At 44.9% G+C, this 57,671-nt stretch carries 57 protein-coding genes, 1 pseudogene and 1 riboswitch (2 of these 59 running past the window's edge); of the genes and pseudogenes, 38 read left to right on the top strand and 20 right to left on the bottom strand.

The annotated features are described in order from the left end of the window. Positions 1-1,023: the 3' end of an efflux RND transporter permease subunit gene (locus C9I89_RS09740; protein WP_107283156.1), read on the top strand. Its footprint begins 2,130 nt before the window's first position; 1,023 of the gene's 3,153 nt are visible here — the last part of the coding sequence; its start codon lies beyond the left edge, outside the window; it ends in the stop codon at positions 1,021-1,023. 84 nt (positions 1,024-1,107) lie between these two features. On the opposite strand, the gene C9I89_RS09735 is transcribed toward C9I89_RS09740, so the two are convergent. Next, a complete protein-coding gene (locus tag C9I89_RS09735) occupies positions 1,108-2,235 on the bottom strand; it encodes a trypsin-like serine protease (protein WP_107283155.1) in 1,128 nt (375 codons plus the stop codon). A 257-nt stretch (positions 2,236-2,492) separates the two neighbouring features. On the opposite strand from C9I89_RS09735, the gene C9I89_RS09730 reads away from it, so the two are divergent. From C9I89_RS09730 to C9I89_RS09720, 3 genes are all read left to right on the top strand, one after another. Continuing rightward, complete coding sequence (locus C9I89_RS09730) at positions 2,493-3,317, top strand: DUF5718 family protein (protein WP_107283154.1); 825 nt, start codon at positions 2,493-2,495, stop codon at positions 3,315-3,317. Positions 3,318-3,644: 327 nt separating this feature from the next. Next, positions 3,645-5,423 carry an SLC13 family permease gene (locus C9I89_RS09725; RefSeq protein ID WP_107283153.1) on the top strand — a complete coding sequence of 593 codons (1,779 nt, stop codon included), beginning with the start codon at positions 3,645-3,647 and terminating at the stop codon, positions 5,421-5,423. Between the two features lie 76 nt (positions 5,424-5,499). Further along, the gene (locus C9I89_RS09720; RefSeq protein ID WP_107283152.1) at positions 5,500-6,069 is read left to right on the top strand and encodes a porin family protein; all 570 of its coding nucleotides are present in this window, start codon (positions 5,500-5,502) and stop codon (positions 6,067-6,069) included. 37 nt (positions 6,070-6,106) lie between these two features. Here C9I89_RS09720 and C9I89_RS09715 read toward each other — a convergent pair whose 3' ends face one another. Beyond that, positions 6,107-7,441, bottom strand: a complete 1,335-nt coding sequence (locus tag C9I89_RS09715; protein WP_170107672.1) for a hemolysin family protein — start codon at positions 7,439-7,441, stop codon at positions 6,107-6,109. 265 nt (positions 7,442-7,706) lie between these two features. Here C9I89_RS09715 and C9I89_RS09710 point away from each other — a divergent pair, with 265 nt between their 5' ends. The 9 genes from C9I89_RS09710 (at position 7,707) to C9I89_RS09670 (ending at position 17,601) form a co-directional block, all read left to right on the top strand. Beyond that, a complete protein-coding gene (locus C9I89_RS09710) occupies positions 7,707-8,873 on the top strand; it encodes a cation:proton antiporter (RefSeq protein WP_107283150.1) in 1,167 nt (388 codons plus the stop codon). A gap of 87 nt (positions 8,874-8,960) precedes the next feature. Then, the gene (locus C9I89_RS09705; protein ID WP_107283149.1) at positions 8,961-9,848 is read left to right on the top strand and encodes a mechanosensitive ion channel family protein; all 888 of its coding nucleotides are present in this window, start codon (positions 8,961-8,963) and stop codon (positions 9,846-9,848) included. A gap of 1 nt (position 9,849) precedes the next feature. Beyond that, positions 9,850-10,329: an ATP-dependent zinc protease family protein gene (locus C9I89_RS09700; protein WP_107283148.1), complete on the top strand. Its 480-nt coding sequence runs from the start codon at positions 9,850-9,852 to the stop codon at positions 10,327-10,329. A gap of 48 nt (positions 10,330-10,377) precedes the next feature. Beyond that, positions 10,378-12,570: a mechanosensitive ion channel domain-containing protein gene (locus C9I89_RS22670; RefSeq protein ID WP_211315235.1), complete on the top strand. Its 2,193-nt coding sequence runs from the start codon at positions 10,378-10,380 to the stop codon at positions 12,568-12,570. A 183-nt stretch (positions 12,571-12,753) separates the two neighbouring features. Further along, a complete protein-coding gene (locus tag C9I89_RS09690; protein ID WP_107283147.1) occupies positions 12,754-13,101 on the top strand; it encodes a MaoP family protein in 348 nt (115 codons plus the stop codon). A 316-nt stretch (positions 13,102-13,417) separates the two neighbouring features. Continuing rightward, a complete protein-coding gene (locus C9I89_RS09685; RefSeq protein WP_107283146.1) occupies positions 13,418-14,764 on the top strand; it encodes a magnesium transporter in 1,347 nt (448 codons plus the stop codon). 546 nt (positions 14,765-15,310) lie between these two features. After that, a complete protein-coding gene (locus tag C9I89_RS09680) occupies positions 15,311-15,994 on the top strand; it encodes an IclR family transcriptional regulator (protein WP_245905459.1) in 684 nt (227 codons plus the stop codon). Between the two features lie 30 nt (positions 15,995-16,024). Further along, entirely contained in the window at positions 16,025-17,020 is a 996-nt protein-coding gene (locus tag C9I89_RS09675) for a formimidoylglutamase (RefSeq protein ID WP_107283144.1), read from the top strand. A 65-nt stretch (positions 17,021-17,085) separates the two neighbouring features. Continuing rightward, positions 17,086-17,601: an MgtC/SapB family protein gene (locus tag C9I89_RS09670; protein ID WP_107283143.1), complete on the top strand. Its 516-nt coding sequence runs from the start codon at positions 17,086-17,088 to the stop codon at positions 17,599-17,601. Positions 17,602-17,699: 98 nt separating this feature from the next. On the opposite strand, the gene speB is transcribed toward C9I89_RS09670, so the two are convergent. Continuing rightward, entirely contained in the window at positions 17,700-18,620 is a 921-nt protein-coding gene (speB, locus tag C9I89_RS09665) for an agmatinase (RefSeq protein WP_107283142.1), read from the bottom strand. A 147-nt stretch (positions 18,621-18,767) separates the two neighbouring features. Next, positions 18,768-20,690: a biosynthetic arginine decarboxylase gene (speA, locus tag C9I89_RS09660; RefSeq protein ID WP_107283141.1), complete on the bottom strand. Its 1,923-nt coding sequence runs from the start codon at positions 20,688-20,690 to the stop codon at positions 18,768-18,770. Positions 20,691-21,177: 487 nt separating this feature from the next. On the opposite strand from speA, the gene rimK (C9I89_RS09655) reads away from it, so the two are divergent. From rimK (C9I89_RS09655) to zntB, 4 genes are all read left to right on the top strand, one after another. Beyond that, entirely contained in the window at positions 21,178-22,083 is a 906-nt protein-coding gene (rimK, locus tag C9I89_RS09655; protein ID WP_107283140.1) for a 30S ribosomal protein S6--L-glutamate ligase, read from the top strand. Between the two features lie 167 nt (positions 22,084-22,250). Continuing rightward, on the top strand, positions 22,251-23,132 hold the full coding sequence (locus C9I89_RS09650) for a mechanosensitive ion channel family protein (protein WP_107283175.1): 882 nt from the start codon (positions 22,251-22,253) through the stop codon (positions 23,130-23,132). A 335-nt stretch (positions 23,133-23,467) separates the two neighbouring features. Further along, the gene (locus tag C9I89_RS09645; RefSeq protein ID WP_107283139.1) at positions 23,468-23,878 is read left to right on the top strand and encodes a GNAT family N-acetyltransferase; all 411 of its coding nucleotides are present in this window, start codon (positions 23,468-23,470) and stop codon (positions 23,876-23,878) included. Positions 23,879-24,014: 136 nt separating this feature from the next. Next, positions 24,015-24,992 carry a zinc transporter ZntB gene (gene zntB / locus C9I89_RS09640; protein WP_107283138.1) on the top strand — a complete coding sequence of 326 codons (978 nt, stop codon included), beginning with the start codon at positions 24,015-24,017 and terminating at the stop codon, positions 24,990-24,992. Here zntB and C9I89_RS09635 read toward each other — a convergent pair. Next, a complete protein-coding gene (locus C9I89_RS09635; protein WP_107283137.1) occupies positions 24,989-28,426 on the bottom strand; it encodes a mechanosensitive ion channel domain-containing protein in 3,438 nt (1,145 codons plus the stop codon). The two genes, zntB and C9I89_RS09635, sit on opposite strands and share 4 nt — an antisense overlap. A gap of 350 nt (positions 28,427-28,776) precedes the next feature. Here C9I89_RS09635 and C9I89_RS09630 point away from each other — a divergent pair, with 350 nt between their 5' ends. Then, positions 28,777-29,646: a universal stress protein gene (locus tag C9I89_RS09630; protein ID WP_107283136.1), complete on the top strand. Its 870-nt coding sequence runs from the start codon at positions 28,777-28,779 to the stop codon at positions 29,644-29,646. A gap of 140 nt (positions 29,647-29,786) precedes the next feature. Here the strand turns inward: C9I89_RS09630 and C9I89_RS09625 are convergent, their stop codons facing one another. Continuing rightward, the gene (locus tag C9I89_RS09625) at positions 29,787-30,860 is read right to left on the bottom strand and encodes a succinylglutamate desuccinylase/aspartoacylase family protein (RefSeq protein WP_425440409.1); all 1,074 of its coding nucleotides are present in this window, start codon (positions 30,858-30,860) and stop codon (positions 29,787-29,789) included. A 223-nt stretch (positions 30,861-31,083) separates the two neighbouring features. On the opposite strand from C9I89_RS09625, the gene rimK (C9I89_RS09620) reads away from it, so the two are divergent. Further along, complete coding sequence (gene rimK, locus C9I89_RS09620; protein ID WP_107283134.1) at positions 31,084-31,989, top strand: 30S ribosomal protein S6--L-glutamate ligase; 906 nt, start codon at positions 31,084-31,086, stop codon at positions 31,987-31,989. 90 nt (positions 31,990-32,079) lie between these two features. Here rimK (C9I89_RS09620) and C9I89_RS09615 read toward each other — a convergent pair whose 3' ends face one another. After that, complete coding sequence (locus tag C9I89_RS09615) at positions 32,080-33,072, bottom strand: lipid A deacylase LpxR family protein (RefSeq protein ID WP_107283133.1); 993 nt, start codon at positions 33,070-33,072, stop codon at positions 32,080-32,082. A 188-nt stretch (positions 33,073-33,260) separates the two neighbouring features. On the opposite strand from C9I89_RS09615, the gene C9I89_RS09610 reads away from it, so the two are divergent. Then, the gene (locus C9I89_RS09610; protein ID WP_107283132.1) at positions 33,261-34,106 is read left to right on the top strand and encodes a sulfurtransferase; all 846 of its coding nucleotides are present in this window, start codon (positions 33,261-33,263) and stop codon (positions 34,104-34,106) included. A 59-nt stretch (positions 34,107-34,165) separates the two neighbouring features. On the opposite strand, the gene C9I89_RS09605 is transcribed toward C9I89_RS09610, so the two are convergent. Both C9I89_RS09605 and C9I89_RS09600 read right to left on the bottom strand, forming a co-directional pair. Further along, positions 34,166-34,981 carry a phosphate ABC transporter substrate-binding protein gene (locus C9I89_RS09605; RefSeq protein ID WP_107283131.1) on the bottom strand — a complete coding sequence of 272 codons (816 nt, stop codon included), beginning with the start codon at positions 34,979-34,981 and terminating at the stop codon, positions 34,166-34,168. Between the two features lie 155 nt (positions 34,982-35,136). After that, entirely contained in the window at positions 35,137-36,024 is an 888-nt protein-coding gene (locus tag C9I89_RS09600) for a GGDEF domain-containing protein (protein ID WP_107283130.1), read from the bottom strand. 575 nt (positions 36,025-36,599) lie between these two features. Between C9I89_RS09600 and C9I89_RS09590 the strand changes: the two genes are divergently transcribed. From C9I89_RS09590 to C9I89_RS09565, 6 genes are all read left to right on the top strand, one after another. Continuing rightward, entirely contained in the window at positions 36,600-38,255 is a 1,656-nt protein-coding gene (locus tag C9I89_RS09590; RefSeq protein WP_107283128.1) for an ATPase RavA domain-containing protein, read from the top strand. 15 nt (positions 38,256-38,270) lie between these two features. Further along, complete coding sequence (gene viaA / locus C9I89_RS09585) at positions 38,271-39,719, top strand: ATPase RavA stimulator ViaA (RefSeq protein WP_107283127.1); 1,449 nt, start codon at positions 38,271-38,273, stop codon at positions 39,717-39,719. 164 nt (positions 39,720-39,883) lie between these two features. Next, a complete protein-coding gene (locus C9I89_RS09580; RefSeq protein WP_107283126.1) occupies positions 39,884-40,543 on the top strand; it encodes a YceH family protein in 660 nt (219 codons plus the stop codon). Positions 40,544-40,724: 181 nt separating this feature from the next. Then, on the top strand, positions 40,725-41,021 hold the full coding sequence (locus C9I89_RS09575; RefSeq protein WP_107283125.1) for a GIY-YIG nuclease family protein: 297 nt from the start codon (positions 40,725-40,727) through the stop codon (positions 41,019-41,021). A 73-nt stretch (positions 41,022-41,094) separates the two neighbouring features. After that, positions 41,095-41,565 carry a hypothetical protein gene (locus C9I89_RS09570; RefSeq protein WP_107283124.1) on the top strand — a complete coding sequence of 157 codons (471 nt, stop codon included), beginning with the start codon at positions 41,095-41,097 and terminating at the stop codon, positions 41,563-41,565. A 61-nt stretch (positions 41,566-41,626) separates the two neighbouring features. Next, the gene (locus C9I89_RS09565) at positions 41,627-42,166 is read left to right on the top strand and encodes a YaeQ family protein (protein ID WP_107283123.1); all 540 of its coding nucleotides are present in this window, start codon (positions 41,627-41,629) and stop codon (positions 42,164-42,166) included. 112 nt (positions 42,167-42,278) lie between these two features. Here the strand turns inward: C9I89_RS09565 and C9I89_RS09560 are convergent, their stop codons facing one another. The 5 genes from C9I89_RS09560 to C9I89_RS09540 form a co-directional block, all read right to left on the bottom strand. After that, positions 42,279-42,890: a glutathione S-transferase gene (locus tag C9I89_RS09560; protein WP_107283122.1), complete on the bottom strand. Its 612-nt coding sequence runs from the start codon at positions 42,888-42,890 to the stop codon at positions 42,279-42,281. A 233-nt stretch (positions 42,891-43,123) separates the two neighbouring features. Further along, entirely contained in the window at positions 43,124-43,975 is an 852-nt protein-coding gene (thiD, locus tag C9I89_RS09555; RefSeq protein ID WP_107283121.1) for a bifunctional hydroxymethylpyrimidine kinase/phosphomethylpyrimidine kinase, read from the bottom strand. A 74-nt stretch (positions 43,976-44,049) separates the two neighbouring features. After that, a riboswitch (TPP riboswitch) is annotated at positions 44,050-44,148 on the bottom strand. A 266-nt stretch (positions 44,149-44,414) separates the two neighbouring features. Continuing rightward, positions 44,415-44,624 carry an Arm DNA-binding domain-containing protein gene (locus C9I89_RS09550; RefSeq protein WP_107283120.1) on the bottom strand — a complete coding sequence of 70 codons (210 nt, stop codon included), beginning with the start codon at positions 44,622-44,624 and terminating at the stop codon, positions 44,415-44,417. Positions 44,625-44,670: 46 nt separating this feature from the next. Further along, entirely contained in the window at positions 44,671-45,102 is a 432-nt protein-coding gene (locus C9I89_RS09545) for a recombinase RecT (RefSeq protein WP_107283119.1), read from the bottom strand. A 25-nt stretch (positions 45,103-45,127) separates the two neighbouring features. Beyond that, the gene (locus C9I89_RS09540) at positions 45,128-45,487 is read right to left on the bottom strand and encodes a hypothetical protein (protein WP_107283118.1); all 360 of its coding nucleotides are present in this window, start codon (positions 45,485-45,487) and stop codon (positions 45,128-45,130) included. Positions 45,488-45,875: 388 nt separating this feature from the next. Here C9I89_RS09540 and C9I89_RS22665 point away from each other — a divergent pair, with 388 nt between their 5' ends. Both C9I89_RS22665 and C9I89_RS09525 read left to right on the top strand, forming a co-directional pair. After that, entirely contained in the window at positions 45,876-46,877 is a 1,002-nt protein-coding gene (locus C9I89_RS22665; RefSeq protein ID WP_107283116.1) for a replication protein P, read from the top strand. A 10-nt stretch (positions 46,878-46,887) separates the two neighbouring features. Then, the gene (locus tag C9I89_RS09525) at positions 46,888-47,241 is read left to right on the top strand and encodes a hypothetical protein (RefSeq protein WP_107283115.1); all 354 of its coding nucleotides are present in this window, start codon (positions 46,888-46,890) and stop codon (positions 47,239-47,241) included. A gap of 46 nt (positions 47,242-47,287) precedes the next feature. Here C9I89_RS09525 and C9I89_RS09520 read toward each other — a convergent pair whose 3' ends face one another. Then, positions 47,288-47,617 carry a hypothetical protein gene (locus tag C9I89_RS09520; RefSeq protein WP_107283114.1) on the bottom strand — a complete coding sequence of 110 codons (330 nt, stop codon included), beginning with the start codon at positions 47,615-47,617 and terminating at the stop codon, positions 47,288-47,290. Positions 47,618-47,976: 359 nt separating this feature from the next. Between C9I89_RS09520 and C9I89_RS09515 the strand changes: the two genes are divergently transcribed. Then, positions 47,977-48,456, top strand: a complete 480-nt coding sequence (locus C9I89_RS09515; RefSeq protein WP_107283113.1) for a cupin domain-containing protein — start codon at positions 47,977-47,979, stop codon at positions 48,454-48,456. A 126-nt stretch (positions 48,457-48,582) separates the two neighbouring features. Here the strand turns inward: C9I89_RS09515 and C9I89_RS09510 are convergent, their stop codons facing one another. From C9I89_RS09510 to C9I89_RS09495, 4 genes and pseudogenes are all read right to left on the bottom strand, one after another. Then, positions 48,583-48,936 carry a hypothetical protein gene (locus C9I89_RS09510; protein ID WP_107283112.1) on the bottom strand — a complete coding sequence of 118 codons (354 nt, stop codon included), beginning with the start codon at positions 48,934-48,936 and terminating at the stop codon, positions 48,583-48,585. Between the two features lie 146 nt (positions 48,937-49,082). Next, complete coding sequence (locus tag C9I89_RS09505) at positions 49,083-49,382, bottom strand: hypothetical protein (RefSeq protein ID WP_107283111.1); 300 nt, start codon at positions 49,380-49,382, stop codon at positions 49,083-49,085. Positions 49,383-49,506: 124 nt separating this feature from the next. Next, a complete protein-coding gene (locus C9I89_RS09500; RefSeq protein ID WP_107283110.1) occupies positions 49,507-49,977 on the bottom strand; it encodes an RDD family protein in 471 nt (156 codons plus the stop codon). Positions 49,978-50,116: 139 nt separating this feature from the next. Continuing rightward, positions 50,117-50,460, bottom strand: a pseudogene (locus C9I89_RS09495) (nuclear transport factor 2 family protein). 701 nt (positions 50,461-51,161) lie between these two features. Here C9I89_RS09495 and ltrA point away from each other — a divergent pair. Beyond that, complete coding sequence (gene ltrA, locus C9I89_RS09490) at positions 51,162-52,487, top strand: group II intron reverse transcriptase/maturase (RefSeq protein WP_245905458.1); 1,326 nt, start codon at positions 51,162-51,164, stop codon at positions 52,485-52,487. Between the two features lie 114 nt (positions 52,488-52,601). On the opposite strand, the gene C9I89_RS09485 is transcribed toward ltrA, so the two are convergent. Next, the gene (locus C9I89_RS09485) at positions 52,602-53,606 is read right to left on the bottom strand and encodes a Gfo/Idh/MocA family protein (protein ID WP_107283108.1); all 1,005 of its coding nucleotides are present in this window, start codon (positions 53,604-53,606) and stop codon (positions 52,602-52,604) included. Positions 53,607-54,120: 514 nt separating this feature from the next. Here C9I89_RS09485 and C9I89_RS22955 point away from each other — a divergent pair. The 8 genes from C9I89_RS22955 to C9I89_RS09445 form a co-directional block, all read left to right on the top strand. Then, positions 54,121-54,357 (top strand): BRO-N domain-containing protein, encoded by a 237-nt coding sequence (locus C9I89_RS22955; RefSeq protein WP_211315233.1) that lies wholly within the window; start codon positions 54,121-54,123, stop codon positions 54,355-54,357. After that, positions 54,332-54,673 carry a BRO-N domain-containing protein gene (locus C9I89_RS22810; RefSeq protein WP_281258257.1) on the top strand — a complete coding sequence of 114 codons (342 nt, stop codon included), beginning with the start codon at positions 54,332-54,334 and terminating at the stop codon, positions 54,671-54,673. Before C9I89_RS22955 ends, C9I89_RS22810 begins: the two co-directional genes overlap by 26 nt. Continuing rightward, entirely contained in the window at positions 54,610-54,942 is a 333-nt protein-coding gene (locus tag C9I89_RS22805) for a phage antirepressor KilAC domain-containing protein (protein WP_107283105.1), read from the top strand. The genes C9I89_RS22810 and C9I89_RS22805 overlap by 64 nt, the downstream gene beginning before the upstream one ends. A gap of 122 nt (positions 54,943-55,064) precedes the next feature. Further along, positions 55,065-55,367 (top strand): DUF1367 family protein, encoded by a 303-nt coding sequence (locus tag C9I89_RS09465; RefSeq protein WP_245905460.1) that lies wholly within the window; start codon positions 55,065-55,067, stop codon positions 55,365-55,367. Then, positions 55,367-55,702, top strand: a complete 336-nt coding sequence (locus C9I89_RS09460; protein ID WP_245905456.1) for a nuclease domain-containing protein — start codon at positions 55,367-55,369, stop codon at positions 55,700-55,702. The genes C9I89_RS09465 and C9I89_RS09460 overlap by 1 nt, the downstream gene beginning before the upstream one ends. After that, a complete protein-coding gene (locus C9I89_RS09455) occupies positions 55,695-56,165 on the top strand; it encodes a VRR-NUC domain-containing protein (protein ID WP_107283104.1) in 471 nt (156 codons plus the stop codon). Before C9I89_RS09460 ends, C9I89_RS09455 begins: the two co-directional genes overlap by 8 nt. Before the next feature lie 100 nt (positions 56,166-56,265). Next, a complete protein-coding gene (locus C9I89_RS09450) occupies positions 56,266-56,760 on the top strand; it encodes a hypothetical protein (protein ID WP_146155061.1) in 495 nt (164 codons plus the stop codon). 121 nt (positions 56,761-56,881) lie between these two features. Continuing rightward, positions 56,882-57,671, top strand: the 5' portion of a protein-coding gene (locus tag C9I89_RS09445; protein WP_107283102.1) for an LPD38 domain-containing protein. The gene runs 77 nt beyond the window's last position; only the first 790 of its 867 coding nucleotides appear in the window; it begins with the start codon at positions 56,882-56,884; its stop codon lies off the right edge, out of view.

Here is a 57,671-nt window from a genome sequence, read left to right as displayed (position 1 = left end):
CCAGAGATCCAATACACATTTACTACGTTCCGAGCCAATGTTCCGCATTTCTATGTCGATGTTGACCGGATTAAAGCGAAGCAGCTGGGTATTCCCCTGACTGAAGTGTTCCAGACCTTGCAAGGCAATCTGGGGTCTATCTATGTGAATGACTTTACCCTGTATGGCAAGAACTTCCGGGTAACGCTTCAGGCAGACAGTCAGTATCGTAGCGATCTGCAATCGCTGGAGCGATTCCATGTGCGTTCATCTTCTGGTGAGATGATCCCGCTAAGTACGTTGGCAACCATTGAGCAAGTGTTCGAGCCGGATGTTGCATGGCGTTACAACATGTACCGTGCTGCGGTGATTCAGGGCAGTCCCGCACCGGGCTATTCCAGCGGCGATGCGATTGCGGCGATGGAACGTGTCGCGGCTGAAGTCCTACCGCAGGGTTATCAGTATGAGTGGACGGGGATGGCATATCAGGAAGTAAAGGCTGGTAATCAGGCAATTTATGCTTTTGCTCTGGCATTGATCTTCATCTATCTGTTCATGGTGGCACAGTATGAGAGCTGGAGCATTCCGCTGGCAATTATTCTGGTAGTGCCTGTGGCTACGCTAGGCTCATTCTTAGCACTGAGTATGACAGGGACACCGTTGGATCTGTACGCCCAGATCGGCTTGGTCCTGCTGATCGCGCTGGCGGCGAAGAATGCGATTTTGATCGTGGAATTTTCCAAGATTGAACGGGAAGAAAAGGAGCTGGATATTGATCAGGCGGCGGTGCGCGGTGGTAAATTGCGTTTCCGTGCGGTTAATATGACGTCCTGGTCATTTATTCTGGGTATTTTGCCACTGATATTTGCGTCGGGGGCCGGACATATCAGTCAGAACTCGCTGGGTATATCACTGACGGGCGGTCTGTTATTTGTGTTACTTGCCGGTACCTTCCTAATTCCGGGCTTCTTTGCTGTTATTCAGCGCCGCCGTGAAAAAATCCATGGTGGCTCAACCAGGCTGGTGGAATTAGCTGACGAGTAAACTAGCTAAACTGTCAAATAAAAAGGGTTCCCAATGGGAACCCTTTTTCAATAGGTTTAATGCCAAGAGCACTTGGGTATAGCGTTATTTTCTGCGACGCATCAGGCCGACAGCAGCAAGAGAGATCAGGCCAAGTAGTGGAACTGATCCACCGCTACTGCTTCCGGTATTCGGATTAATTTCAGTCTCTGAGTTATTTTCAGTACTGGCAACCGTCGTTTTCTTTGGTTCATCGTTAATCAATTCGAACGGATCCTGGCTGAAAGAGGCAGCTGCCTGGCTCGTCAAATCAACGCCCGTTGTCGACTCTATCCAGCTTAGATAAGTTGATAATTGTGTATATAAGCCATTAAATTGTGCATCCGAAACGCCTGAGTTTTTCCAATAACAATCAGGGCCATTACTGGTTACCCCGACAACACGTAAGCCTTTGTCTGAATCTGATTTATGGGTCGGATTTTGCCAGATTAACGGACCGCCTGAATCACCGGAACACGCATCTTTCTTAACCGAAGGAGTATTTGAATCAGCACAGACAAAATATTGATCGCCTGCAGAGGTATACGATGTCGCACATTGTGAATCGGGTATACCGGCAAGCTTTACAACTTGTAATTCATTTGGCGGCAAATAGGTCTCGGTGGTATCGCCCCAGCCTGATGCAATCAGTGTTGGTTTAGAATAAGCGCCATATACCCAGGTAGTGGCAAATTCATCATCAGCAAGAGCCTGTTCGGCAGGGGTGGCGATTTTTATCGGCTTTGCAACAGTGTAAAGTGGGCGGTCGACTTTCATTACTGCAACATCGTTGTCAAGTTCGCTCAAGACATTATGTCCATTATAAAGCGGATGCCGGTATTTCTCCGTCTCGATGATGTTAAATATGTACTTGCTGTCAATAGTTTTTGCATTGCCCTGCGGTATATAGCTGGTACCTGCAATGAGGGTGTTAGAGATTGATGGGTCAATACAATGCGCGGCTGTAACAATCCAGTAATTGGAAATAACCACGGCACCACAACCGGAAACATCACTGCTTTTCATGAGAATAGATGCCTGCCAGGGGAGCAGGTCATTCGCATAGGCAGATGCGTTATCACCATTGAGAATTTTAGCCTGCGGAGTCGCCAGTGATTGTTCAGTTTCCTGCGCGATGGCTGGTGACAGCGTCATGGCTATTAATATCGTGGTTAAAGCATTTTTTTTATTCATTGTCCTAATACCAAATGCACGGTGTTTTAATGAGACCATATAGAACTGTAACCATTATGTCTATTTGGAATATAACTTCTGTGAATGCCGTCTAGGATAATGTGAAATCTATCAATCTTTCGTGTTTTTACAAGATCGAACAAAGATAGATTATCTTGAAAGGGCACAAACTTAAGCATGGCGAGTCTCGCAACGGATGGACTACCTCGGTAGAATAGAGTCCGTTTCGAATGCACCCTCAATATAAATAGGCGATTATGACTTTTAAACGTGTGATTGGTTTTGGCGTGGCGGGTAACTTTGCCGGCCATTTAGAACAGGCTGGTGAGGCTAGTGATTTTCTGACTGTTGAAGTCAAAGAACAAATTCAGCCGAAAGCCATTTTTCCATTCTATGTGCCTTCAGAGAGTGCCGGGTTCTTATCCATTTATCCGCTCTCTAGCGATACCATTATTCCACCGAATGATGCCGACAACTTACAAATAGAGCCTGAAGTTGCCCTGTTATGCGAGATTGAATATCAGGACAATCGTGTTGTTGGTCTCAAGCCGACTCGATTTGCCGCTTATAATGACTGTTCGATTCGCAAACCGAATGCCAAGAAAATCAGTGAGAAAAAGAACTGGGGTGCGAATAGCAAAGGTGTCGCGGCTACGATGATTGATATTGACGGGCTATCACAAGGTGGCATGCTTGACCGCTATCGCATAGCTAGTTTTCATAAACGTGGTGATAAAGTTTCTCGTTACGGCGAAGACAGCCCTGTGGTCGGCTATAGCTACTTCCATGAGAAATTGCTCAACTGGATTGTTGACCGTATGAACCATCAGCAAGATGTTGGCCCGACAGAGAACATTGCTGAGCATTTAGCAAACGCGAATTACCCTGAGCAGGCATTAATCAGTATCGGGGCAACGCGTTATACTGAATACGGTGAAACGCACTTTTTGCAGTCAGGTGATACCAGTATTGTCGTGGTTTATGATAGTGATAAATACAGCCAGGAAGATGTTTCTCGAATGGCAACGAATAATACTTTCGCCGAAGATAGCTTGTCAACACTTGTTCAGCTGGTCGCTTAAAGAGATTTGGTTTCGATTTAGACTTTGAAAAAGAAAAAGCCTGAAAATCAGGCTTTTTCTATCGGTAGAAACGATGAATTAAGCCCACTCTGATTTCCTCGTCAAAGTAACTTGGGTATATTGCATCTACTGAATTGATATTTGTTACCCGCAACTCAAATTGTTGCTGATTTCATTATTCCCCCCTCAAATAAAATAACCAGAATCGTTTTAACGATGGCATAGGTCCGGCGCGACGACTAAGATTTAATTCGAGAGACTGACTCTTATGCAACCAGTGCCATTTTAGGGGCATTTTTCCCATAGCTTTGCGAAAAGGATCTGCGCATGACGACTGAGCAGTATCAGATCACCTTCATCGTGCTGATGGCTTTGCTGCTGTTTATATGGGGACGTATTCGGCATGATATTGTTGCAATTATCACATTGGCAATATGTGTGCTTACCGGTTTGATCCCAGCCAACGAGGCATTCATGGGAGCCGGACATCCGGCCGTGGTAACAGTGGCTGCGGTACTTGTGATCAGTGACGCACTAAAGCGCTCGGGTGTTGTCGATATGATCACGCACCTCATTTTGGATTATATTCATAACCCGCTGCTGCATGTGCTCTTATTGACCTCCATCGTCGCGGTGGCTTCGGCTTTTATGAATAATGTAGGAGCCTTAGCTTTGATGCTGCCAGTTGCTCTCGCAACTGCCCGTAAACATAAACGATCCCCTGCAATGCTATTAATGCCTTTGGCATTCGGCAGCATCCTTGGCGGGATGATGACATCAATAGGCACTCCACCTAATATCATTATTGCTTCTCTGCGCAGCCAGACTGCCGGAATCCCGTTTAACTTTTTTGACTTTAGCGGCGTGGGTGTCACCGTAGCAGCCTTCGGCGTGTTCTTCGTTTCCTTTTTCGGCTGGCGGTTGATTCCAAAAGCTCGTATGGAAAAGAGCCCGACTGAACAGCTATTTTCAATTGATGATTATCTGACAGAAGTGATTGTTCCTACCGATTCCAAGTTGATCGGGATTGGTGTCGAAGAGCTGGAAGAACTGGACAACAACCATGTTGAGGTGATTGGGTTGTCCCGTGAGTATGGAAGGACGATAAATCTGCCGTATAGATATCAGCTGAAGGCCGGCGATATTCTGATACTTCAGGCTGATCCTGGTGATATTCAAGCCTTTTTAAATAGCTGTGATCTGGAGCTTATGACCAGCGCAGATGGTGAATTCATGAAGTTAACCAGCGGTGATTTGGCATTGGCTGAAGGAGTAGTTCAGTCAGGCTCTGTTCTTGAGGGGCGAGATGTAAATTATCTAAGGCGTTTGAGTGGGAATTCTCTGGCATTGGTGGGTTTGGCGCGACGGGGGAAACAGATCAGACGTCGATTATGCCGTCAAACCTTCCGTGTTGGTGATATCTTGCTGTTACAGGGAGCGGGTGACAGCCTGGAAACACAACTACCAGAGATGGGAATGCTACCGTTGGCAGAGAGAAGCCTGAGCTTAGGGTTACCGCGGCGCATCGGATTGGCTCTGGGTATTTTTGTGGCCGCCATTGCGCTTGGTGTTGCAGAGGTATTACCACTATCCATTGCTTTTATATTGGCTATTCTGGCTTATCTGCTTTTGAATATTTTACCCGTACAGCAACTCTACCTTCCCATCGACTGGTCGGTTATTGTCCTCTTGATGGCGATGATCCCGATAGGCGAAGCTTTGGAGACGACGGGGCTGACTAAGATGCTGGCCGAACAAGTTCTCAGCCTGACAGCCACATATCCATTGTTTTTGACTCTGGGGCTGACCCTGATTGTGACAATGTTCCTCTCGGATATTATTAATAATGCGGCAACAGCCATCATTATGGCCCCGATTTCTATTGATATCGCTGCCGGGCTGAATGTGAGTGCAGACCCTTTTTTGATGGCTGTTGCTGTCGGTGCGTCTTGCGCCTTTTTAACACCGATCGGCCATCAATCGAATACCTTAGTGATGGGGCCTGGCGGTTACAAGTTTGGCGATTATTGGCGTATGGGCTTGCCGCTAGAAATAATGATTGTTTTGGTTGGCATGCCGATGATTTTGATGGTTTGGCCACCATAAGAGCCTCAAAATAACGTTTGCCTTTAATGTGCCAGATTGCACTGCGGTGTGTTTAATATTCATGGATAATTTATAAATGAAAAAAATTATAATTGGATTAAATGTCATTGTCGCCCTGTCTCCTGCGTTGGTAAGTGCGAAAAACATGAGCGGTGCATATGTCGGTGGAGTCATTGGTGTAACTCAATTTGAATACTCATCAGAAGATAAGGCATCGATAGCTGATGACGGTGGAATAATAGATGATTCCGACACTGGTTATAAAGTATTCGGAGGTTACCAATTCAATAAGTACACTGCTATCGAGGGTTTCTACGCCGACCTAGGCGGGGTCAAGATCAAATACCCCAGCGACGATCTGAAAATGAATGCTGGAGCTAAGAGCTTTGGTGTTTCTGTCTTGGGGATTATCCCCGTAAGTCATAATTTCGAGATCTTAGCTAAAGTGGGGTTTCAATCATGGAATGCTAAATCAATAGATAATGACGGTCTCTTTGTCAGTGATGATGGAACGGACCTGACATTTGGTGCTGGCGTTGCATTCACGCTAGCTCAAGTGTCACTTCGCGGGGAATTTGAACGATATGAACTCGATGACACCTATGTCGATATGATATCGGTTGGAATCACGTACAATTTCTATTGATATCACCGAAGGGCTGAAGGTGAACGCAGCCCCTTTTTTAATGGTTGTCGGCAGGAGGCGCCTCGTCCTGAAGGCGTTGGATCAGAACCTGTCCGACATGCCGCTCCTTCAGGCTCTCAACCTTTAATGTGAATTCACCCTCAGTCAGTTCATCGCCCGGTTCTGGCATGCGCTTCAGACGGTACATAAAAAGCCCTGAGAGGCTGTTGGCATCGACATCCGCTGGTACTGTAATACCGATGAGGCGCTCCAGATCGCTCAGGGAGATCAGTCCGTCTGCCTCCCAGCAATTATCCCCCAGAGTCTGGAGCACCACGATCGACTCATCCGTATCGGTTTCATCCTCGATTTCGCCCACAATCTCCTCGAGCAGATCCTCCATGGTGACCAAGCCTTCGAACTCGCCGTATTCATCAACGACAAAGGCCATGTGTGCGTGTTCGGTGCGCATCGTCTCGAAAAGATCGGAAATTTTCTGAGACTGAGGCACGATCAATGGCGGACGACAAAATCGTTCCAGCTCCTCCCAAGGCGCGCTGTCGCCGTCCAGCAACGCATGATACAGATCTTTGGTGAGCAAAATGCCGACGATACTATCTTTGTACTCACCATCAAGAAGCGGGTAGCGGGAGTGTGCTGCATCGCGGATGGTATTCAGGTTCTCTGTCGGATCATTATTGATATACAGGGCTTTTACCGCTCCTTTGGGGATCATCACCCGGCCTACCAAGCGCTGGTCGAATTCGAACAGATTACTCAACATTCTGGCCTTACCATGTTCAATCTCGCCATGCTCTTGTGACTTGGCCACCTGGTTTTTCAACTCATCGCCACTTAACACATCCGCATGGGTGGCTTGTTCTGAACCAAACAGCCGCAAGATCGCACTGGTGGAGGCGTTAAGCAGCCAATTTAGCGGCCATACCAAGAGATACGAATAATGGAGCGGATAGGCGATCCAAAGTGAAACCGGCTCGGCGCTGCGAATCGCAAGGGTTTTAGGTACTTGTTCCCCAAGCACGATATGCAGGGAAGAAAAGATCAAAAAACCAATCAGAAAGGAAACCGTATGGAGCAGCTCCCCTGATAAACCAAGAGTCAAAAACAGCGGTTCCAGCAAATGGGCTACGGCGGGCTCACCAACCCAGCCAAGTCCCAGCGAAGCCATGGTGATCCCAAGCTGGCAAGCGGCCAGATAGGCTTCCAGGTTTCCTTGAATGTTTAGGGTCAGTTTTGCGGCCGAGCTTCCTTCGTCGGCGAGCGTCTCAAGGCGGAACGATCGCGCCTTAACCAGCGCGAACTCTGCCGCGACGAAAAAACCGTTTGTGATCAACAAAAGGATAACAGCCAGCAAACTCAATGAGACATCCACACCGGATCTCCTCGGAAAAGGTAAGGTTCCTGTCAATAATAGCCGCCACTGCTCTGATTATCTTTCCGAATTCTGAACGTTGTCGTGGTTGATGGTCGCGTTTACTAGGATGTTTTTTATAATTTCAGCTATCGTGGTAAGAGATGAAACCTTTCCAGATCACGACATCCCTGTTTTTAACCCCTGTCTTGAATCTGTGTTTTCGTCAATATGCTCCCGCTTATTTAGAGCCGTGTCTTTATAGAGTGAATAAGGAATTATTGTTATGCATATGGATCCAGCAATGCCGCAGGTCGTGGGCGCTCTGTTATTAATCCTGTTGACCGGTTTGTTACTTAGGTTATTACATCAGCCTCATGTTATCGCCTATCTTATTGCTGGTGTATTTGTAGGGCCATGGGGACTGGCACTGATCACTGATGTTGAGGTGATCAATCGTCTCGGCGCGATGGGGGTGGTATTGCTGTTGTTTTTTGTTGGCATGGAGACGGACGCCAGTAAGTTGATTGCTAATTGGAAGCTGGCCATTTTCGGTACGCTGTTACAGGTGGGTTTGAGCGTTGCCTGTGTCTGGTTGCTGGGCCTCTGGTTTGCATGGCCGATGCCTCGGATAATCCTGATAGGATTTGTCATTAGCCTGAGCAGTACCGCTGTCGTGATTAAGCTATTACAGGATAGCGGTATACTCAATTCCAAAGTCGGTCAAGGTGTATTAGGCGTATTGTTAGCCCAGGATCTGGCGATTATCCCGATGTTAATTATATTGGGTTTATTAGGCGCGGGAGAGGTTGACGGAAATCATTTGGTAAAACAAGGGGCGGGTGCTATCGCCGCAGGATTACTTTTTGCCTATATTATCGTTCGTAAGCAGATCCATCTACCTCTTTCACGTTGGTTGAAAGATGATCGTGAATTGCAGTTGTTTACCTCATTGAGTATTTGCTTCGGCTTAGCACTGATTACTGCATGGTTTGATTTATCCACGGCATTAGGCGCTTTTATTGCCGGGATGTTGATAAATGCCGCCAAAGAAACACAATGGGTCCATCATACCCTGGAATCGTTCAGGGTACTTTTTATTGCCCTATTTTTCGTCTCTATTGGCATGTTACTTGACCTTGGTTTTTTGCTTGCAAACTGGCTTCAGGTCGGTGTACTGGTCGTTATGGCGCTGTTGACGAATACGTTTATTAACGCATTTATTCTTAAAGTCGCCAGTTTTAACTGGCGTGACAGCTTATATGCTGGCGTGTTGTTGTCACAGATCGGCGAATTTAGTTTTGTGCTGTCTGCTGTAGGAATGCAGTCGGGACTTATCAATGAATATGGTTATCAACTGGCATTATGCGTGATCTCCCTATCGTTGCTGGTAAGCCCTATTTGGATCAACATGGGCAAGCGATGGCTGAAATGGGATAATCAATATGAATGAAATACTTTATTTATCAATTGACTACCTGGCTTAAAGAATGGGTATATATAGAAAAATAATGTTGTCTGGCTCAGGAGTATAGAGTTAATGAATGATTTTATCAGTGAAAATAAATTAATTGCCTCCATGGTATTGGTTGCAATTGTGTGGAGCGCTCGTTGGTTGATTGTACGCCATCTTAGTCAGCGACCTTCCGGTGAAGATGAGCTTCCGCGTCGATGGATAAATAGTATAAAAAATGCGACGAACCTTTTAATAGCCATTGGTCTGATAATTATTTGGTTATCTGAACTTCGTTTTATGGCGCTGTCTATTGCAGCCTTCGCTGTCGCACTTGTTGTTGCAACACGGGAATTTATTCAGTGCTTTCTTGGTTCATTATATCAAGCAAGTAACCGTACTTTTGTTGTTGGTGACTGGATACGGGTTGGTACTAACAATGGCGAGGTTGTTCGAAGTGACTGGTTCAGTACGATACTACTTGAAATTGACTTGGAAACAATGACTTATGGGTATACAGGGAGAACATTGATTATTCCTAACAATCAATTTATTTCCAACACGATTCAAAACTTAAATTTTATGCGCCGCTATGTTGCTCATTCCTTTGTCATTGTTCGTGATGCAGATCCGGTCAATTTTTTCGATGCGAGAGATTTTATCTTGGAAAGAGCAAAGGAGTGCTGCATGCCATTTCAAGATGTTGCGCATCGATACAGTGTGCTGATTGATAAACGATTGGGGGTAAATCTTAGTGGGAGCGAGGCCAGCGTCCGGATTACGAGCACTAATTTAGGGAAAAATATGTTAACGGTCACTGTGTTTTGCCCAACTAAAGAGGCGGTCAATATTGAGCAGCGAATAACCGAAGATTTTATGACATTCTGGTACGCTGAAGTTGAAAAACTTAAAGCACAAAAAGATAAAAAACCTCAAGTGCAAGAAAAGATCCTTGTTGCAGCAGAGGCGGAATAAAATGAGAAAAAATAAAGTTGTGCTTGGCTGGCGGGAATGGGTTGATTTACCCGCTTTGGGTATTGCAGTTAAAGCTAAGGTTGATACCGGGGCAAAAACGTGTGCATTGCACGCATTTCGTATTGAACCTTATCAAAAAGAGGGTGAAGCTTGGGTGCTGTTCAATATTCATCCTTATCAAAACGACGTTGAAACAGCGGTTGAGTGTCATGCTCGATTGGCCGATCAACGCAACGTCACCGATTCGGGGGGACATACTGAACAGCGTTATGTCATTGTGACTACAATATCAGTCGGAGAAGAACAAATTGAAGCGGAAGTTACTCTGACCGATCGTGAATGCATGCGCTTTCGAATGTTGTTGGGGCGTAATGTACTCAATAACCGTTTTTTAGTTGATCCGGTGAAATCTTATCTATTGGGACTGCAATTTCAAAAAAACGAGGTCGACAGTGAGTCAGGGGATGATGAGGATTTATAACACCGCTGCGGGATAAAAGCGTATATAGCTTGATTTGGGGAATTGGTGATGAGAACAACATGGTGTCACAGGCTGCTTTGCGTGGTCTTTATTTTCTGTGGGAACCTGTCTGCACAGGACGAACAAAATGACTTGTTGAATATCAGCAATAAACCAAACAACGAAGCCGGTGTGCTGGTGGTTCCGGAAGCCAGTGCGCTTGAAACTGACTGGTGGCACTTCTTTGATGACGAACCTGCTAGTCTTGATCAACGGGTACAAGTGTTAGAAAAGCGACTGAATGCGCTGTTAGCAAGCTTGCCCCCTGAAGCCCTAGATTCAGGCAGGGAACTTCGTGACCAAATCATTGCTAACCTGCAGGCTCTAGCAAAAATTCGCGGCCAAAAACCTTTTGAGCCGCCGGTCATTCCTGCTTTCAAGCAAGCTTACTCCATTCAGGCATGGCTTGAACTAGAGAGTCGCTATCGCGACAAAAAAAAAGAAGTCGTGGATGAGAGGGCGGACATCGACCATTTGAGTACAGCCGTTGAAGCTGCGACTAACCAGTATGATACTGAAATGGCCTCCTATATCAGCGTTACTGCGACAGAGCCGAACAAAATGATCCAGGGCATGGAGATCATGGCGATGCGTTCGGCTCTTGAGCTCGCTAGGCAGCGTCTGTCTCGCAATCGTGACGTGCTCATTAGTCTTCAGCGGGAGCTTGAGACCCTATACAACGAGAAAAAGTTCGCCGAACAACGGTTAGTGGCCACAGGGGATGAAATCCCCGTACTGAAAAAGGAACTATCGAACCAGGAGCAAACGCTGATTAAGGCCAGCAATTTCTTAAACAGCACTCGCTCCAAGGCATTAGGAGCGATTGCTGAAACGCCGGAAGCTGCCGCAAAAAACAGACTACAAGAACAACGCGTCATTTATGCTTCCGTAGAGGAAGCCATAGCAAGGCTGCACGTCACAGCCACGCAAGGTATCATTGCGTTGACGGCCTTGTTGTCTAACGGCGAGATCAATTCTGATGAACTGCATGATCAATTTGAAGTCTGGAAAACGCTGGTTAAAGAAACCTCGGGCCAGCTGGCTGGATGGCAGGCTAAAAGCCTTCGTGAGCAAGGTCGCTCACAAACTCAGCTCCTGAATCAGCCACTCGCCACCGCAGAACTCAAGGCACTCCACGAAAATCGCAATCAACTATCCCGGGAATCATTGCTAAAGCTACAAGAGCTTAATGATTTACGCCTTAACTTGGTCGTGTTAACGGAGATGTGCCGCTTGCAACTGGCGAAACAAGAAGGCGTGTTGAAACACTGGTGGATTACCGTGAATGAAATGGTCGAATCCGGTTGGATGAGTGCTTCCGGCTTCTTGACTGGCAGCCTGTTTAAAATAGGCGATACACCTGTAACAATACTCGGACTGCTCCGGGTGGTATTGATAGTAACCATTGCTCTGTTCTTCTCAAGCCTGCTGCGTCGAATGCTGGCTAAAATTGCCGAGCGTAACGAAGATGAGAGCTCTGCACTTTATACGATAGGGCGGCTTGGCCATTATGTGATTTTATTGGTGGGTATGATGATTGCGTTGTCATCCATCGGTCTGGACTTTAGTAATTTGGCGCTGGTGGCGGGTGCGCTCAGCGTGGGGATAGGCTTTGGTCTGCAATCTATCGTCAACAATTTTGTATCGGGACTGATTTTGCTTTTTGAGCGCTCATTGAAGGTGGGGGACTTTGTCGAGCTGGATTCCGGTGTGCTGGGCATCGTCATGGAAATCAATGTCCGCAGCACGCTTATCAATACCAATGATAACGTCGATATTATTGTCCCAAATTCCGAATTGGTCGGTGCCAAAGTTACCAACTGGACCTTGCGTGATGCAACAAGGCGGATGCGGATCCCCTTTGGTGTCGCTTACGGTTCAGATAAAAATCAAGTGAAAAAAGCGGTGCTTGAAGCTGCGGATCGAGTGCCTGAGACCCTCAGACGGTCTAAGAAGCACGAGCCTCAAGTCTGGCTGGTGGGGTTCGGAGACAGCAGCTTGGACTTTGAGTTAGTGGTTTGGGTCAGTCAGGCCGCCGTCAAACGACCTGCGGGTGTTACAGCCGCCTATATGTGGGAAATCGAAACATCTTTGCAGCAGTACGGCATCGAAATACCCTTTCCGCAGCGTGATCTCCATGTGCGAAGTCTTTTTGAAAAGAAAGGTGCCGAGGCTGAGGCGATTCTGCGAGGAAAATTATAGAACTTAAAGCTAATTCTATATACCCAAGTAACCTCAAGATGCTTGCTCATATACGTTGCAGGTGTTGGCGCGCCCATAATATTCAATAAAATTATTTTATCGTGATAACGGAAATTGTTTGATTTACAAGCTGTCAATTCTGAAAGAATATCAGCGAAAAATCCCATCAGGAGAAATACTGTAATGAGAAATTCCGGAAAATTTTACGACGATAAACATTTCCCTCACGGCTTTAATCGATCAGGTATTTTCACCATCAATGAAGCCGCCCTTTTAGAAAACTATGGCCGTACGATGCAAGCATTACAAGATGGTATATTTGCGCCAGGTGAAGAGTCTGAGCACCAATTCTTAGCCGAGATCAATGGACAACAGGCCGTCATGTCTGATTTTGGTCGATGCTGGATCAAATATTCAACTCAAATCAGTCAGAAAGTACGACGCTATACCTTATGTGCTTCACAACGCGTACAGAAAGGTATGCACGAAGAGGATGATGATATCGGTGCAGATGACGATATCGATTTTTAACCCGCACGAGTAAGCCATTCCCTTCAGCCATTCTTAATGGCAACGGCTAGCTAATCTGTATAAATGGGTTGGTAATGATAACTGAACGCAGTGCTTAAGGAATAATTGACCATCATCAAACAAAAGATGAAAATAGAGCAAATTCAAATAGCCAGCGTACTTTTTTGAGCAGGAACCAGGCATGAGAATGGCTGGTTTCACTTTTTTGCAAGTTAGTACGATGGTGACATCAGACATCGCAAAAGAGATTGCTTGTTCTTCAATTAACAACTGTGCTGGGCTTATAAGTTAACTTCGCTCTCTAAAAGGTAATTCCATGCAAGAAAATGATATCCATAATGCGGTGAATGAGCTGATGGACCAAAGCCCTGACTCGGATAGCCAACAGATCGTTATTGAACAGTTTGAGCAGGACAACTCTCCGGTGGAACTTGCGCTGCTGCTGGAATCATTGCCCCTTACAGCACGTCTTGAAACCTGGAGTCAGATTTCTGATAGCATCAAGGTTGCAGTTCTGGTTGAAATGCGTTCAGACGCCAGCGAAGCGATTATTGGTACCCTTGATGAGCAGCACCTGCTCGCGATGTTTACTGGCATTGAAGCCGATACATTGTTGGAGCTCCAGGACGTCTTGCCGGATCACTTGATCGAAGATGTGCTGGCGCGTATGGATGAAGAGCAGAAGCAACGTTATTCGATAGCACAACAGTTTGAAGATGATGAAGTGGGCCACTGGTGTGATCACCAGCCACTTGTTGTACCGGCGAAAACCAAGATCAAAGTGATGACTCGACTGCTGAGGCGGTCAATCCCTGCCTACGGTAACGTCGTATTTCTTGTTGACAACCGAGGTAACTGGCAAGGTGCCGTTCGGTTTAATAAGTTGTTCGGTGCTGATCCTTTGTTACGAGTTTCTGAACTGGTAGAAGAGGATTTTCCGACGCTGAATGCCAAAGATGATATCTACATCGCAGCGGACAAAGTCGCACAGAGCGAAGAATCAGCGCTTCCTGTTATTACCGATGGTGGGTTGCTCATTGGCCGTTTAGATATGGGGTTAGCATACAGACTGCAATCTGAACGGGCTGAATCGCAAATAATGGCTACCGCTGGTCTTGATGAAAATGAAGATCTTTTCTCTACAGTTCGGAAAAGTACCAAGAATCGGGCTATCTGGCTCGGTGTTAATCTTCTGACCGCTTTTCTTGCGTCTTGGTTTATTGGCCTGTTTGAAGCCACATTGCAACAAGTGGTTGCGCTGGCGGTTCTGATGCCCATTGTCGCATCAATGGGGGGGGTTGCAGGCAGTCAGACACTGACCCTGATTGTGAGGGGGTTGGCTCTTGGGCAGATTTCCCGTGCAAACTTAAAACCGTTACTCACCAAAGAGGTTAAAGTTGGTGCACTTAATGGCGTGCTGTGGGCATTGGTGATTGGAATAATCACCGGTTACTGGTTCAGTAGCATAATGCTGGGACTGGTTATCGGTCTCGCGATAGTCGCCAATATTATCAGCGCGGCACTTGCTGGTATCTTTGTCCCTGTTGTTCTAGAAAAATTTAAAATTGACCCGGCTTTATCCGGTTCGGTTATCCTGACTACAGTAACGGATATTACCGGATTTGTGGTGTTTTTGGGGCTAGGGACACTGTTATTGCTGTAAATTGTTTGGGGATTCAGATTTTATCTGAATCTCTTTTTTATTTAACCTCACTCGTCTTCTCGTACTCTTTCACATAACCATAAACAATGAATCGTTGAAGCTCCTAACCGTGTGATCCTTAGATTCCGTATCAGTTCGTGCCTCACTTTACTGAATGACGAAGTTTGGTGACTGGGCTCGTCAAAACATCTGTGATGAAGTACCAGTACATTATTCCTATCAATAATAATTCTCCCTGAAACGAGCATCTTGAGGTTACTTGGGTATATAAGCACAACTGTCATGATTTTTTCGTATCATCAAAAAATACGGATGTTCTCGTGTGGCAACAAGGCCTGTTTTACCGCTCTGAATTGATCATATTTTATTGTTGTGAGTTCATGGTGATTCTCAATTATTGGGGTTTTCACCCTCCAATAACACATTAATTCTCACATGGTGAGAATATTGGTTGTATTATTATTTAAGGAAGATTAAAAAATACAGCAGAGAATGATTGTGAACAAAAACACCTTGAGTCCGAATCAACGATTACTACAGATTTTAATGACAATATCTTCAGCATCTGAGCCGTTATCAGCGCAGATGATCAGTGATCAAACCAGCACGCCGATTAGCTCTGTATATCGGTATATAACAACACTTAGGGAGTGGAATCTGATTGAAGAACAGCATGGCCACAAACGCTATATTATTGGTCCTGCTGCACTGCAATTACTCAGTAATTTTCGTTCTTTTTCGCCTTTATCGGAAGGTGTGCGACCGGTACTAAAACGCTTACAGAACCAAACCGGGGAAATGTCGGCCTATATGGTTCCTGTCGGGTTTAGTGCCTTATGTGTGGAAATGGTCGAGAGTCCTTACGCTCTGCGTTGTAGTTATCAGCAGGGGCAAAGTCAGCCACTTATATTGGGGGCCTCGTCGAAAGTATTGTTAGCGCAATTTAGTGAAAAACGATTAGTTGCTACGTTAGCGCATTTTGGTGTCATGGAAGAGGCTGAAATAGCTAAGTGGCTAGTAGAACTTCAACAAATAAAGCAAGACGGTTATGCGTTGAGTACTTCAGAGTTTGATCCTGGGGTATCAAGTGTCAGCGCCCCGGTCTTTCTGAATAAAAAAGTAGTGGGTGCTATTAGTGTTATGGTTCCTGAAGAACGAATTATTCACAAAAAAAACAGCATTATTTTTAACGTATTACAAGCAGCCCGAGCATTGCCTCCAGAGTGGTGATGCGATAGACCAGCAAGGTTAGGAAGCGAGATGATTTTTAAACAATTTAACCAGTGGTTTAATCATGTGTTTTCCCATGAGAACTACCATACGATAACTACTTTTCGCCCTTATACTGAGCAATCTCGAGTAGGGGCGGTATTGTTTGGTGTCGCTTCAGATCTGAGTCTTGGGCGCTATCGTGGCCGGCTGGGCGATAGTGACGGACCTGAAAGCATTTGCCGGATGTTGGCAATACATCATAAGTGTTCACCGTCTTTACCCTTGTATGATGCTGGAATTATTGATGATCTTGATGGCCTTGAGTTTAATGAACTACAGGCTGTGCAGTATAAAAAAGTGTCGGGTTTTTTGGCAAAAGGTCATTTCCCTGTCGTTCTCGGAGGGGGGCACGAAATATCTATTTCGAGTTATCAGGCACTTTCCGATCATGTAAATCAGCCTGAGAATCTAGTGAGTCAGGTTGATGAATGTTCGGTATATAAAGAGCCGAAGGCGCGAGTGGGGATTATTAATTTTGATGCGAATTTTGAATTACGTCCAACTCTGTCACCTAGAGTCGGTTCAGTGTTTCATTCTGTCGCTAGTTTTTGTACGCAAAATCATCGTCCGTTTCATTATTTAGGGCTGGGAATATGCGAGCGCACTAACTCGCAAGCTACATTTGAATATGCAGAGCAATTAGGTTGTCACTGGCTGCTGGATAAAGATATGACGATGCGTAAGAAAAAAAGTCTTCAGAAAAAAATCGACCTATTTTTGAGTGGTGTGGATTATGTTCATATCAGTTTTGATCTTTCGGTTTTTTCTGCCGCAGTGGCTTCTGGCGTCAATTTATCTCGGATACAAGGTGCTGACTGGTCTATTGTGGAATTTGCACTTAATCAGATTGTAAGCAGCGGCAAAGTGAGGCTATTGGATGTCGCTGAATTAAATCCAGAGTTTGACAGTGGTCACCAAACAGCAAAAATTGCGGCAAAAGTGGTGAGCACTGTTCTGGATAATTATTCACATTTAAAAGGATGAAAACGTTGTAATAAGACTGTTTTTGTCATTGTGATTGAAAGTGATTCACTACAAAAGGTTCGACGATGTTCGAGATAACACCATTCAATTGGCAGGATATAATCACATGTATTTTATGCGGATCAGTACTAGGTATAGAGCGTCAACTGCGAGGTAAGCCGGTTGGTCTTCGCACAGCAACGCTGATAACGATAGGCACATATTGTTTTATTGCATTAGGCGTAAGCTTGTCTGATAACCGAGGTGATCATGCACGAGTGATGGCACAAGTGATCACTGGCATCGGTTTTTTGGGCGCAGGTGTCATGATGACACGGGATGGACAGATCCACGGTGTGACATCGGCGGCGGTGATATGGCTGCTTGCCGCTCTGGGTGTCACGATTGGTTTGGGATACGGACAAACAGCCCTTATTCTTACGGTACTGATATTAACCGTGTTACTCGGCGTGGATAAACTTGAAAACAGTATGCTGGCCTTGCGCAAAGGCGTTCATGTTCATATTTCTCGTCGTGTGCAGCGTCGTCGGAAAAAGGTTACAGAGATAAATGGCGAGCCGAATCCGGAATTGGATGAATAGATATAAATGTGAGTAACAGGAAAGCCGTACTTCTTATCTCTCAGCCCTCCGCTTTGATGCGGAGGGTTTGTTAACAAAAGAGAGGGCCTCTTTTGGTGTTAATTCTTCTGACAGCTCGCCCAGAGGTGTAGCAAGTCAGTGGCAATGGTTGCTCCGGCTAATGCCGTAATTTCAGCATGATCATAGGCTGGGGCGACCTCTACCACATCCATGCCAATTAAGTTAATACCCACTAAACCACGAATGATCTTCAGTACCTTGTCTGAACTTAAGCCGCCGCATACCGGGGTTCCGGTACCCGGAGCATAAGCCGGATCCAGGCAATCGATATCAAAGGTAAGGTACACCGGACGCTTTCCTATAATGTCTTTGATCTGCCCAACAATCGCTTCAACAGTTTGGTCATTGGCGCTCGCGGCATCAATCACATTGAAACCTAATGTATCGCTGTGCTCGGTACGGATACCGATTTGAACCGAGTGCTTAGGATCGATTAACCCTTCATTGGGTGCATGATAGAACATGGTGCCATGGTCATATTTGCTTCCCATATCGTAAGTATCTGTATGGGCATCAAAGTGGATCATGGCCATTTGACCGTGTTTTTTCGCATGTGCGCGTAACAATGGCAATGTAACGAAGTGATCGCCGCCAAAGGTCAGTAATGTTTTACCTTGTTGAAGTAAGCTATTGGCATGTGCTTCTAACCGCTCACTCATTTGCGCAGGATCGCCGCAATCGAAAACCAGATCTCCGCAATCTTCAATCTTCACTGTTTTAGTCAGGTTGAATGTCCACGGCCAGCGTTTTCCTTCCCATGCTAAATTGATCGATGCCTGGCGAATAGCACCTGGGCCCATACGGCTGCCTGAGCGACCTGTGGTGGCAAGGTCGAAAGGAACGCCTGTAATGATCACATCCGCATCTGATTGTTGCGGCATGAAGTTAAGCGGTTGACGTAAAAATCCAAATGCATTGGAATATAAAGAGTAATCGGCATGAGTTGCTAAAGTTGCCATATCTCGCTCCATAATTATAAGTGGCGATGAACGAGCCGCTTACAGACAAATTAGTTAGATATTGATTGGTTGATGGATAAAAAAGGAGAGCAATCATTATCATGATGCTCCCTTTAACTACCGCTGAACCTATATTTTCAGAATAACTTACTTGTTATAACAAATATCTTCCAAGTAGGTATATCCGTGTAGCCCTTCTGCTAATTCAGCCAGAATGTCGCGATGTTCAGCTTCAGGTAGATTTTCCTTTACCATCTGCTCGTATTGGCGGAGGAATTTCTCTGAATCAAGGTGTACATAACGCAATACATCCCCGACAGAGTCACCACGGTCAATATTTTCAATCTTGTAATGTCCATCTCCATCGCAACGTACGATAGCAGTGTCGGTATCACCGAATAAGTTATGCATAGCCCCAAGAATTTCTTGGTAAGCGCCGACTAAGAAGAAGCCAATTCGGTATGGGTTATCATTATCCCATTTTGGTACAGGCAGCGTACTTTCAATGCCTTGACCTTCAACATACTGTTCGATAGCACCATCTGAATCACAGGTAATATCTAAGATAACCGCACGATTTTCTGGTTCCATATCAAGCTTTGATAATGGCAACACAGGGAAAATCTGATCGATACCCCAAGCATCCGGTAATGACTGGAATAGCGAGAAGTTAACGAAGAACTTATCTGCCAAACGTTCGTGCAATTCATCCAATAAAGGACGGTGCGCACGGTTTTTCGCTGACAACAATTTTTCCAGTTCATAGCAAAGGCGTAAGCTGACTTGCTCAGCCCATGCGCGGTCAACAAAACTCAACAAACCCATGCTAAACGAAGTATGTACCTCGGATAGATCACTTTGGTTATCATGGAATATTTCAACCAAAGAACGGTGAGCAGTATGTTCTGATAACTCTCGCCATGAACGCCACATGTTATGTAGGATCTGTGGAGCATCCTCTGCAGGAGCTGAGATATCTTCTGCTTTATAGCTTTCAACGCCGACTACATCGGTAATTAATACCGCGTGGTGGGCTGTTAGGTTACGACCTGATTCTGAAATAATGCGGGGCATTGGAATATCATACTCAGCACAAATATCACCCAGGGTATATACAACATTATTGGCGTATTCTTCCAGGCTGTAATTCATTGAACAACAGCTTTGGCTACGTGTACCTTCATAATCTATCGCTAAGCCACCACCGACATCGACGGTGGTAATGCTGGCACCTAGTTGCTGCAGCTCAGCGTAAACCCTGCCGGCTTCACCTACGCCACTTCGTACGTCTTTAATATTGGCGATCTGAGAGCCTAAATGGAAGTGCAATAGCTGCAGGCAATCCAGCATGTCGCGCTCACGCAGTGCATTCATCACGGTCAACACTTGTGATGCAGATAAGCCGAATTTAGACTTCTCGCCACCACTGGCCTGCCATTTCCCTTTGCCTTGAGACGCTAAACGCGCCCGTAAACCCAGACGTGGAGAGACACCCAGTTGCTCTGCTTCTTCTAGAACGACTTTTAGTTCAGACAGCTTCTCAAGCACGATGTAGACTTCATGTCCGAGTTTTTCTCCAATAAGTGCAAGGCGAATGTATTCACGATCTTTATAGCCATTACAGACGATGACAGAACTTGCCTCTTGCGCCATAGCCAGTACCGCCATTAACTCGGGCTTACTGCCAGCTTCTAAACCAAGTTGACGCTGTTGTTTGGCATATTGGCTCTTTAGAATTTCACTGACGACGGCTTCTTGCTGGCTTACTTTAATGGGATACACCGCAAGGTAGCTGCCTTGATAGTTATACGATTCGATAGCCTGATTAAAGACGCTGCAAAGGCTGTCCACGCGGTTATGCAGAATATCGGGAAATCGAACCAACACTGGCAATGACGCACCTGCGGCAATTAACTCATCGGCTAATTTCGATAAATCAATAGCATTGGTAGGGTCATTTCTATCAGGACAAGCGACAACAGATCCCTGCTCGTCAATATCGAAGTAACCTTGGCTCCAGTAGGGCGTGTTATACATTTCACGCGCATCATGAATAGACCAATCACTCATTGTATATATCTCTCTAGATAAATAATTACGACTGTTGCTGCAAATGCACAGCAACCATTCATATAGGCCATGGCGTTGACAGGGAATTCAACTCCGTCATTCTGTATAAAACCGAGACTATTTGTATATTAGGCTCACGTTTCGAAAAAGCTGTCGACAACTTGGCAATACTTAAATTTGGAAAGCCTTCTGACGAAACACATAGGTGAGTAACGTAAGAAAGGACGTAGACGGGTAGCTCGCTGGGCCAATATGAGCGATGGCATTCCTAATAAGGTGTATACTAAGCGAGCGGATTAAACAATTGATTTATTGTTAGTGCAAATTAAAAGTTTTCATCGTAACAAAAAAAATAATTCATCTTATAATTTCTCGATTTTTTACTCATTTGGCATCATAGTTATCAGCCATTTAGTCAGGAGTCGAAGAACGCCAATCTTCCTCCTTTTTTTGATAATTATTAAATTTATCTATCGCGAGTAACGTAATGAAAATTGGCATTCTTTCTCAAAACAAAGACTTATATTCAACCCGACGCCTGCGAGAAGCCTGTGAACAACGCGGCCACCAAGCGGTTATCATCAACGCGCTGCGCTGTTATATGAATATTAATTCGGTACAACCGTCAATTCATTTTGAAGGTAATGATTTAACCGGATTTGACGCTATAATTCCTCGCATCGGCGCTGACATCACTTTTTATGGTTGCTCCGTATTGCGCCAGTTTGAGATGATGGATGTGTTTTCGATTAATCAATCCATTGCGATTACTCGTTCGCGAGATAAACTGCGTTCACTTCAACTTCTCAGTCGTAAAGGTGTAGGGATGCCGATTACAGGCTTTGCTAGCAAGCCTGATGATGTGGCCGATTTGATCAAAATGGTAGGCGGTACACCTCTTGTTATTAAGTTACTGGAAGGCACTCAAGGTATTGGTGTTGTTCTTGCGGAAACCAAAAAAGCGGCAGAAAGTGTGATTGAGGCCTTTATGGGATTAAAGGCAAATATCATGGTACAAGAATATATTGAAGAAGCTGGCGGCGCGGACATTCGCTGTTTTGTGATTGGCGATAAAGTGATTGCCTCTATGAAGCGTCAGGCTGCAGATGGTGAGTTCCGCTCCAACTTACATCGAGGCGGCAGCGCTTCACTTATTCGTATCACCCCAGAAGAGCGAAAAACCGCTGTGGCTGCAGCAAAAGCGATGAACCTGAAAGTTGCCGGAGTGGATCTTTTACGTTCGAAACGCGGCCCGTTGGTGATGGAAGTCAACTCTTCACCAGGCTTAGAAGGTATAGAGGCCGCAACAGGAAAAGATATTGCGGGTATGATTATCGAGTATATTGAGAAGCATGCGACCAATAAAGGTTCTCGACATTTGCAGCATCAATAGACAAGCTTTATATTGGTCACATTTCAGCGAATGTTCGGTCATTCGCACAACAAAAAAGCAGCAGGCACCGCTGCTTTTTTGTTAAGTAAAATATGCCGCTGAGTTATTCAGCGACTTCACCACTTCACTTATGATTTACTAATACTGTATTTATGTTGGACATTGCATTGGAAAAAATTGAACTATTAATCGCTTACTTGCTTGCACACAAACTCCTGCTCAGTGTTCTGAGTATTGCATTTGTTCTGCTCCTCAGGCGGTTGACGATCACTCAAATTCGAGGTGACAACAATTTTCTAAGCGGAGAGCAGCGTAAATGGATTTCACGGACCAAAAACGGTGCATTTTCTTTGGTGTTGCTGACTCTATTTGTCTTATGGCAATCCGAGATCAGTGAGTTTGCGTTGTCACTGACTGCAATTGCCGTTGCTGTTGTTGTCGCATCAAAAGAGATCATTCTGTGTTTCACGGGCTCGATACAACGCGCCAGTTCGCGTTCATTCCGGATCGGTGATTGGATTGAAGTGGGTTCATTATGTGGTGAAGTTATCGAGCACAACCTGATGGCGACCATGATTCAAGAGATTGACTTACATCATGGCCAGTATCATTACACCGGTAAAACGGCGACTATTCCCAATAGTGTATTTTTCAGTGTTCCTGTGAAGAACCTTAGCTTTATGAAACGCTACGTCTATCACAATTTCTTTATTACTATTCGGGAAACCGTCAACCTTTATCCATTACTGCCGATCATGCTGGCAAAAATTGATGATCACACTGAAGACTTTATTGATGTCGCTAAGCGCTATAACTATGTAATTGAAAGGCATGCCGGCGTCGACTTACCAGGAGCTGAGCCGCATATCCATATAACGAACACCGCCACTGGCGAACAACTGGTTCATGTCATGTTGTTTTGCCCAACGTCCCGAGCATCAGAGCTTGAGCAGTTGATCCGTGAGGACTTCATGATTTTGTATTGTGCCCGTTATCTGAATAAAGACGAAAATAGAACAAATTCAAACAGTAAGTGTGCTTTGGTTTGAACGGGAACCAATAAGGCGTAAGTGCGGAGAGAGCCGCCTCGTTATCAAGTGGTTGACGTAATGAGTTAGAACATATAAGCGTAATATTTGACACATTGGGCTCGGTAATTACACCGAGCTTTTTTGTATGAGAATTATGTTTTTTTATCGACTTTACTGACTTATTTCAGCCTGATGCACTACCTTAAAAAGAGATATCTCAAACTGGGCCAAGGTAGAACACTAAAATAGAATAAATTGATATCGGGAAATGCGGTAATGAAAAGTATTAACTCCCTACGAACATGATGAATTCATATCGTTGATTACATTATTAGGTTGCTACGGAGAGTATCGTGATAGAAATTACAGATAAGATATCGCCTGACGATTTAATTATGATCAAATCACATCTCATTGAATATAATGAAAAGTTCATGAATCCTGACTTTCGTGAGTTAGGCGTATACGCACGGGCTGATAATGGTGAATTGCTTGCTGGTCTAATTGGTAAAACGGCATGGGGGTATCTTGAGATAAATTTGCTCTGGGTATCAGATAAGATGAGAGGATGTGGTGTTGGTTCTCAGCTTTTACAAGCAGCTGAAAATGAAGGTATCAAACGTGGTTGTAAATACGCATTAGTCGATACTTTTAGTTTTCAGGCTAAAGGCTTTTATATTAAACATGGTTACTCTATATTCGGTGAGATAGATGATTATCACGATGGGCACACCAGATACTACCTTCGAAAAGATATCCAGTAATTAATCAAGGTAATGCGTTAATTGAAATATAAAAGTAATGACAAATAGCAGCATCAAGATCTTTTCAGCTTCATCAATAATGATTACGCAAAAATAAAACGGCAATCCAGTGTCTTGTAACCGAAGGAGTAGCAGCATGGCTAATAGCAAGGAAGGTCTGATCTATGGGTGTATTCTGGATGGTCAAGGCAGTGGCCGGGTTATTGATTGGCCGGATATTGATCAATGGGCGCCTGAACAAGGCATTGCCTGGCTTCATTTAAATTATACCAGTGAGCAGGCCAGAGATTGGTTAGAGCATGAAAGCGGTTTGGACAGCCTTGTGATTGACGCTTTGTTAACAGAGGAAAGCCGTCCTCGAACCACTCAACTGGCTGGCGGGTTGTTGATCGCCCTGCGGGGCGTTAATCACAGCCCCGGCTCGGATCCGGAAGATATGGTCGGGATCAGGATTTGGAGCGATGGTCAGCGAATCATCAGTACCCGAAGGCGCAAATTACTTTCTGTCGGCGATGTGATTGCTCGGCTGGAAGCAGGGGATGGCCCCCAAAACATTGGCGAATTCTTGGTTATTTTATCCGATAGATTAATAACCCGAATGGGGGCGACAATTGACGATACGGAAGACCAGGTCGCGGCGATTGAAGATCAGATATTGAGTACCGATAGTGACGGTCTGCGCAGTCAAATTACGTCGCTGAGGCGGATGGTAATTGCTCTGCGGCGCTATTTAGCCCCCCAGCGTGAGGCGATGGCGCAGATGCAAGCGCTCAGGGGATCTTTGATTAGTAATGATGATCAGCAAAAGATACGGGAGGTGACCGATCACCTTATTCGTTATCTTGAGGATCTCGACTCGGTGCGTGACCGTGCAGCGGTGGCTCATGAGGAGTTGGCCAACCGCCTGACTGAGCAAATGAATAGTCGGATGTATGTGTTGTCACTGGTCGCTGCGGTGTTTCTTCCGTTGGGTTTTTTTACCGGGTTGCTGGGTATTAATGTCGGCGGTATTCCGGGAGCAGAAAATCCCTGGTCTTTTGGGATTTTCTGCGCGCTTCTTGTTGCTATCGTCACGATTCAGATATGGATTTTTAAGAAAAAAAAGTGGTTTTAGTTTTCTTTCATGAATACACCGAGACCGCCGGAGCGAATATGCAGATCACGCTGGGGGAAGGGGATTTCGATGCCTTCGATACTAAATGTTTTGTTAATAAGACGGTTGAGTCGATCACGTATTGGCATAATATCGTCCGGAGAAGGAACAAACACACGTAAATCCAGATCTAGAGAGCTTTCTCCGTGTCGCATGAAGATGACGGTAGGGGCTGGGGTGGTCAGTATTTCCGGCTGGTCGGTGGCGATTTTCATCAGTACCTCGCTGACGCGGTCGACGTCGCTGCCATAGGCGACACCGATAGAAATAACTACCCGGTTGACAGTGTCGCTCCGGGTCCAGTTAATAACATCATTGGTGATCAGACTCCGGTTGGGAACCATGACTTCCTGGCGGTCGAAGTTTACGATAGTGGTGGCGCGGATGTTAATGCGACTCACCGTGCCGGAAAGATTACCTATGGTAACCGTATCGCCGGGTTTTACCGGCCGCTCGACCAAAAGGATGATGCCGCTGACAAAATTTGAAACAATTTCTTGCAGGCCGAACCCGAGCCCGACGCCGATGGCTGCCATCAGCCAGCTAAGCCGGCCAAGATCAAGGTGCAGCTCCGCCAGTGCAAAGAAGAAACCCACCAAAAAAATGCTATAACGAGAAATGGTTAAGATGGCATATTTTATTCCGGCATCAACATTCCAATGCGGGAATACCCACATATTATAGAGCCCCGGTAAAACCCGAAGAATCCAGACAGTTACAACAAGGAACAGGATGCATCTCAGGAAATCCCCAAGGGTAACAAATTCGGGCTCTGCACCAGTAATCCGCACTTTGTAGAGCCGCATGTCATCGAAGATTCGTAGTGTCTGGTCGTCAATGCCCCAGAGATTGAGCAACAGGATGACTGCCAGGGCGATAAATAGCAGGCGCAACACTTTTAAAAATTTACTTTTCATCTCTGGCCGGGAGGCCAAATCGCCAGGCGGTTCTGCTGCGGATATTTCGCTACGTATAATGAATGCGTGTACTCTGCCTCGAAAAAGGCGGTAGAGAGGTGGTAAAAGAGCCAGTACTGCAAGGGTGCCAGCAAGGCTAATGGTAATGGATAGTGAGGCGTAGTGATAACCTGCAACGTCAAGCAATATCACCGAACAGGCAAGGGTGATCAGAAATCCTGAGAATACTTTCCAATTACGGGATATGGGATCAAAGTTCAGCGTGTCAAGCGCATGCTGAACAAAGGCTGAACTTGGGCGTGTCAGTCGATACACACTAATGGCTGAGGTGATCAGAAAAAGGGTATAAAAGAGACGCGGCAGGGCTTCATTCTCGAACGGAGGCTGCCGTAAAATATGCCACGGCAGCAGCCATATCAGATAGCCGAACAAAAACCATTTTAGCGCAGAATATAGCGCGTTGGAGGCGGAATGAGGGAAGTCGAATTGAACCTCTGAGATACTACGACGGGAAAAGAATGAACGGCTTAAGAACCAGAAGAAGAAAAATAGTGCAAGATGATCGAAGATCTGTCTGCCGACACTGCCTATACCGGCAGGCAGCTGGGCAGAGTCTACCAGACGGGCAACGACATAAAAATAGGCAGGCAGCAGTGCTGCACTGAGCAGGCCGGTGGTAACAACCAGCGCAGCCAAATGCAGCAGCTTACCTTCGGCCAGCACGCGATCGTCAATGCGACGGCTGAGGCCGCGGATATATAATCGTGTGCGGTACAAGCCGACGGGCAGGACCAGAAATAATACTAATGTATAGAGCAGGTGGAGTGGCGTTTTGCTTGTATCGACCAGTCGAGACCTGATCTCGGGCGAAGCCAGTTTAGCGAGCCAGGATGCATCTTTCAGTATTTCGGTGGGAAGTGTTGCTAGAGTTTGCCATCCTAAAGGCTGGGTATCACGTATCCAGAACGAAGTGCTGCGAATGAAGCGTTCAAATTCGTTAAGGTTTTCCAGTCGTTGCTCTGTTACCAATTGAATTTTTTGTCCTTGGTTGATCACTTCCGTGAGGGCGACTTTTTCGTCACGTAAGGTATTTCTGTACGTGGATAACAATCCTTGGCTGGTAGCGAAGAAATATTGTCGCTCTGACTCACTAAACTTGCTGGCAATATCACCGCGTTGCTGTTCAAAGTCATCTGTCAGCCTGAGTAAATTCTCTTCTAGGACGAATCGACGTTCGCGATATTGGTGTAGTGTTGTGAAACTGTCGTTGCGCAATGTTCGTACCAGGGCAGTGCGACGCTGTCGTATCTGTTGAAGGGTTAGCTTGATTCGGTCCGCAAGGCCATATGTTACTGAGCTGGAAATGAGGTTTTTGATTGCAAGTAGTTCATTTTTTTCTGCATTTAATCCCTTTTCTTGCTCGGTTACCTCTTTATCAAGGCTGATCAGCAGCGCCTGCAGTTCACGAGTGTTTTTCTGGGAGCGGGCTATATGAGCTTCCCAAGTCGCAATAAAACGCTCGTCGGGATTAACCGCCTGTTTAGCACTTTGTTCTTTCTTTATGAGTGTCTGTTCAGCTTGCTGAGCTTGTTTGGTGAGCTGTTGCTGTAATGATTGTTGATAGAACGCCAGTTGTTGTTCCAGCCGGTTGATTTGCAACTCGGCTAGTTCAAGTTCTAATTGCAGAAGCGGTTCGCTTTGTCGGTACCACTGGAGTTGTTGTTCATGTAATTGTGCCGTTTGTCGGGCAATGAGCCTGTTGAGCTGGACGTTTTCAATCTGCTTTTCCGCCAGCAGACGATCTGCCTCAGCCTGCGGTTTTGATATTGTCTTAAACAGCATAGCTTCGCGCTGTTCGGCCTCGTGGTAACGACGTTGTGCCGCTTGCAGTAGTGCCGGCATATCTGCCTCTAGTTGCTGTTGCTGCGCTTGTCTTGCCAGCAGGCTGTTCTTGCGGTTACGCGCTTCATTAAGTTGACTTTCCAGAAAGGCACTATCAGTTTGACTGGCTTCTATTGAAGATTGTATAGGAGGAAGTGCTGCAATCTTCATTAGCTGGTTGTTAACCTGCTTAACTTGGTCTGCAAGGTCCGTTTCTTTTTGCTCGATAAGAAGGAGTGAATCGGCCTGGGCTATATATTCTTCCAGCAGAGCAATGCGGCGCTGCCAGGTTATTTTTGATTGCAGTTCCAGTTCACTAGCTTGGGGGGCTTCTGGAAGGTTGGTTAATTCCTGTTTGGCCGAGTCTAACAGTTGACGTGCCTGATCTGTACTCTTGAGAGGAAGATTGAGGACTTGGGTGCGGACTTCTTCAGCGCTATGGACTGGCGAGATAAAGCTAATAGCGGTAACCAGGATCAGAAAGATGAAGAATTTTGCAGGAAAACTATTTTCAGAAAAGCTATTTGCAGGAAAATTATATGAGTTGATATGTGATTGACGCAAATAGGTCAGGCCCAAGTAGCAGCTTATTATCATTTTTTAATTCCTTATATTGCTGCCCAAGCACATCCGTTTTGAAGCATTAATACAATAGAAATAATAGCTGATGAGATTAGCTATCTTGAATAAAAAAGCCGTTATGTGAGCCAACATTAGTAAATAGACTCCTTTTTAAAGATTAATCGAAAGACAAGATACATAAATGAGACAGCACGGAGTTATTATGGCCCCTACAGTAACTTATACTTAAACCAGCGTACCTTTGATGGCCGATTTCGCTTGACTGAGAGGATAAGGTTGTAGCTACGGATTGTTTGTCGATCGAAAGTAGGTGTTGCTCACCAGAAACTGATGCGGTGACTGGCTTCTTTTAGTTGGAGGTTAAAATGAATGCACTGTGCTTGTTCGGTAGTTTGCGTAGCCCCCCGAACCATGCGGTATTGTTAAATGCACTTCGCATGGCTGCCGTAAGTCAATGCGGCCTGACAATACTGATAGATGCTTATACACGCACCCTGGATCGCTCTTACCTTGACGTATTGGGATTTAAAAGCAAATTGCGAGAGCATCTGCAGCAGGATACTGAGTCCTACATTTCATCCACCTATGACCAATTATTAACACTTATCGAAGAAGAGGAATTGGACGTTACCGTGAGTGTTGAATGTCTCCTGGAACCGTCATGGGAGCGCAGGCTGACAGACGTTTTGAATGTAAGCGGGTCAAATTGGTTATTGCTTGACTATTCTAAACCTGCGGAGCGGCATCCAATTTTCAGTAAGTTGGCAAAATTGCCCGTTTCTATATTATTAATGCGTGATCAGAGGTGGAAAACCAAGCCGGTGTTACTGGCGGCAGTGGATCCCCTGCACCGGCACGATCGTCCAGCAACCATGGATCAAAGTATTGTCCGTATCGCCGATGTATTGTCAGTAAGATTCACCACCAGCTATAAGATTGTGCATTGCTGCCATATCACCCCTTATCTGGTTAAGTACGCAAAGCAAATTATGGCTATCCACTCTGATGCCCTCAGGGAATTTCGCGCCAAGAATAAACTAGATGGCGTTTCCCTCGCCTTGATCCCGGGAAATCCTGAACAACATCTCCCCGATGTTGCCAGAAAAGCCCGTTGCGACATCCTGGTTATGGGAGGGTTCTGCCGTAGCTCAATGTCAAATTTCTGGCTTGGAAGTACGACGGAAGCTGTCGTGCAAGCGATGCCCTGCGATATTCTGCTTGTTAAGCCAGATTGATTGCGCTTTATAAGCCAATCGCAAATTATGAATTACATTGGTACGAGACGTTTTTTACATACCTTAGTGATTTTATATGGTGATATACCCAGGCTACCTCAAGATGCAGAATTTCGGTGGGAGCCAACGCTCCCGGATGGCTAATTATCACCATATGGTTCATTGATCGCATCAGTGGGCTGATCGAGTAAAGGATCATCTTGTATTTGAGAAATGAAGGATTCAACACTTTGTTCAGCCTTAACGATAGTATCGAATTTGGCAATATGGAAGAGTGCATCCCCTTCATTAACCAAAGGAATATTGTTTCTGCCAATAATAATGCCATTCGTTTTGCTGATAACCTCGCTATCGTTCTGACTGAAAGGCGATGAGATTAATGCCAGAACATCGCCTTTTTTGACTCGTTGGCCGAGGCGCGCGATAAACAGGCAGGTACCGTCATGATCTGCTCGTATCCAATATGACGCACGAGCAATAACCGGGCTTGATTTTTTTTTGCTGTGAGAGGTTTTGGGCAGCATGTCCAGACATCGCATAACATTCATGACGCCTCGAACACCCGCTTTGATGGAATGCATATCAAACCGGAGTGCTTCGCCGGCTTCATAAAGAATAATGGGTATTCCTTCTTTATCGGCACATTCACGTAAAGAGCCGTCACGAACCTTGGAATCGATAACGACCGGGGCACCGAAATTGAGCGCCATCAATTCGGCTACTTGATTGTCCAGGTTGGCCCTTATTTGCGGCAGGTTACTTCGGTGAACGGCCCCTGTGTGTAAATCAATTGCATGGGTGCAATGGTTCATGATTTCAGTCCGAAATAGATAGGCCGCCCTTCCGCCGACCGAGCCCGTAGGGGTACCGGGAAAACAGCGATTTAGATCTCGACGATCGGGAAGGTACCGTGAGCGGTGAATAAAACCGAAGATGTTAACAACAGGAACCACCACGAGAGTTCCCCTGATTCGATCTAAGGAATGGTGCTTCAGTAATTGGCGGCATATTTCAACACCATTGAGTTCATCACCATGGATGGCTGCTGATACCAGCAATACCGGGCCATCGCGTCTGCCATGGATCACCTCAATAACCAGCTCGAGGCTGGTGTGAGTGTAGAGTTTTGCTACATCCAGATAGACTTTCTGACGTCGCCCAGGATTAACGGTAACTCCGGCGATGGTTATAGATCGGCGTTTTAGCTTACCAATGAGAGTCATTTGAGAATAAGTCCTTCTAATCCAAGGTGATGTTCTTAAACAGCATAGCTTATGATTAAGGCGATGCGGTAATTGTGATGGTTTCTGTAAATGTAGATAAATGTCTTTGATTTTGAGTTGGGTTAAAGATTGGATTTGAATTGTGGGCAATTTTGGTCGAAGCTTAGAGTTATATGTTCACAAATTGCTGATTATAAAAAGAAAGGGAACCCTCATGAAAATTGCCATTCTGTCCCGTAATAAAAAGCTTTATTCGACCAAGCGGTTGGTTGAGGCTGGCCAGGAGCGTGGTCATGAAATGCATGTAATTGATGTTTTGAAATGTTATATGAATATTAATTCCCGTGCATCCTCAATTCATTTTGACGGGCAAGCTCTGGAAGGATTTGACGCGGTCATTCCTCGGATCGGTGCATCAGTGACTTTTTATGGGACGGCAGTATTGCGTCAATTTGAAACAATGGGGATCTATTCAATCAATGAGTCCGTGGCGATATCGCGTTCACGGGACAAACTGCGTTCATTGCAGTTACTTGCTCGTAAAAACATAGGCTTGCCGATCACCGGGTTTGCGAATAAACCCAGTGATATCCCAGATCTTATTGATATGGTAGGAGGAGCGCCTTTGGTCATCAAGCTACTGGAGGGTACTCAGGGGATCGGGGTAGTTCTTGCCGAAACCCGGTCGGCAGCAGAAAGTGTGATCGAGGCTTTTCTCGGGTTGCATGCCAATATAATGGTACAGGAATACATCAAGGAAGCTGGTGGGGCTGATATTCGCTGCCTGGTGATTGGTGACAAAGTCGTCGCCGCCATGAAACGGCAAGCTAAGGAAGGGGAGTTTCGTTCCAACCTTCACCAAGGAGGCACTGCCAGCCTTGTCAGGATCACGCCAGAGGAGAGGTCTACGGCGGTACGGGCTGCACGAACAATGGGACTGAACCTGGCGGGTGTTGATCTTCTCAGGGCTATGCACGGACCTGTTGTTATGGAAGTGAATTCGTCACCCGGTCTTGAAGGTATTGAAACGGCATCAGGTAAAGACGTGGCAGGTAATATCATTACTTTCTTGGAGCAGAATGCCAAGATCCGGAGTACCAGAACCCGGGGTAAAGGGTAGTAGTATTGCGTGATACGGCATTAATCAAAGATTTTATTTGCCAATAAAAGAACTGGCAACAGTTAGATCTAAGCTGAATTGCATCTTTATCTAGAGTCGCCAGAAGATCTCAAAAGAGCCATTGGAGTGGGTGGAGTGTTTGTCTTCCTTAAACTCGCGAGTGCCTGTTGCAAGACTCAGGCTCAAGCCCCATTTAGGTTGGTAATAGACAAAACCTGCGACAGCGGTCGCTTGTAAATGCTCAATGTGAGTATCTGGTACTTCATCGGGACGATCCCCTTCAACGGTTATATCATTAAAGCGATAACGACCTTCAATACCCGTAAATAGATGATAACCTGATGCGCTGGTCGAAAGCACGCTGACATCGAAGAACTTACCCGGGGTAAAACCTACGCTACCAAAGTTAGCAATTAAATTACTTCCCCATCGCCCTACGGCACCCAAAGCTGCTTCACTCTGATAGTTACCGATATTGATGCGGCCCACGCCACTGACATCATATTGCTCCATTAACCCGGCCTGCTCTCGATTAAGCAGGTGGTGACCTTGATAGCCTATGTTAAAAACTACCTGATTTCTAATTTGAAAATCCCATCCCATGGGCTCGTCAGAACCGATAATGGCGTGGATGAAGCGTTGCCCTTCTTCAGCCAAAGCATTGGGGCCGACAGTACCTAGCATGAAACTATATTTATCGACCCGGGCCGGGGAGTATTGATAGATACCGGTTGCGAAAAATAACAATCCGGCGTAAGGATGTTCATCGGGTACCGGCTCGGTTGCTTCAATATCCTCCGGTGTCCAAATTTGTTGGCCAATTTGGAGATTCCAGCCTTGCGATATGGCTGAATCTAACGGTAATAAACGGGCAATTTGACGAATAGGCGATGGTGCGTCTGATTCGATCATATTGCTAGCCGCCGAATTAAACTCAAGAAAAAGGCCGTTGGTGTAGTTCTGATCGGTAGTGACAATACCGTCGTTATCAATAGCAAAGGAGAGGCTACCAGAGTTGTACGCCATAACGGCAGGTGAAAACAGCGAGGATATGGTAAGGATACCCAGATAAATTTGTTTCATTTACAATCCTCGGCGACAACAGACAGGATGAAAAGCTGATTGATGTTGCTAATTGGTTAGGTATTTATCTAATTGTCTATTCATAATAGTGAATACAATTATTAAATAGCCAATATTATTATCAGGCCGGTGATATAAATTGTTACTTGGGTATATTATCAGCATACAAATTGTTAAAGGAATACGGTATGTCGACAATATCCTCATCATTAGTCACGACGAAGTGGTTGGCTGAACATTTAGATGATTCAAATCTGGTTCTGCTTGATGCCAGTTGGTATATGCCAGGTTCAGAAAGAAATCCGGAACAAGAATGGCGTAATTGCCGTATTCGTGGTGCGAGGTTTTTTGACTTTGATACCAGGGTTAAAGACCCAAATGCAGACTTGCCGCATATGCTGCCTTCTCCAGAGCTGTTTGCCCAAGAAGTTTCTAAACTGGGCATCAGTAATCAGAATGCGATTGTGATATATGACAGCCACGGCCTGTTCTCAGCTCCACGAGTGTGGTGGATGTTTAAAGCGATGGGGCATAACAATGTCGCAGTGCTTGACGGGGGATTACCGGCATGGCTGGCAGAGCAGCACGCAACTGAAAGTGGCGAGGTTGATAAACCAGTGGCTTCTCAGTATGAAGCTTCTTTGTTACCGCAATGGGTCATTGATGCCGATAATCTGAAATTGTTACTTGATGATCCAGATACGGTTGTTTTTGATGCACGTTCGGCTGCGCGTTTTTATGGAACAGAGCCTGAACCAAGAGCTGGTGTAAGAGGTGGCCATATGCCAAATGCCAAGAGTTTGCCTTTTAGTCAGTTGATTAAAGACGGATTCTTTCTAGACAGAGAACTCTTGGAATCGAGGTTTAACGCGGTTGCAGATCCCGAACAACGCTTAATTTTCAGCTGTGGCTCTGGCGTCACAGCTTGTGTGCTGGCATTAGGTGCCGAACTGACAGGGCGAAAATTACTGACGGTTTATGATGGCTCTTGGGCAGAGTGGGGTGCATCATTAAAGTATCCTGTTTGTCGTTAGGGACGAGAAGGCCGACAGGTATTATCCCGATAGGTAATATCTGCCGGCTTTTTATCTGATCACCTGACTTTGAGATAGCCTCGCTGCTCGATAATGGTTTGCCCTTCATCTGAGCTTATATAGTTTAAAAAGCCTTTCGCATTATCGCTTAAGTTCTTCTCTTTATAGATCATCAGGAATGGACGTGAAATTTGGTATTCACCTGAATCCAGATTGTCTATGTTCGGTTTAACGCCTTCAAATGATAGGGCTTTAACCGAATCATCAACGGAGCCCAATGAGACATATCCAATAGCATGGACATTCCGGGAGACTAAGCTTTTCACCATGCCATTAGTATTGACTACTAATATCTGCGGATTGATGTCAGAGACGGTCTGGCCTTTAATTTGCTGTGTAAGCCCCATAAAGTCTTCAAAAGAGAAGCGTGAGCCAGATGCGTTATCACGGCTAACGACGGCCATTTTTTTATCTGCGCCACCAACGTCTTTCCAGTTGGTGATTTCACCGTGATAAATTTTAGACACTTGCTCCTTGGTCAGATTAATAACGGGATTTTGCTTATTAACCACTAAGGCAATGCCATCATGAGCGATGGTGACCACCTTAACATCAGGACTCATTTCAGCGGGTTTTAAAGATCGGGAGCTCATACCAAGTTCCGCTGCATCTTGTTTTACGGCCGCAATTCCAGCTGATGATCCTATCCCCTGAACAGCGATAAAGGTTTCATTGTGTGCTTGAGAGTAGGCTTCAGCCAGTACTTCAACGACATGACTGACAGATGTAGAACCTGTCACCGTCACCGTATCAGCCTGTACATTAAATGCAAAGCTGGCACACAATGCCCAAAGGGTCGTTGCCCTGAACAACATTGACTTTCTCCATTTATAGTGAATTTGCAGCACATCTTATTACGAAGATATGACAGTTATGTGAAGGAGATAATCTGGCTTGTAATATGATGGGTCAATGATGTCAATAAGGCCAGATATTGAGTCAGACAGGTATTGGCTGGCCTAGTGTGAACTTATTTGTATGAATTGTCGGAGCGCGACTGTTGATTTCTCGTGATTTTTTCTTTGTACATAGCCCTGTCCGCTCTTGCCAGAATGATGTCGGGATCACTCAAATTACCGGGATAGTAGGGAGCGAGGCCGATACTGATATCGATGTTAAACGACGCTCTGGTATCGGTTGTGGTTTCGTAGAGTTTATCGATCCATTCATGGTAAAACGATTGATCTTCTGATGGCATTAAGACTACAAACTCATCGCCGCCAATGCGAAAGATCTGGCTGCCTTTTGGTGCTGTTCTGATCAATTGCCTGGCTATTGTGACAAGCAGTTCGTCACCGTGCTTATGGCCATAGCTATCATTAACCTGTTTAAAATTATCAAGGTCAATATAGGCTAGAATACCGTGCTGCAGATTAATTGCCATTTTGTCGAATTGGCGAAACAGCGCCCGGCGGTTTTGCAATCCTGTCAGGTCATCGTGTAACGCCTGACGGCTTAATTCCCTTCCTAATGTTCGCGCCTTAGCGATCTGAGTGTTAAGATCGTCGATTAGGGTCCGGCGCTGATGCAGCATTTTAATAAAGCAGAAACACATTAGAAAAACACCGATCTGCATAAAAGCATCATCAGTTTTATTCAGAAGCCAGTGATTGTCTAATTCGGGAATTTCATCTAATAAGTCGGCAATGACGCCGAGACCATAGCTTCCTAACGCGAGCAAAAGCCATAACTTCATCTCTTCGCCGAAATCTTCACCTAACAACATGGCAATGAGGCTCAGCGTAAGAATTGAAATAACAATTTCAAAGCTTTCACTCGATGCGACGAAGGCAAAAAGCAATATACCGGTACAAGCAAAGATGGTTAATCGCATTGGGAGTTGAGAAATATTGTTCATGATCTCCCTTATAAAAAAATCAATCAATAAGTTACTTAGTAGCATGTTGTCAAAGGGCATGAATATGTACAAGAGGTTTAAAAATTCATGTGAGAAAAACACGTTGAGATCCTTTATAACGCTAAAAGCGAAAATTAAATGGGTCGAATTCGACTCCATGGCTCTTTTTGGATTTGACAAAATGGAATGCTGTTAGCAAATTCAAGAGTGGGACGTGTTCATGTTTTGAGCATCTTATCAAAAAAATGAAATTTCGCTTTAAACTTAAATAAATTCAAAAAATATACTGCCAATTTAATTCAACAATTGAATTGAAGTTAATTCATTGATTTAACGTAAGTAAAATTTATTTTCTAGATTTATGTTTCTATCATTAACCTCTTTTGATAGATCTCATTTTTGCAATCAATGTTTGACGGATAGTTGTTTGTCGATCTCTCTGATATATAAGGGTTGTAACAAAACGTTTCAGTTAACAATATTGTAACAATGTGTGTTTTATGTCTATTCTAAGTAATGATTAGGAATTGTTGTGCTACTGCACATAGACATAACAATTAGAGAGGTCGGAAATTATGCTGACAATGGCTAGATCAACGCAACCGAATAAAGCGCTAATTTCTGAAAGGATCCAAAAACTGATTAAAGCGTTATCTAATGGCGTTTATGAACGCGAAGAAACCATCAAGCTTTGCTTGCTTGCCGCACTGGCAGGTGAAAGTGTGTTTCTTTTAGGCCCTCCAGGTATTGCTAAAAGTTTGATTGCTAAGCGTTTGATCCAGGCTTTTGATAACAGTAAATTTTTCGATTATCTGATGACCCGCTTTTCAACACCTGAAGAAGTGTTTGGCCCTTTGTCGATCCAGGAATTGAAAGATAATGGCAAATATGTTCGCCTGATCGAAGGTTACCTGCCGACGGCACAAGTTGTTTTCCTCGATGAAATCTGGAAGGCGGGCCCAGCTATCCTCAATACCTTACTGACTGTTGTTAACGAACGTACCTTTAAAAATGGCCAGGATGTACTTCCTGTCCCTATGCGTTTACTTATTACGGCATCGAATGAACTGCCGGAAGAAGATAGCGGTCTGGATGCCTTATACGACCGAATGTTAGTCCGCGTCTTTGTGAATCGAATTCAAGAGAAACAGAATTTCAAAGCGATGTTGATGGGTGAAAGCTCAGCGGCAAAGGACATGGATCCGGCCTTAACCATCAAAGATGAAGAATATGAACAGTGGCAGGCGCATATTGACGAGGTAACGCTGTCAGAAGCGATCTTTGAAAAGATTTTTCAGCTTAAATCAATGATCGAACAACGTGCTGAAGCTGGCACAGATATGCCGTCTGAAGATAGCGAGCTTTATATCTCTGATCGCCGCTGGAAAAAATCGGTTCGTTTATTGAAAGCCAGCGCTTTTTTTAATGGTCGTGACGCGATTAATCCGCTTGATTTGTTATTACTACAAGATTGCCTGTGGCACAGTCCGGAATCACGCCATGTCGTACGGTCTCTGTCTCAGGAATTTGCTATTGAAAAGGCTTTTGATCAGAGTATTTCTAAAGCCAATGCAACAGAAGCGCAGAACATTATCGATGAGGTTCATGATGATATTGCCGCGCAGCTGTGTATGACTTTCAGTCGTGAAACCATGATGCGTAAAGAATGGTTCAAATATGACTTCAGCACCGCTAAGCGTTACAACGTAAATCATAACCCGCGAATGATTAAGCTGGTTATGCTGCAGCAGAACACATCTGTTTCTGAAAAGGAAAAAGGAGACAGCCGTTGGGTATATGTCGATGGTGATGAGTTTGAGAAGAAGATTAAAACCGGTCAGTGTGATGTGTATGGCTTTGTAAATAAAAATACCCACCTGTGCCGTCTGCAGTTTGAAATTGATGCCCAGCAGCGGCTTGTGATTAAAGATATTGCAAACCGCTCTGTGCTGGTAGGTCTTGCCGGTACGAAAGGCATTACTGCGGCCCAGCAGCAGCAATGGCAACAAGACGTTGATAAAGCTTCAAGCAAAACACTCGATGCAGATCATAGTATTAAGGTATCTCGCAGCAGTTTCCGTGGTGCGCTGCCACATAATTTTATTGATAAAAATCTGCCGGTACTTATCGAACAGAGCATTACCGATGCGGCTGATTCCGTATCTGAGCTTAAACGGCTGATTGATAAAAGTGCCTTACGTATTTCGCATTTATCTGAGTATTTCGAATAAGTAAGGGAGCAGTCTATGCCAGTATCTGAAGGCCTTAACCTAGCATTAATGCTCTCCGAATCAGGGATCATCGATAATGCTGTACATGAGATGATGATACGCCCCCAGTTGCTAATGGCGGCTGAAGCAAACTCTGGTGTTAAAACAGCGATGAAAAACCAAATCATGAAATGGCGTGATCAGGTAAAGCATCGTATGACCAGGACCAGTGTGGAAGAGCATTTCCAACAGGAAATGGATCTCTACCAAGAGGCCCGAAATTGGGAGCCGGATTATTTCTTTGATCAGGCTGACAATATCGTAAAAAAGCTGGAAGGGCATTCTGCGTTTTACTTTAAGGCGAAAAGTCTGGTTGACAGAGAGCACCAGAAACACAATCCAATGTTTCAAAGTTATTTTTGTAATTTGTGGTATCAACATTTATCACAGGCATTGCAAGAAGCGCAGTTGACGGAGCTGGAACAGCATAAAGAGAAGCTGTTGGCAGATTTGTATCAGCGCATTGAAACCATGCAGCAGATGGAAGAAGTCACTGATGCGGGGGATGAAAAAAAAGCCGGCCGATTATGGGATATGGCTAGAGCAAAGCTGACCCGAACAGATGTCGGCACCATGAAATCCATCGCCAGTTTTTTGAAAAAAAATAATGGATTGAAGGAAATTGCCGAAAAACTGGGCCGTATGGCGAACGAAATTGATGACCCGAGTAAAGAGCGGGTGAAGTCAGAAGATTTGCGTATGGTCGAAGAGCGCAGTGACAGTGTCACTGATGATATTGTCGGGATCCATGAAAGTGATGATTTGTCGAAATTGTTGCCCAATGAAGCAATGTTTCTTGCGTATCCTGAGCTGGAAGTTGTCTTCTATAAGCATCTCGTTGATAAACGCCTGATGAATTACCGGGTACAGGGCGCACAGCGAAAGCTCCGCAAAGTGAAAGCGTATAAGCGCCAGACCAAACACGTAGAGCAAGACAAAGGTCCGTTTATTGTTTGTGTTGATGCGTCAGGCTCTATGTCTGGTTTCCCTGAACAATGTGCGAAAGCACTGGCTTATGGCTTGATGCAGATTGCTTTAGCCGAAGATCGCGACTGTTACGTGATTATGTTTTCGACCCAGCAAATCACATATGAGCTGACCAAACAGGATGGCTTAACTGAAGTACTGAACTTCTTATCTTATTCTTTCCACGGCGGAACCGATTTGGGCCCGGTGCTGGATCAGTCGATTGATTTGATGAGCAGCGGGAAATATAAAAACGCCGATTTGGTTGTACTATCAGATTTTATTGCCCCTTCACAGCCGACAGAGATGCTCAAGCGTATCAGTAAGCTTAAAGAGCAGAAAAACCGATTCCACGCGGTGAATTTATCCCGTTATGGTAACCCTGCATTAATGTCGGTATTTGACCACTGCTGGTCTTATCATCCGTCACAACTGGGTCGTTTATTGAAAAGGCGCTGAGAAGCGCCTTTATCATTTGCCTCTAATGATACAACCACTTCAATTCGATATTAAATTTGACTGAATTTCAAGCAGTCAGTTTTGTTAGTACTTGTTGTTGTCGCTTCTCGTGCTAATCTGCCTTAAGACATACTATTAGATTGAATTAAGGGTGAGGGAAGATCATGGATTTTAACTTTTCACAGAATGAAGCTCGTGTGATCGGTTGTTTGCTTGAAAAAGAAGTTACCACTCCAGATCAATACCCATTGACATTAAATGCGCTGACAACAGCCTGTAATCAGAAAAGTAACCGTGACCCGGTATTGGCATTGGATGATGCTACGGTACTTGATACTGTTGAGCAGTTAAAAGAGAAACGTATTATCAATGATGTTTCAAGTTTTGGTAGTCGTGTCGCCAAGTTCCAGCACAGATTCTGCAATACTGAATTTGGTTCATTACAATTTACCGAACAAGAACGAGCAGCGATTTGCGTTATGTTACTGCGCGGGCCGCAAAGTGCTGGAGAAATCCGTACTCGCACCAACCGCTTATGCAGTTTTAGTGATGTTAAAGAAACAGAGGCTGTACTTGACGGCCTGGCTTCACATCCCAAAGGTCCATATATCGTTAAACTGCCTCGTGAAGCGGGTAAGCGCGATTGCCGTTATATGCATTTGTTCTGTGGTGAGATAGATCTTGAAGCGTTATCGACGCAAGCGTCACCGGTCGCAGCGTCATCTGCGACGGCTGAACGTCTGACTCAGCTAGAAGAAGAGGTATCGGCGATGAAATTGGAAATCACCGAACTGAAAGAGATGCTTGAATCGCTTACATCATAATTTAGGTTCTAGTACTCTTTCACATAAATTATGAATAGTTGAAACACCTAAACATGTCATCCCGGAATCGAGGTACGAGATATCCGGGATTCTGCTTTAACTGTGTGCTCCTTAGATTCAGTATAAGTTCGTGCCTCACTTTACGGAATGACGACGTTTACAGTCTACAACGGTACAAACAATGATTGATGATCCCGCTGAGTCTCAGCCGGTATTGTGGTCTGTTTACCTCATTCGAACGGCATCGAATAGTTTATATTGTGGTGTAACGACTGACGTACAGCGTCGCTTTACCGAACATCAGGGCAGTAAAAAAGGGGCCAAGTACTTAAAGGGGAAAGGTCCTCTTACTTTAGTCTGGTTTGAAGCTGTCGGGGATAAACGCAAAGCGATGCAACTGGAATACCGGATCAAGCGTCTGTCTAAGGCCAGAAAAGAGGCGATTGTGGCTAATGATTTGCTGCTAGAGACGATATAAACAGCAAGAATAAATTGGGGTTGAGCTGGTAATTGTTCGGGCTGGCATAATAACGTATCATCGTGTATCTGCTATGGATTGGTTTGATATTGTGATTATTAAGCTTCGACTGTTTATTTTTTCTTTATGTTGCTTATCTTTAACTGTAATGGGATCAGAGGTAGGTACATCAGACACCTCGCGTGAAACGAGAGATGTGTTGAGAGAAAAGTTGGTAGGGATCTATACAACTTTTCAATTGAAAGAATCAATTATTCAGGGCTGTGATCGTTTAGATAATGATGTGAGTACACAGCTGAAACAAGCTTTTACTGAATACGGCACTGTTGCCAAAGATTATATTGATGAAGGAAAGAGACTTCTGACAGAAGAGCTTTCTGCCATCGATGCGATGGAATGGAAAGCGGTACTTGCTGATTCTCAAAACCATTTTCAATCGAAATTTAGCCAAATGCCATTATCACAACTGACTCTTGAATGTCAGCAACTGACGAAAGAGATGATTGAAATCAATCAACGCGTTATCACATTGAAAAAACAATAAAAATTGCAGTATATTCTTCTCCTTACTACACTTATTTATATACCGGTTAGGTGTTACTCTTATGGCGCAAAAAGCCACGATTTACAAAGCCCATATCAATATTGCTGATTTGGATCGTCATGTCTATGTAGATATGACCCACACTATTGCCTGTCATCCTTCAGAAACTCTGCAGCGTATGATGCTGCGCCTTTTAGCGTGGGGCTTAAATGCTGATGAAAACCTTACTTTCACAAAAGGCGTAAGTGCTGCTGACGAACCTGATCTTTGGTGTAAGAATCTGAGTGATGAAATTGAATTATGGATTGATCTTGGCTTGCCGGATGAAAAACGTATCCGTAAAGCATCCAATAGATCTAAGCAGGTTATTATCTTCGCTTATGGCGATCGTGCGGCACCAATCTGGTGGCAGCAAAACAAGATTAAAATTAATCAGTTTGATAATATTTCTGTCGTCTACATCAAGGATGAAACCCTGGCCGAGCTTGAAGCATTGATTGAACGTTCTATGCAGCTTCAACTGACGATCGAAGGTGAACAAGCCTGGTTAAGTTCAAATAACGGGGATTGCACCATTATCCCTGAATGGTGGCATCGCTAGTTCTGCCTTGTTTAAATCGTATCGCAATTACAGACACCGCATACAAAACAATTCTGTTTTGTATGCGGTGTCTGTCTTTTTGAGCACATTATATCAATCAGGATAAGTCTTTTTATGCTTGTACAGATGGTCGTTGCGAAACGCGCTCGTACCAATCTTGAATATGAGGAAACATTTCATCAATTGTGATGTCGAGATTATTGATAAATCCGCACATCACAAAAGCCGTGATGTCGGCAACAGAAAATTTGTCTCCTGCGATATAAGCCGAGTTAGCTAACTGTTTATCGAGTGTCGGAAGGAATTCAACCACGCGCTGGCGTGATTCATGGCCCCAGCTTTCGACGCAATTCTCTCTGTCTTTATAGATGCCGCTAATGTTGCGAAATGCCTGCATGGCCGTGTACAGCCCTTGAAACTCGACGACACGTTGCCACATTTCTACGTTAGCACGTTCAAGCGGGGTATCACCGAAAAGAGAGGGGGCTGATGGATACATTTCATCGAAATAACGACAAATGGCAATGGATTCGCAGATCGTCGAGCCGTCATTTAATTCTAAGACCGGAATGCGGCCATTTATGCTTTTGGCTTGGAATTCATCAAAGAGGTTTTCTCCGCCACGAATATCAACGTTAACCCGTTCGACCTCAATTCCTTTTTCAGCAAGAAAAATACTTACCCGACGAGCACTCGGAGCGGCAGCCAGTTCGTAAATCTTCATGTTGTTCCCTTTATCTGATGTTCGGCTAGATTAAAACTTATGCAATGGCAGAGCGAATAGTCAAGAAATGGAGTGGATTTTAGATGCTTAGGGTTAATGATGACACAAGACCGACTAAGCATTGAATTTTTTATGGCTTCTTATGCCGATTAGCATTCAGCCTTAACTGCATTTTAGCCTTGTTGCCAGAAAGCCACCTCCAACAGAGCGACGTTTAAAAATTAATACTGGCCTTACGCTGAGTAATTTTTTAGTCCGGCATCAGGAGTGAAATGACCTGCGAAGAAATGGTGCACAGGGCCATGACCGGAACCAATTTCCAGCTCATCAGCGTGAAGGATCGCTTTTGATATATAATTTTTGCCATGGGTTACCGCGTCGAGCAATGGATAGCCCTGAGCAAGATAAGAAGCGATTGCCGCAGACAGGGTACAACCTGTGCCATGTGTATTCCGGGTGGCAATGCGCTTAGTACTCAACCGATGCACATCATCGGCCACAATCAGAAGATCGGTACTATTTTCTTCTTGTTCCAGATGCCCGCCTTTTAACAACACAGATTTAGCACCCAGATGACGGAGTGCCTCAATCATGGCTTCCATGTCACTTTCAGCGGCGGGACACTCGCAGCTAAGCAGGGCTGCGGCTTCAGGCAGGTTAGGGGTGATCACATCGGCGAGGGGGATCAGTTCTTCTTTTAGGGTTGAAATGGCATCTTGCTGTAAGAGTAAATCACCGCTGGTGGCCACCATAACAGGATCGACAACCAAATGCGGAGGCTGATACTGGCGCAGTTTGTTGGCAACAGCGCGAATGATCGTGGTATCACTTAGCATACCGATTTTCACGGCTTTAACATCTAAGTCGGTAAATACCGCATCAAGTTGTTGTTCAACAAATTCTGGGGAAATAGAAAAGATGCCAGATACACCTTGGGTGTTCTGGGCTGTCAGTGCAGTGATCACTGAGCAGGCATAACCGCCAGTTGCAGAAATAGCCTTGATATCGGCCTGGATACCTGCTCCGCCACCGCTGTCAGAACCTGCGATGGTCAGTGTAATTGGTGTTTTTGAAATTGCTGTCATGACTACCCCCTAAAAATGTTGTGCAGGGGTAACAGGTGCCGTGAAGACTAGACCAAAAAACTATGGCCGTATCGAGGACACTACTGTTAGTTCCCTACGCCAGTGTTAACTGGATCAGGTTCAACGGGTCCCACCGAAGTGGTCTCAGCCTTATGGCTCCCCGACTAACTACTTGTTTAATATTCGGATTCTTAACACACATACAAGTGTGAAGTAAACCGTTTAAAACAATATCCTATCATCTTTTTTTTGCTTGGGGGCAAAATGGGGGCAATTTTTCATTATTATGTCCCATAGCTTCAAGCTCATTCCAGATGCGCTCGCTCTCTTTTTGTGACTCTGATGGCATCCATCGACCATAAACACGAACTAGCATGGTGTAATCTTTATGCCCTAATTGATTAGCAATATATGCAACATTTCCATGCGCGGTTAGACTCTATGATGCGTAGGTATGACGCAGTTGGTAAACTCTGCGATACCGGATACCTGCCAGTTTCCCAGCAGAAAATTTAAAATTGGTTTTGGTCGGTAATAATCCCAGCGACTTGCGATAACGCTTTTTGTTGTAGGTAAACGTTACTCGTACCTTGCCTCGGTGAACCTCTATACCCGCAGGTAGCACTATACCATTGAACTCTCGACCCATCGATCATACTCCTGCGTATTGATTAAACGGCGGCCATCTGGTGCTTTTACAAATATCCGTCCTTCCGAAAACACACCTTTGGTAATTTTGTCTTGAATTGCCTTTTCGCTATAGCCGTTTCGTTAGGTAGCTGATCTTGGATTGTCGGGCCGAACTCTGGCTCATCGGAACCAGCATAAGTGCCAGAACGATCAGCCTGAATGCGATACAAGCCTATGCCCGGCATGACGACATCACGCCAATCGTTCTTATTGGTTTGGGCGTTTTTAACGCTCATACCCACTAAATGAACGGGTTTCAGCAAAATATCTAAACCACGCGCCTTGCAGTAATCAATAGCCATTAGGATTGAGTCGGATTTCGCACCTGGATAAACCGAGTCTTGCAGTGCGTGCCATGTAGCTTCATCAATGCCCCGCTGCGCGACGGCTGGAAATTGCGATTCAAAGTTTGAAATCGCGGTACTTTGATTGGTCATTGGTCATTACCTTTGTAAGGGAGAGTTAAAAGCCAGCTGCGGCAACAGCTAATTCCATTTCGTGCTCTTTAACTTCTTTCTCGAAATGCTTCACGATGGTGTCGGCGTTTTCGTCTAGCCATTCATCAAGAGCATCTTTGGCGAACTCTTGGAAACCCATCAGCTTTAAAAGGGTGTTTGGTGTTTCGCAGTCTGCGGTGAGGGTGAATTTCACCACCGCATCGACAAGGTTGCCGTTATGCATTTCGATATAGGAAGAAACAAAGTCGCTAATGGTCAGGCCGCACCATTCGCGGTTGGTACGAATGCGTTGCTTTCCATAGTGCAGGAAGGCGCTAAGCGCAGCGTGGTTGTTGCTATCTACTTGAGCGAATGACTTTTTCATTGTAGTATCCTTAATGTTGGTGTGGGGTCGCTCCCCACTCAGCGCTTCCGTGACGTACTTGCTCGTCGTCATGGTTGTTACCTTTGGCGGTGTACTTGGTCGTCACCGCTTGGCAGTCGTTTCTTGGTCGTTACCGCTGCCCAAACTAGCCCGGCTTATGTCGGGTTTTTTTGTATCTCAAAATAGACTCTCTTAAATCCCCTTTGAGATACCGGCCCGAAGGGCGAAAACATCTACATAGCCAAACTTTTCGGCGAACACCTGATTTAGAATCAAAATCCCCATTTATCAACTCAAAATCCGTTTCACCGAGCCAGATCGCGTCATTGTTGATTCGGTTGCAGATAAAGCTGGCACCAATGAAGGTGTTTTTGTCTACATCAAGCAAGTGATTGATCATTTGAATTCTGTTGTTGGAAGCAGGTTTAAACCCGACGCCAAGGCAAGCACTAAAAATATTTCAGGCCGCCTCTCTGATGGGGCAAGCGTGAAAGTTCTGAAACTCGTGATCGACTACAAGGCCTGCGAATGGCTTAACGATCCGAAAATGGCTCAGTTCTTACGACCAAGCACGTTATTCGGCACTGAAAAATTCAATGGATATTTAATCGCTGCAAAACAGGCGATTCGAGGAACGACCAAAGGGAACGCCACAAACGGTAGCCGCTCTGGCTGGCAAGACAGTCTTGACTCGCTCTGCGTGTCCAGTCAGAAACCAATCAGCGATTACAGTCATACGTTGGCAATGACGGTGAACAATCAAATTAGCACGATGTACGTCGTTCACTGGCCGTCGTGGCTAAATCGCTTCAAAACAGAAGATATTCAAGGTCATTTCTTAGCTGAAATTACATTACTGCTGGCGAAAAATGAAGTGAGCGAGCAGCAGTTACAGGCGGCAATATCGGTAGCGCCAGGGCGCAAGTTTTATCCGTATCCTGCGCCGTTTGACTGGTTGGAAATGTGCAAAGAACAGGTATCGACAGGCCTGCCGAGTGTTGATGAAGTTTACAAAGAGTTAGAGCAGTACTGGATGGTTAGGCGAGATCCCGATCTGCTGAAAAACCACAAGTGGAACCACGATGTGAGCCTTTGGATCATGCAGACGGTGAAGGATGATTTTTACCAGAAGAACCTTGGGCCAAGCGATCTGAAACTGCGGATTAGGCGTGAGCTTAGTTTGTGGGAAAAACACGTTGAAGAGGGCGGTAAAGTCACTCCGCATGTTAAGCAGCTTCCGCGACCAGCATTAAAAATTCCGACTATAGCAGAGCAGTTGGGGCTTAACGCGAATGTGCCTGCAGCAATGCAAGCTCGCATTGATGCGATGAAACAAAACAAATGTGCCTACCAAGCACCGATTGAAAAAATCATTTCTAAACGAAAATAAGGTAACGACCATGGAATTTACAGATAACGAATACGCAAAAATGCGCCTGGAGCTGGCTGCTGATGCCGCTAAAGCGGTACTTCGCCACATCGTGATGTATGAACGTCGCTGTAAGGGGATGAGTGAAACAGCAATACGTTTACTCGGTGAATACTGCGATGTTAGAGGATGTACGGTTAAGCGCTGGACAGAGTTTGGCATTCCCGAAAAGCATGTGCAGAACGTGCTGGATTTTATGGCTGTGTATCCATGCGTGTGGAGTCGGCATCAACTGGCGCCGACTGAACGTGAGGCTGAGATTTGGCTTAAGCGGTTATACGGTGAGTGCGTAGTGAAAGGGCGGGCGTTTGATTACGCTGCGTAGGGGAGGGGATAGGTGATAGCGACGGCGGAAGGGCCGTCGCAGAGTTTCACTGTAAAGCATGTACCTGCATCTTCAGCCAGAAGGTTTCTTGACAGGTGTTATGAAATATTTTCCGCAATGGTGTGATCATCTGTTGACCGAGATCAACCACTTCATAACTTATCCAACACTCTTCGCACAATAGCTCTGAAGGTACATTATCGCGCTCAGTTTTATACCGAATCACAACCCCATTGTCGAAATAATAAGTTGTTTCCTTTTCGTTGACTTCTATCTCATCATCGATGTAACTACTTGTCTTAGTATGTTTGTTAATGATTGATACAGAAGTTTGTTTTTTATGGATTGCCTTGATGTAAGTGAGCAGTGTATTCATATTTTTTTTACAGGATAAAGGGATTTGATTGGGTTAATCAATTCAAACCAAAATTGCCGAGTGTAAAGCGTCACCTTGATGGCTTTATATGGCATTTCCACGAGTGAGACCCTAACTTGATCGATGAACGTCGGCAGGTTGAGTCCAATGAAAATTTATGATGTCATAGTTCTTCTATATCGAATAGATTCAACGCAGCAATCGAGCTGCTGACAAGCTTCCGAAGAGCGAGTTTATGGGCTTTTCTGTTTTGTTAGTGAACTGTGACATATCCAGATATGGCTACAATTCACGGTCTCACTAGCAAGCACTTTAACTCTTGTCGAATGATCACATAATTATGAGGATAGGTTTTACTTATGCAAACAGCCGATGAATTCATTCAACTCTTAGAACTGGAACAGCATATTGAAGGTGGATACTATCGTTCCTCTTTTAGCTCAAAGAGCAATTTCGACCAGACTCGTTCACTATGGAGCAGCATCTATTTTCTGCTTCGAACTGGTGAAGTTTCACATTTCCACCGTTTAACCGCCGACGAAATGTGGTACTTCCATGCGGGTGAATCGCTAACTATCTATATGATCTCTGAACAAGGTGAATTGACTACGGCGCAACTGGGTCTCAATCTTGCTGCTGGTGAACGACCGCAATTTCTGGTGCCTAAAGGATGTATTTTTGGTTCAGCAATGAATCTACCTGGATTCTCTTTAGTGGGGTGCATGGTGTCACCTGGGTTTACCTTTGATGATTTTGAGCTGTTTAACCAAGAAACATTAATGGCAAAATATCCACAACATGAGGACATTATTCGTCGCCTGAGTCGTAGTGAAGGGTAAGTAACAAAACGCCCACAATAAGGTGCGCCATGCTGAACCAGCAAAGCGCACCAAACGCCATATCAAAAATGCCGAGTGTAAAGCATTACCTTGATTGTTTTATGTGCGTATTTAACTTTTCGTATACTACAGCTTAAAGGTTCTTTCGATGCCATTAATTTTTATTAATACAGACTTAGTGTTATCAGTAATACAATGGTCCGACATAGGAACTAAGTATTCATTGTCAATTTCTTCATCTAACTTAGCACCCAATCCCTCATGCTTTAAATCATCACACACCATTGGGAAAGTTCGCATTCCCAAGTTAGCAAAGTACTCATTTGTTGTTGTATCTGGCTTTTTCAGTTCATCACTTTTAATCACCAAGTCACCGTCACCGTCGATTTCAATAGAAACCATTTGATCAGTGCTGATGATGGTATTTGCATAGACGCTTGTTGAAATAACCAATGACAAGAAAAGAGTCAATTTTTTCATTATTATATTTTCCGTAGATTTAAATTAATTTTTGATAGCACATAACACCGAACATAAGTTGCGCCACGGCAAACTAACCAAACGCGCCAAACGCTATACCAAAAATGCCGAGTGTAATGCATAACCTTGATGGCATTGTTAAACGATTATACCCAGGTGCTATTTGTTTTGGCATAGCGTATCACTTGATATATCGCTATATTTTCATTTGTTAACAACCTGACTATTTCGGGTATACACTGAATGGGTAATTCCACTTCGTACCCATGAGTTAGAGTTCCTATTTTTTCCGCCCTTTCAGCACCAAGAAAGTCAGAAATGATTTTTTTAACCATTCCTTCATGTTCACGAACTTCGAAATAAACACGGTAAACGTCAGATGTATAATCTGACGGTGTACCTATTTCCAATGTTTCATATGATGGTTCCGCATCTGTATTTTTCATTTAACCTCTAGACTTATAATTCGTTTAACGCCCGCAATAAGGTGTGCCAACACTGAACCAGTCAAGCATACCAAAACTCCAAACCAAAAATGCCGAGTGTAATCACCTTGATTGTTTTGTATGCCTATACATCAAATTTAACGCTTTCAACACCGCGGTTTTGTGGGCGAATAACAACTGTTTTTGAAAGTTTATCGTGCCAGCCTTGTTTCTTACTATCCCAACCGACCCACATCAACCCTAAGCCAAGTGGAACTGTTGAAACTATATATCCGAAATATCGAATAAGGTACTGCTTTGTTGTTGGACGCTTTCCAGTGTTTGCGTCAACAATAATGGCTTTAATTGCCATTTTTCCTGGTGTTGCTGATTTATAAATCCAGAAAAGCATTACTGCTACAATAGGAAGTATATGATTAAGCATTACATCAGCAAAACCTAGTATAAAATCATCAGAGTACAGATATGTATCTCCATAAAACATATACATAAAAGGGCCAACTATTACCATAAAGATAATTGTATCTATCAATGTAGCACCAACCCGTGCCCAAAAACCAACATATTCATATTCACTTTTTTCTTGATCGTTCATATTAATATAAATCCAAAATTTGATGAAGAAAGCTAGAAAAGGTATAACGCCTGCAATAATGTGTGCCCCACGATTAACTCACCAAGCGCACCAACTTGAAACCAAAACCGCCGAGTGTAAAGGGTCACCTTGATTGTTGTTAACTGCGCATTTGAATTGTAACCCATGGTTTTCGCCAATCTGGAGCAGGATAATCATCGGGCCAATATTCCGTTTGTTTCGAAATCAAACCATTTTCAATGGTATGAAAAGTAATTGCTTTAGCTTTCAATGAACCGTCAGTAATACTCACATCAGTTACAACCTGATTTCCATCACTAACAATTGAATTGATAGTAATTTCCATTTACCATCAGCGGGGTAATGAGTATTAACCGCTGAGAAATTTTTACGTCCTGTGATTAACTCTGAAGATTGAGGTGAATAATTTTCAACATCCTCAGATAACCACAAACTTGCCTTTTCAAAATCATTTGTTTCCATTGTCTTCCAAAAGGAAAGCACGACATCCCTTGCTGTCACAATTTTCTCCTTAGCTTTTAACGTCCAATTAAGGTGTGAACAACGCTTACACCTAACCTAAACCCTTACACCGTAAACACAAAACTAGACTTGAGCTGAGTTCGCCAAGCGTTGTGAATCACTCTTAAATTTCTTGTGTACGCCCAGCATGGGCATGAACTAATGAGGTGAAAGTCCTCTGTAGGAAAATCACCGCCTAATAACCTATTGATTATTAGATGTTAACTACTAGCGAATGGCAAGGGCTTTTCCGCGAGGAACGGTCTGAAGGAAGCCGCTAGCAAAACTGCGAGCTGATGAACAAGAACATCATATGAGGCGTAGGTCAAAGGCGAGTTGGCACAAGACAACGAAGCCAAGTGATTTAATGACCACCGTAAATGATGCAGTTGCGCAGTGAAAGTCCATGTCCTTATCTGGGGAGATCTGCTTAACATGCGATCGTTAACCTACCCAGCGTGGTCGCTGGTTCAATAGACCTGGCGTGTAAGCGTCATCAACTTACGCGAGCGAAACCGATGAACAACGATAGCGCTTTACGAGGTAACTCGTTAAGTGATTAAGCAGAAGTCAGCAGACGGCATAGTAGCCAAATGCCCATCGTAATGGTTGGGACACGGTGAAGGCCTGAACAGTTAGAAAAAGGAGGAGTCTTGCCACATTTGAACACACGAATACCGACCGGTAGTGACGTGATTCAGCATGCTGACATGAAGCCAGCCTTTAACCAAAATCTATTCGAACAAATCTTGCAGCGAGATAATTTACAAGCCGCATGGAAACGTGTTCGAGCCAACAAAGGGGCCGCTGGAGTCGATAACATGACTATCAACGAGTTCCCCGACTGGGTTAAATCCGGCCAATGGGACAAAGTTGAAACCGATCTGCGAGCAGAACAGTATCAGCCCTTACCCGTCAGGCGTGTTGAGATAGATAAACCTGATGGCGGTAAACGCCAACTGGGTATCCCAACCGTTATTGACCGGGTGATCCAACAAGCCATAGCTCAGGTACTGACGCCCATCTTTGACCCCGATTTCTCGAACAATAGTTTCGGTTTTCGCCCGGGTCGAAATGGGCAACAAGCCGTCAGGCAGGTTCAACGTATTATTAAGCAAGGACGTCATTACGCAGTCGATGTTGATCTGTCGAAATTCTTCGACCGAGTGAACCACGACCTATTGATGACTTACCTTAGCTATAAAGTGAAAGATAAACGTCTACTTAAATTAATTAGTCGATACTTGCGAGCTGGGGTTATCGATAATCAGCTTTATATGGAGAGTCGAGAAGGCGTCCCTCAAGGAGGCCCATTGTCACCACTTTTGGCGAACATCATGCTCGACCCGCTCGACAAAGAACTTGAGAAACGAGGACATAAATTTGCCAGATATGCCGATGATTTCACCATTCTGGTGAAAAGTCAGCGTGCAGGCCAACGCGTGCTCCTAAGTATCAGTCACTATCTACAAAGCCGCCTGAAACTAACGGTGAACACAACCAAAAGCCACGTTGTCAGAAGCATTGAAAGCAAATTCTTGGGATTCACATTCCGGGCAAACCGTATTCAATGGCATCCCAAAACACTGCTGAAGTTTAAGCAGCAAGTTAGGCGACTGACAAACCGCAATTGGGGAGTTTCGATGAAATATCAACTCTTCAAAATCAGCCAATATCTACGTGGCTGGATTAATTACTTTGGTATAGCCAACTGCTATCAACTCTGTGTCGAGCTTGATCATTGGATCCGGCGCAGAGTCAGAATGGCTTATTGGCGACAGTGGCGAAAGCCACGCACTAAAGTAAAAAGTCTGTTGAATCGCGGCGTTCGGATTCAATCAGCCGTTGCGTGTGGCATTACCAGTAAAGGCCCATGGCGTAGCTCGAAAACTCCGGGAATACAGCAAGCATTATCGAATGCCTACCTAAGATCTCAGGGATTGGTTGAACTGCGTGATGGATGGATTAGGCTTCACCATTCTAAGTGAAACGCCCTGTGCGGATCCGCATGCAGGGTGTTGTGGGGGCTGAGGGTTAAAGACCCTCGGCTACCCGATTATAAGCGCCGACACGACTCAACTTACGGGGGAGTTTGTCTTACCTCACCCGATTGAACGAACTAAATGCTGAAAGCCATTTTCCACTAAACTAGCTTCCATAATTGAAATGACTTTTCGGCTAGTCTCGGCAGGCATGACATCAGATTGATATTTCTCATTAAGAATTAATGAAGAGATATGCTCAATCTCGTATTCAAATCCCCCACCTCTCACGGGTGTGGCAATTTTCTGTTTCTTACCCTGATAGATAATGTCGATGTTTTTTGGATTCCACCACTTTTCATGGATAATGATTTCAACCTCTGGCCCCTTAATTATAGCTTCGCGCTTTAGATTACGAGTGATAGAGGCACAAACTCTACCGTTGATCTCTCCATCAAAAATTAATTCGACATTTTCGTCTACTTCAGATGTAGCGTTGTCTTTGCTATGTTTTACAGAGGGTTTTAATACAGTGCTTTTCGTGAGTTGACATAAATCAACGTACAACCATAAAGCGTACACACCAACATCTAAAGTTGCTCCACCACATAAATCAGGATTAAATATTTGCTGTTTGGTATCAAACTCATGCCAATTACCAAAGGCAGCTTCAACCGAGTCGATTTGCACATTGTTAACTTGAATAAACTGTCGCAATGCTTGATAAGCTGGAAAGGCTACTGATTTCATTGCTTCGACTAAAAGTAATCCCTTTTCTTCGGCAAGCGAGGACATTTCATCCCAGTCTTCTATGTTGGTAAAAGCAGGCTTTTCAACCAAGACGTGTTTTCCGTGTTTTAAAAATAGTTCAACCATACTTTTGTGAAAAGGATGAATTGTTGCAATGTAGACAACATCAACGTTTGGGTCTTGTGCTAGTGCCTGATATGAACCATAACTTCTTTGACAGCGGTATTCATTAACAAACATATCAGCTCGCAACTGGTCTCTTGCTGCGACAGCGTATAGCTCTCCATTTTCAACATGCTGTGTCAAATCCTTTACAAAACGATGCGCGATTTTACCTAACCCAGCAATACCCCAGCGAACCTTCTTATCAATCATTTACATACCTAATGAAGTTCAAAACTTGAAGAACAATACTACCTAGCTGTAACTCAAAGAATCAAGTGCGGTAAGTTGTTGAATACTTAAAGCTTATAACATTTTATTCAACGATCTCATTCGTATATCTGCCTTGTATCACCAGATATACGAATGAGATATACGAATTGAGTTCGTATATCCCTGCAACATCACCAAAGGCCAATGGTCCTCTAGCACCCAACCAGTGATTCTTACTGCTGCAAAAAGCAAGCTACCGCCCTTGGGTATCGGCCCAAAATCCGAAGCATTCATATTGAAGGCGGTATGATATCAATAAATATCATACAAAATTTGACTTATGCCTAATAAAGCGGTCATTCATAACTGAAATGTCTGCATTTCTGAAATTATCAGTCGTTTTGTTAAGGGTTATGGGCTGTTTTGACGGCGTAAGTGATTGAGAGGACAATGAATGCAGGGACTAACCATCCCACATGAGAAAAACGACCAATTCATAACAAAGGTAACGACCATGAATGATTTAGCTGTATTCGACTTCAACGGTAATAACGTCCGTACCCTGGTTGTAGATAGAAAGCCAATGTTTGTGGCAAAGGATGTGGCTGATGTCCTTGGCTATGTTAGACCCGATGAGGCTGTTTCTGCCCACTGTAGATATGTCGATAAAACGTCAATACTCAAGCACTCTAAAATGGCGGGTTCCAGTAACTACAAGACTTTGTGTGAAAGTGGTTACTCATCACAATGATATTATAAGGGAGTGGCAGGTCATCCCCGAAAGCGATGTTTACCGTCTAGTAATGCGCTCGCAGTTACCGGCTGCGGTAGAGTTCCAGGATTGGGTTTGTGAAGTGGTGCTTCCAAGTATTCGTCAAAATGGCGGGTATATTGCGAACCAGGAAAACGATGATCCTGAGCTAATATTGGCCAAAGCACTCCAAGTTGCTCAAAGGGTTATTGATAGCAATCAAGCTAAACTTGCGGCTGCAAATAAAAGCTCATCGAAGCCGCACCAAAAGTTGATTTTGCCGATCGTATCGCCGGTGCAGATAAAGGCGCATTGATCGGTAACTTTGCGAAAACAGTTGGCCTTGGCCCTAAGAAGATATTTTCCATTCTCCGAGAACACCGCATTTTGATGGCGGGTGGCGAACGTCACAACCTTCCTTTCCAAGAATACATTGATCGCGGCTATTTCACCGTTAAGCAGTCTACCTACGAAACCAATGATGAAGCGCGTATCGGTCAAACCACCCTGATCACAGGTAAAGGGGAGCTTTGGCTAACTAAGCGGTTTATTGATTTAGGTATTCTCAAAGCGCGAGCTGCGTAATGCCTCAGCTTGCCTTAGTTAAAACGCAGGGCGGTACGGTATCACCAAGTGAGCGCAGTCTGTTGCAGCGATTTTGCCGGATGCTGGCGCAATATGGCGGGGAACTTCAAACTCTGTAAGATCTGGCCTCCGGGTATCTTGATAACGTTTCTGCGCAGCGAGCAAACCTTGAGGTTGAAAAATCATTTGAGGCATACAGAAAGTGGGTAGTGGCTGAAGCCGGGTTTTATACCATTGTTGAGTTGCCGAACGGTACGACTCGAAAAGAAGCTAAAAGCATCCGCTTTGCCAAGATGGATCAGGCTGAGTTCGATGAACTTTATAAGGCCTCCTTCAACGTTATCTGGAACCACATTCTATTTGGTTATTTTGAAAACCAAGCCGAAGCAGAGCAGGCCGTTAATCGGTTGATGGGGTATTGGTGATGGCAATTAAGACACTGGCACTTCGAAGTAAGAAACTCACCCAGGCAGCAAAAGGTCAGCAATGCTCAGTGCAGATCATGGGTGTCTGCAACTTCAATCCCGAAACGGTGGTGCTGGCGCATTTGCCGAGCTCACGACACGGTTTATCCCGCAAAGGAAGTGATCACATAGCCTGTTTTGCTTGCTCAGATTGCCATGACCGGATAGACGGCCGCGTGCTTTACGACTGGCAGCCGGGCGAGAAAGAACGCTACATGTATGAAGCACTCTGCGAAACCTTAGAGCGTCTGGTTGATATGGAGTTGATAACAGTGAAGGGGGCCAAGTTTGTTTAATCAGTACGAGTTTCAAAAGCAGATCGGCTCGTCAGCAAAGCTGCTAACAGGTAGGGATGGCAAGGTCAAAAAGCAAAAGCGCGAGCCGGAATCGGCAGAGCAAAAGGCAGTTGTACTTTGGGCTAATAAGACTGAAATCAACGGCCTTATTGTCGGTGACTACCTGACCCATGTAGCCAATGAAGGCAAGCGTGGCCCGAAAGCGTCTAAAGACTTTATTGAGCTCGGTGGTTCGCCTGGTTATCCCGATCTCATTTTAGATATTGCGGCCAGTGGTTATCATGGATTGCGGATAGAAATGAAAGCGCCGGCGGAATACAAGTCAGCAATTAAAGACAACCAATATGAATGGAGCGAGAAACTGAACAATCAGGGCTATCTGAGTGTGTTCTGCAATAGTGCAGAAGAAGCGAAAACGCTGATCACAGACTATCTGTTGGAGCAATTGGGGGAACGGCAATGAGCAAGGCGATTGAACTATTAACACGTATGCATGCTGTTCGCAGTGTGACGGCAGATGAGCGGGGGCGATTCGCCTGCACGATGAACGCTTGATGAAGGCAATGAAAAACATCGGGCCCGATACCAGCAATATTCTGATCCGAACCCTGGCGACGGTGAACCGGTTCTTGTCAGCGGTAAATACCTCATACAATCCTGAATTTGTTGTCGGTAACTTTGCCCGGGATATTCAAACCGCTGTGTTAAACCTTTCTGCAGAACAAACTCGCAAAGACGGCAAGATCAAAGGCGGGAAGATCGTTGAGCAGGTGATGAAGGATATTCCAACATCCATGCGTGCAGTTTACGCCTCACTGCGCGGTAAGAAGCTGGAAGGAAAAGCAGCACAGTGGCAGCAGCACTATGAAGAATTTATGGCTGAAGGCGCTAAGACCGGCTGGTTTGACATGAAGGATATTGACGCGCAAGCCAAAGAGCTAGAGCGCATGACTGAAATGGCCAATGGATCCGTGAAAGGCAAGCTGTATAAGAGTTTTGATGCGGTAACCGGTGCGATTGAAAACGCGAACATGGCAATTGAGAATGCTGTTAGGTAGTCTGCTTACGTCAATGCGCGTAAAGCAGGGATTTCCCGCAGGAAAGCTGCAAGCCTGGCTAAGAATATGACGGTGAACTTTAACCGGCGCGGAGAAATGGGAACCACATTAAACGCCATGTATGTTTGCCAACGCATCTATTCAGGGATCTGCTAACTTTGCCCGAACCATGTACGGCCTTAATGGTGACGGCAAGTTGAAATGGCAGAACCTCAATAATGGCCAGAAGATAGCACTTGGTGCCATTATTGGTAGTTTTGCTTTTGCGGCTATGAATCGGGCAGGTGAGGATGATGATGGTGTGAATTGGTACGACAAAGTGCCAAATTACGTGAAAGAGCGCAATTTTGTCATCATGAAATCCTTCTTGGGTGGTGAGCAAGATGGTAGCTACTGGAAGATCCCCATGCCATATGGTTATAACCTCTTCAGCGTGATCGGCACCTCAATGGAAGCGGTCGTCTCTGGCAGTAAAACCACGGCAAGCGGGGCGGGTGACATTGTAACCGCGGCACTTGGCTCTTTCTCTCCGATCGGAATGCAAGAGTCTGATACAGCATCAGGCTTTATTCTAAAAAATGCCCTGCCGACAATCTTAAAGCCATTTGCTGAAGTCGGGTTGAATGAGAATTTCATGGGTGGCCAGGTTTACAGAGAGAACTTACCATTCGGCACACCTCGACCAGATAGTGAGCTTGGCCGCAGGGGAACAGCGGAGCAATACAAGAAGTTCGCGCAATGGCTCAATGAAAAAACAGGAGGCAGCGCTTACCGTTCTGGTGGAATCGATATTAACCCGGACGTGATGAAGTACGTTGTTAACTACTTAGGCGGTGGGGCATTACGCTTTGGTATTGATAAAGCACCAGAGATTGGTTCGGCATTGATGGGTAACGATGTTGAGGATCGCA

The organism is Photobacterium lipolyticum (assembly GCF_003026475.1).
GTDB classification, from domain to species: Bacteria; Pseudomonadota; Gammaproteobacteria; order Enterobacterales; family Vibrionaceae; genus Photobacterium; species Photobacterium lipolyticum.
This window is presented reverse-complemented; position numbering and strand designations above follow the sequence as displayed.

Excerpts from the sequence above, each read along its gene's own strand:
- C9I89_RS09735 (WP_107283155.1), bottom strand. The coding sequence starts at position 2,235 with ATGAATAAAAAAAATGCTTTAACCACGATATTAATAGCCATGACGCTG.
- C9I89_RS09730 (WP_107283154.1), top strand. The coding sequence starts at position 2,493 with ATGACTTTTAAACGTGTGATTGGTTTTGGCGTGGCGGGTAACTTTGCC.
- C9I89_RS09725 (WP_107283153.1), top strand. The coding sequence starts at position 3,645 with ATGACGACTGAGCAGTATCAGATCACCTTCATCGTGCTGATGGCTTTG.
- C9I89_RS09720 (WP_107283152.1), top strand. The coding sequence starts at position 5,500 with ATGAAAAAAATTATAATTGGATTAAATGTCATTGTCGCCCTGTCTCCT.
- C9I89_RS09710 (WP_107283150.1), top strand. The coding sequence starts at position 7,707 with ATGCATATGGATCCAGCAATGCCGCAGGTCGTGGGCGCTCTGTTATTA.
- C9I89_RS09705 (WP_107283149.1), top strand. The coding sequence starts at position 8,961 with ATGAATGATTTTATCAGTGAAAATAAATTAATTGCCTCCATGGTATTG.
- C9I89_RS09700 (WP_107283148.1), top strand. The coding sequence starts at position 9,850 with ATGAGAAAAAATAAAGTTGTGCTTGGCTGGCGGGAATGGGTTGATTTA.
- C9I89_RS22670 (WP_211315235.1), top strand. The coding sequence starts at position 10,378 with ATGAGAACAACATGGTGTCACAGGCTGCTTTGCGTGGTCTTTATTTTC.
- C9I89_RS09690 (WP_107283147.1), top strand. The coding sequence starts at position 12,754 with ATGAGAAATTCCGGAAAATTTTACGACGATAAACATTTCCCTCACGGC.
- C9I89_RS09685 (WP_107283146.1), top strand. The coding sequence starts at position 13,418 with ATGCAAGAAAATGATATCCATAATGCGGTGAATGAGCTGATGGACCAA.
- C9I89_RS09680 (WP_245905459.1), top strand. The coding sequence starts at position 15,311 with ATGACAATATCTTCAGCATCTGAGCCGTTATCAGCGCAGATGATCAGT.
- C9I89_RS09675 (WP_107283144.1), top strand. The coding sequence starts at position 16,025 with ATGATTTTTAAACAATTTAACCAGTGGTTTAATCATGTGTTTTCCCAT.
- C9I89_RS09670 (WP_107283143.1), top strand. The coding sequence starts at position 17,086 with ATGTTCGAGATAACACCATTCAATTGGCAGGATATAATCACATGTATT.
- speB (WP_107283142.1), bottom strand. The coding sequence starts at position 18,620 with ATGGCAACTTTAGCAACTCATGCCGATTACTCTTTATATTCCAATGCA.
- speA (WP_107283141.1), bottom strand. The coding sequence starts at position 20,690 with ATGAGTGATTGGTCTATTCATGATGCGCGTGAAATGTATAACACGCCC.
- rimK (WP_107283140.1), top strand. The coding sequence starts at position 21,178 with ATGAAAATTGGCATTCTTTCTCAAAACAAAGACTTATATTCAACCCGA.
- zntB (WP_107283138.1), top strand. The coding sequence starts at position 24,015 with ATGGCTAATAGCAAGGAAGGTCTGATCTATGGGTGTATTCTGGATGGT.
- C9I89_RS09635 (WP_107283137.1), bottom strand. The coding sequence starts at position 28,426 with ATGATAATAAGCTGCTACTTGGGCCTGACCTATTTGCGTCAATCACAT.
- C9I89_RS09630 (WP_107283136.1), top strand. The coding sequence starts at position 28,777 with ATGAATGCACTGTGCTTGTTCGGTAGTTTGCGTAGCCCCCCGAACCAT.
- rimK (WP_107283134.1), top strand. The coding sequence starts at position 31,084 with ATGAAAATTGCCATTCTGTCCCGTAATAAAAAGCTTTATTCGACCAAG.
- C9I89_RS09615 (WP_107283133.1), bottom strand. The coding sequence starts at position 33,072 with ATGAAACAAATTTATCTGGGTATCCTTACCATATCCTCGCTGTTTTCA.
- C9I89_RS09610 (WP_107283132.1), top strand. The coding sequence starts at position 33,261 with ATGTCGACAATATCCTCATCATTAGTCACGACGAAGTGGTTGGCTGAA.
- C9I89_RS09605 (WP_107283131.1), bottom strand. The coding sequence starts at position 34,981 with ATGTTGTTCAGGGCAACGACCCTTTGGGCATTGTGTGCCAGCTTTGCA.
- C9I89_RS09600 (WP_107283130.1), bottom strand. The coding sequence starts at position 36,024 with ATGAACAATATTTCTCAACTCCCAATGCGATTAACCATCTTTGCTTGT.
- C9I89_RS09590 (WP_107283128.1), top strand. The coding sequence starts at position 36,600 with ATGCTGACAATGGCTAGATCAACGCAACCGAATAAAGCGCTAATTTCT.
- viaA (WP_107283127.1), top strand. The coding sequence starts at position 38,271 with ATGCCAGTATCTGAAGGCCTTAACCTAGCATTAATGCTCTCCGAATCA.
- C9I89_RS09580 (WP_107283126.1), top strand. The coding sequence starts at position 39,884 with ATGGATTTTAACTTTTCACAGAATGAAGCTCGTGTGATCGGTTGTTTG.
- C9I89_RS09575 (WP_107283125.1), top strand. The coding sequence starts at position 40,725 with ATGATTGATGATCCCGCTGAGTCTCAGCCGGTATTGTGGTCTGTTTAC.
- C9I89_RS09570 (WP_107283124.1), top strand. The coding sequence starts at position 41,095 with ATGGATTGGTTTGATATTGTGATTATTAAGCTTCGACTGTTTATTTTT.
- C9I89_RS09565 (WP_107283123.1), top strand. The coding sequence starts at position 41,627 with ATGGCGCAAAAAGCCACGATTTACAAAGCCCATATCAATATTGCTGAT.
- C9I89_RS09560 (WP_107283122.1), bottom strand. The coding sequence starts at position 42,890 with ATGAAGATTTACGAACTGGCTGCCGCTCCGAGTGCTCGTCGGGTAAGT.
- thiD (WP_107283121.1), bottom strand. The coding sequence starts at position 43,975 with ATGACAGCAATTTCAAAAACACCAATTACACTGACCATCGCAGGTTCT.
- C9I89_RS09550 (WP_107283120.1), bottom strand. The coding sequence starts at position 44,624 with ATGGGTCGAGAGTTCAATGGTATAGTGCTACCTGCGGGTATAGAGGTT.
- C9I89_RS09545 (WP_107283119.1), bottom strand. The coding sequence starts at position 45,102 with ATGACCAATCAAAGTACCGCGATTTCAAACTTTGAATCGCAATTTCCA.
- C9I89_RS09540 (WP_107283118.1), bottom strand. The coding sequence starts at position 45,487 with ATGAAAAAGTCATTCGCTCAAGTAGATAGCAACAACCACGCTGCGCTT.
- C9I89_RS09525 (WP_107283115.1), top strand. The coding sequence starts at position 46,888 with ATGGAATTTACAGATAACGAATACGCAAAAATGCGCCTGGAGCTGGCT.
- C9I89_RS09520 (WP_107283114.1), bottom strand. The coding sequence starts at position 47,617 with ATGAATACACTGCTCACTTACATCAAGGCAATCCATAAAAAACAAACT.
- C9I89_RS09515 (WP_107283113.1), top strand. The coding sequence starts at position 47,977 with ATGCAAACAGCCGATGAATTCATTCAACTCTTAGAACTGGAACAGCAT.
- C9I89_RS09510 (WP_107283112.1), bottom strand. The coding sequence starts at position 48,936 with ATGAAAAAATTGACTCTTTTCTTGTCATTGGTTATTTCAACAAGCGTC.
- C9I89_RS09505 (WP_107283111.1), bottom strand. The coding sequence starts at position 49,382 with ATGAAAAATACAGATGCGGAACCATCATATGAAACATTGGAAATAGGT.
- C9I89_RS09500 (WP_107283110.1), bottom strand. The coding sequence starts at position 49,977 with ATGAACGATCAAGAAAAAAGTGAATATGAATATGTTGGTTTTTGGGCA.
- C9I89_RS09485 (WP_107283108.1), bottom strand. The coding sequence starts at position 53,606 with ATGATTGATAAGAAGGTTCGCTGGGGTATTGCTGGGTTAGGTAAAATC.
- C9I89_RS22955 (WP_211315233.1), top strand. The coding sequence starts at position 54,121 with ATGAATGATTTAGCTGTATTCGACTTCAACGGTAATAACGTCCGTACC.
- C9I89_RS09460 (WP_245905456.1), top strand. The coding sequence starts at position 55,367 with ATGGCAATTAAGACACTGGCACTTCGAAGTAAGAAACTCACCCAGGCA.
- C9I89_RS09450 (WP_146155061.1), top strand. The coding sequence starts at position 56,266 with ATGAAAAACATCGGGCCCGATACCAGCAATATTCTGATCCGAACCCTG.